The organism is Priestia sp. P5_B4 (assembly GCF_056400385.1).
Map to the genome: position 1 here is coordinate 1 of NZ_JBFULJ010000001.1, position 57,671 is coordinate 57,671.

Consider the following 57,671-nt stretch of genomic DNA (forward strand, 5'->3'; position numbering starts at 1 on the left):
CTCTTGTCTGGTGGCGATAGCGAAGAGGTCACACCCGTTCCCATACCGAACACGGAAGTTAAGCTCTTTAGCGCCAATGGTAGTTGGGACTTTGTCCCTGTGAGAGTAGGACGTTGCCAGGCCAATAAAAAGACTAGTCATTCAATGACTAGTCTTTTTTGTTTCTAAAAATTACAGAGTGAATTTAACTTTTAAATTATGTTACACTATAGTGGATTCATTTAATTTTTTATTATAAAAGTTCTTTTTGACGTTGTAAGAAACTTCTTTCAAACTGGAGGCTGCATTTTGGGTAAGAAATCAAAAAAAGTACTATACGAATTACAGGAAAATGAAACAATCGCAAGTTGTTTAGATCGGATGAAAAAAGATGGGTATATGCCCGTTCGACGCATGGAAAAGCCTATCTTTGAAGAAAAAGAAATAAATGGTAAAAAAGAGTATGTTCCGGTAAAGCAACAGATTATTTTCGAAGGGAAAAGTCTCTAAATACGAACATTTTAATGATAAAAATAGTAAATATTCGATTTTTAGGTTGACTTTTTTCCGGTTTGGCTGTTATTATTAAGTTGTCAATTGAGATATCCGAAACCTCATATAATAGTGGGAATATGGCCCACGAGTTTCTACCCGATGACCGTAAATCATTGGACTATGAGGAGAGTACAATTACTAAATAGGTAAACATGATTCCTTTTCAAAAGGAATGTTGATACATGAAACCTAGGGTAGTTGTGGCTTTCCTTTAGTGAGCCATAACTTTACCCTAGGTTTTTTTATAACGTGAAAAAGGAGCTTTTATTCATGAATGTAAAAGTTGCTGTTGTGATGGGCAGTCAGTCAGACTGGAGTACTATGAAATATGCGTGTGACATTTTAGATGAATTAAATATTGAATATGAAAAGAAAGTTGTATCAGCACATCGAACGCCGGATTATATGTTTGAGTACGCTGAAACTGCTAAAGAACGAGGGATTAAAGTTATTATTGCTGGCGCTGGTGGCGCTGCTCACTTACCTGGTATGATTGCTGCAAAAACAATTTTACCTGTAATAGGTGTACCGGTTAAATCAAGTAACTTAAACGGTTTAGATTCACTTTTATCGATTGTTCAAATGCCAGGCGGCGTACCGGTAGCTACAGTAGCTATTGGAAAAGCTGGTTCTACGAACGCTGGCCTGCTAGCAGCACAAATCTTAGCAACACAGGATCCAACGTTAAGTAATCAACTTGAAAATCGTAGAGAGTCTATTAAATCATCTGTGTTAGAAAGTAGTGATCAACTTGTCTAATTTACTTATACCTCCTGGTAAAACAATTGGAATCGTAGGCGGTGGACAGCTAGGAAGAATGATTGCACTATCTGCTAAAGAAATGGGTTATTACATTGCAGTGCTTGAACCAACAGAAGATTCTCCTTGCGGTCAAGTAGCAGATATTAAAGTCATTGGCAACTATGATGATAGAAAAGCGGTTGAACAGCTTGCTGAAGTGTCAGATGTCATCACCTATGAATTTGAAAACGTTGATGTTGAGATGATGAAATGGCTAGAAACAAAATGCTACGTGCCACAAGGCAGTCATTTACTAGCCATCACACAAAATCGTCGTTTAGAAAAAGAAATGATTACAAAGCTTAATCTAGACGTTCCTGATTACTCAATCGTTACGACTGAAGAAGAACTTTTAAAAGCTGTCGAAACAATTGGTTATCCATGTGTTGTAAAAACTTGCCGAGGCGGATATGACGGTAAAGGGCAAGTTCTAGTGAAAAATGAGAATAATATTCGTGAAGCAGCTGAGCTATTAGCACAGTCGGAATGCATTGTAGAACAATGGATGAACTTAGATAAAGAAGTATCAGTTATTGTACACCGCAATGCAAAAGGCGAAACGGTATGTTTACCAGTAGCTGAGAACATTCATAAGCATCATATTTTGCACCAAACGATTGTTCCGGCACGTATTACAGCAGATCAAGAAGCGAAAGCTCTTCAATATGCGCAAGAAATAGCAAAAGGATTAGATTTAGTTGGTACATTAGCAGTTGAAATGTTCCTAACTGAAGAAGGTCAGCTTTATATAAATGAAATGGCACCTAGACCTCATAATTCAGGTCATTATTCAATCAATGCTTGTGATCTTTCTCAATTTCAGCAGCATGTAAGAGCCATTTGTAACTGGACCCTAGCACAGCCGACTTTATTAAAACCTGCTGTTATGGTTAACCTATTAGGGGAACATATTGAGAACACAATGGCAAAAATCGAATGTTTAGATGATATGCACTTGCATTTGTACGGAAAAAAAGTTGCAAAAGAGAAGAGAAAAATGGGACATATCACGGTATTAGCTGATAAGATAGATGAGGCGATAGAAAAAGCCGAATCTCTAGGAATTTGGGAAAGAACGGAGGACGTAACAACATGATTGAACGTTATACAAGACCAGAAATGGCAGCTATTTGGACAGAAGAAAATAAATTTAAAGCTTGGTTAGAAGTTGAAATTCTAGCTTGCGAAGCATGGTCAGAATTAGGACATATTCCGAAAGAAGATGTAAAGTTAATTCGTCAAAATGCATCTTTTGATATTAACCGCATCAATGAAATTGAACTAGAAACGCGTCATGACGTAGTAGCTTTCACTCGTGCAGTATCTGAAACGCTTGGTGAAGAGCGCAAGTGGGTACACTACGGTTTGACTTCAACTGACGTAGTTGATACAGCTCTATCTTATTTATTAAAGCAAGCTAATGAAATCTTGCTAAGTGACGTAGAGCGCTTTGTAGAAGTACTAAAGGAAAAAGCTCAAGAACATAAGTATACGGTTATGATGGGACGTACGCACGGTGTACACGCTGAGCCAACGACATTTGGTTTGAAAATGGGATTATGGTACGAAGAAATGAAGCGTAACCTAGAGCGTTTAAAACGTGCTGCAGCTGAAGTGGAATTCGGTAAAATGTCAGGAGCAGTTGGAACGTTCGCTAACATCGATCCTTTTGTTGAAAAATACGTATGTGAGAAGTTAGGAATTTCACCAGCACCAATCTCTACGCAAACATTACAGCGTGACCGTCATGCACACTATATGTCAGTACTAGCGTTAATTGCGACATCTATTGAGAAATTTGCAGTAGAAGTTCGCGGTCTTCAAAAGAGTGAAACACGTGAGGTTGAAGAGTACTTTGCAAAAGGTCAAAAAGGATCATCTGCAATGCCTCATAAACGTAATCCAATCGGTTCTGAGAACGTAACGGGACTTGCTCGCTTAATTCGCGGCTATATGGTTACAGCTTATGATAATGTACCGCTTTGGCATGAGCGTGACATCTCTCATTCATCGGCAGAGCGTGTCATCTTACCTGATGCAACGATTGCTTTAAATTACATGTTAAATCGTTTTGCAAACATTGTTAAAAACTTAACAGTATTCCCTGACAATATGAAGCGCAACATGGATCGTACACTAGGATTAATTTACTCACAGCGTGTACTGTTAACACTAATCAATAAAGGCATGGTACGCGAAGAAGCATACGACTTAGTACAGCCAAAAGCAATGGAAGCATGGGAAACGCAAGTTCCTTTCCGTTCTTTAATTGAAGACGAAGAGCGCATTACTCGCCACTTATCACCAGAAGAGATTGAAGATTGCTTCGATCATAAGCACCATTTAAAAAATGTAGATATGATCTTTGAACGTTTAGGTCTTTAATAAAAAAGGCAAGGCACGTCCTTGCCTTTATCTAAGAAAGTGTATCTGAATATTCTGTATGTAGAGGTGACAGCATGGAAAAGCAAGAGTTACTTTATGAAGGAAAAGCGAAAAAAATTTACGCTACTGATGAGCAAGATGTATTGTGGGTTGCTTATAAAAATGAAGCTACAGCATTCAACGGTCAGAAAAAAGCGGAGATTAGCGGAAAAGCACAGTTGAACAATCAAATTAGTAGTTTACTATTTTCAATGTTACATGAGCAAGGGATTACAACTCACTTTGTGAAGCAGCTTTCAGATCATGAACAAGCGGTTAAGAAAGTAGAAATTGTCCCGCTTGAAGTTGTTGTACGAAATGCTACAGCAGGAAGCCTTGCGAAGCGAATTGGCGTAGAAGAAGGTATTCGTTTTGAACAGCCAATCGTTGAACTTTATTACAAAGACGATGCGCTTGGTGATCCATTAATTCTTGCAGAACATGCGATTTTCCTTAAGGCTGCAACTCAAGAAGAGATTGATAGTTTAAAGGCACAAGCACTTCAAATCAACGAAATATTATCGAAATTTTTCAAAGATAAAGATATTTTCTTAGTAGATTTTAAATTAGAATTCGGCCGTACTTCTCAAGGCGACATTATTTTAGCGGATGAAATTTCACCTGACACTTGCCGCTTCTGGGATGTTCATACGAACGAAAAATTAGATAAAGATGTATTCCGCAGAGATTTAGGCGGTTTAACAGAAGCATACGAAAAAATCTTACAGCGAATCGGAGGATAACCCAACCATGTATAAAGTAAAAGTATTTGTCACATTAAGAGAAAGTGTATTAGACCCTCAAGGAGTAGCCGTTAAAAATTCATTGCACCGTATGTCTTATGAAGAAGTAGAAGAAGTACGCATCGGTAAATTTTTAGAGCTAACAATCGACAGCACAGATTCATTAGATGAACGCGTAAAAGAAATGTGTGAAAAGCTTTTAGTTAATACAGTAATTGAAGATTACCGTTACGAGGTTGAGGAGGTTGTCGTACAGTGAAATTTGCTGTAATTGTTTTTCCAGGATCAAACTGTGACGTCGATATGTATCATGCTATCAAAGATGAGCTTGGTGAAGAAGTAGATTACGTTTGGCACGATACAGAATCATTAGATCAATATGATGGTATCTTGCTTCCAGGTGGTTTCTCATATGGAGATTACCTTCGTTCAGGTGCTATCGCTCGTTTCTCAAATGTAATGGACGCTGTAAAAAAAGCAGCAAGCCAAGGAAAGCCAGTACTAGGTGTATGTAATGGATTCCAAATTTTATTAGAAGCAGGATTACTGCCAGGTGCTATGCGCCGTAATGAAAACTTAAAATTCATCTGTAAAACAGTGAATTTGAAAGTAGCTAATAACGAAACAATGTTTACAAATGCTTATGGCAAAGATGAAGTAATTGCTATTCCAGTGGCACACGGTGAAGGCAACTACTATTGTGATGAACACACGTTACAAAAATTGATTGAAAACAACCAGATTCTTTTCCAATACGCAGGTGATAATCCAAACGGAAGTCTTCAAGATATTGCAGGGATTACGAACGAAACAGGCAACGTATTAGGAATGATGCCTCACCCAGAAAGAGCGGTAAGCGATCTTTTAGGAAGCGCGGACGGACTTAAATTATTTCAATCAATCGTAAAGCAGTGGAGGGAACAAAATGTCGTTACTTCTTGAACCAAATGTAGAGCAAATTAAAGAACAAAAGTTATATCGAGACATGGGATTAACAGACGAAGAGTTTGCGAATGTAGAGCAACTGCTTGGTCGTACTCCTAATTATACAGAAACAGGCTTATTCTCTGTTATGTGGTCAGAGCACTGCAGTTATAAAAACTCTAAGCCTGTACTGAAAAAATTCCCTATCACGGGTGAAAAAGTATTACAAGGTCCTGGTGAAGGAGCTGGTATCGTTGATATTGGTGACAACCAAGCCGTTGTATTTAAAATCGAAAGTCATAACCATCCATCAGCGATTGAACCTTATCAAGGAGCAGCAACTGGTGTAGGTGGTATCATTCGTGACGTCTTTTCAATGGGAGCAAGACCGATTGCACTTTTAAACTCTTTGCGTTTTGGTGAATTAACATCTCCAAAGGTTCGTCATTTGTTTGAGGAAGTAGTAGCGGGAATCGCAGGTTACGGTAACTGTGTAGGAATCCCAACAGTAGGCGGAGAAATTCAGTTTGAAGCTTCATATGAAGGAAATCCGCTTGTTAACGCTATGTGTGTGGGTTTAATTAATCACGAAGACATTCAAAAAGGTCAAGCTAAAGGCGTTGGCAACACGGTTATGTACGTAGGAGCAAAAACAGGCCGCGACGGCATCCACGGCGCAACATTTGCTTCTGAAGAACTATCTGATCAGTCAGATGAAAAACGTCCTGCTGTACAAGTAGGAGATCCATTTATGGAAAAACTTCTTCTTGAAGCTTGCTTAGAACTTATCAAGTGTGACGCTTTAGTCGGTATTCAAGATATGGGTGCTGCGGGCTTAACAAGTTCTTCAGCAGAGATGGCAAGTAAAGCGGGTTCTGGTATTGAAATGAACCTTGATCTTGTACCTCAGCGTGAAACAGGTATGACACCATATGAAATGATGCTTTCAGAATCTCAAGAGCGCATGCTTATCGTTGTTGAAAAAGGCCGTGAAAATGAAATCGTAGAAATCGTAGAAAAATACGGATTAGAAGCTGTTTCAGTTGGTCATGTAACCGACGATAAGCGCCTTCGTTTAACTCACAACGGAGAAGTAGTAGCAGATGTTCCTGTAGATGCATTAGCAGAAGATGCACCGGTATACCACAAGCCATCTCAAGAACCAGCATACTATCGTGAGTTCCAAGAGCAGTCAGCATATGCTCCTACTGTTGAAAATCACAGTGATATGTTAGTAACACTTTTAAAACAGCCTACTATTGCAAACAAAGAGTGGGTTTACAACCAATATGACTATCAAGTACGTACAAACACAGTTGTATCTCCTGGATCTGATGCGGCGGTTGTTCGTGTACGTGATACAAATAAAGCATTAGCGATGACAACAGACTGTAACTCTCGCTATTTATACCTAGACCCAGAAGTAGGCGGCCGTATTGCAGTAGCAGAAGCTGCTCGTAACCTTGTATGTTCAGGTGCCCAGCCTCTTGCAATTACAGACTGCTTAAACTTCGGTAACCCTGAAAAACCAGAAATCTTCTGGCAAATTGAAAAAGCAACAGACGGTATGAGCGACGCTTGCCGTGAGCTATTGACTCCGGTTATCGGCGGTAACGTATCTCTTTACAATGAAACAAAAGGTGAAGCAATTTACCCAACTCCTGTTATCGGAATGGTTGGTTTGATCGACGATCTCAACCATATTACAACTCAATATGCGAAGCAAAAAGATGACTTAATCTATGTGATTGGTAAAGCTGAAGCAGAATTCGCAGGTACTGAGCTTCAAAAAGTACTAGAAAACGGTACGGTATTTGGGCATTCACCTAAATTAGATTTAGCAGTTGAAAAAACACGTCAAGATCAGCTTCTTCAAGCAATTCGTGAAGGTGCAGTTCAATCTGCTCACGATATTGCAGAAGGAGGATTCGCGGTAGCCCTAGCTGAAAAAGTGATGAACGGCAGCGGATTAGGTGTGGACGTAACGGTAGACGGCGAAGCAACAGCAGAGCTATTCAGTGAAACACAATCGCGTTTTATCGTAACGGTTTCTCCAGAGAATAAAGAAAAATTCGAAATGCTTGTACAAGATGTAACATTAGTAGGACGCGTAACAGAAGACGCAACATTAACTGTTAAACATCAAGAAAATGTTCTTGTTCAATTATCAGTTGAAGAATTAACTACTGCTTGGAAAGGAGCGCTTCCATGCTTGCTGAAATCAAAGGCTTAAACGAAGAATGTGGCGTATTCGGTGTATGGGGACATGAAAATGCAAGCCAGATTGCTTATTACGGTTTGCATAGCTTGCAGCACCGCGGACAAGAAGGCGCTGGTATTGCTGTAACAGACGGAGAAAAAGTGACAGTAATGAAAGGTGTCGGTCTTGTTAACGAAGTATTTGGCCACGGAGAGTTAGAGCAACTAAACGGTAAAGCAGCAATTGGACACGTTCGTTATGCAACAGCTGGAGGCGGAGGGTTTGAAAATGTTCAACCCCTTCACTTCCGCTCTCATAGCGGAAGCCTTGCGTTAGCTCATAATGGAAACTTGGTTAATGCAAATGCATTAAAGCATCAGCTGGAAAACCAAGGGAGTATTTTTCAATCAACATCGGATACAGAAGTACTTGCTCATTTAATTAAACGAAGCGGCTATGAAGATATGAAAGATAAAGTAAAAAATGCTTTATCAATGGTTAAAGGCGCATACGCATTCGTTATCTTAACAGAAGATACGATGATGGTTGCACTTGACCCTCACGGATTGCGTCCGTTATCAATTGGACGATTAGGTGATGCTTATGTAGTAGCTTCTGAAACATGTGCGTTCGATATCGTTGGAGCAGTTCATGAGCGTGATGTAGAGCCGGGTGAATTACTCATTATTAACGATGAAGGTATTCAATCAGAACGTTTCACATTAAATGTAAACCGCGCAATTTGCAGTATGGAATATATTTATTTCTCAAGACCAGATAGTAATATTGATGGAATCAATGTTCACTCTGCTCGTAAAAACCTTGGGAAACAACTTGCAGTTGAGTCACCGATTGAGGCAGACGTTGTAACAGGCGTTCCTGATTCAAGTATTTCAGCAGCGATCGGTTTTGCAGAACAGTCAGGAATTCCATACGAATTAGGTTTAATTAAGAATCGATACGTAGGCCGTACATTCATTCAGCCTTCACAAGAATTGCGTGAACAAGGTGTAAAAATGAAGCTGTCTCCTGTACGTAAAATTGTAGAGGGTAAACGTGTTGTCATGGTAGATGATTCTATCGTTCGCGGCACAACAAGCCGTCGCATTGTTCGTATGCTTCGAGAAGCAGGAGCAACTGAAGTACATGTACGCATCAGTTCACCCCCTATCAAAAATCCATGTTTTTATGGAATTGACACGTCGTCATCCTCTGAGCTAATTGCTGCTACGCGCTCTGTTGAAGAAATTCGTGAATTGATTGAAGCTGATTCACTTGTTTTCTTAAGCAACGAAGGGTTAGTAGATGCAATCGGCAGACAGTATGAAGGCAACGGCGGACAGTGTATGGCATGTTTCACTGGAAAGTATCCAACTGAAATTTATCCAGATACTGTACACCCTCATGAAAAGGTAACTTGTTAGTTTTAACGTAAAAAAGGAGTGACAACATGTCATATTCATATAAACAAGCTGGAGTTGACTTAGAAGCAGGATATGAAGCTGTTTCACGTATTAAAAAGCACGTAGAACGCACTGCTCGTGCAGGTATTATGGGAACAGTCGGCGGCTTTGGCGGAATGTTCGATTTATCTACATTGAATTTAAAAGAGCCTGTTCTTGTTTCTGGTACAGATGGAGTAGGAACAAAATTGAAACTTGCTTTTCAGATGGATAAGCATGACACAATCGGTGTGGATGCAGTGGCCATGTGTGTAAACGACGTTTTAGCACAAGGAGCAGAGCCTCTTTACTTCTTAGATTATATTGCTTGCGGGAAAGCAGTTCCTGAAAAAATTGAATCGATTGTAAAAGGAATTGCAGACGGCTGTGAACAATCCAACTGTGCGTTAATTGGCGGAGAAACAGCTGAAATGCCAGGTTTATACGAAGAAGATGAATATGATCTTGCAGGGTTTACAGTAGGAGCAGTAGAAAAGTCAGAAATTATTACTGGAGATGAGATTAAAGCTGGACAGCTGTTAATCGGTATTTCATCTAGCGGTATCCACAGCAATGGCTACTCTCTTGTACGTAAAATCGTTGATGATCAGGGATTAAATCTTCAAGAAACTTACGCTGGTTTTAACGAAAAGCTTGGAGTTGAGTTATTAACACCAACAAAAATATACGTGAAGCCGGTCCTAAAAGCATTACATGCAGCTAAGATTGCAGGTATGGCTCATATTACTGGAGGCGGATTTGTTGAAAATATCCCTCGTATGCTTCCTGAAGGTTTAGGTGTAGAAATCGATTACGGTTCTTGGCCAATTCCATACGTGTTTGATTTCCTTGAAGAGCAAGGCAAGCTAGACCGTAAAGAAATGTTCGAAGTATTTAACATGGGAATCGGATTTGTTTTAGCTGTTGAACCTGAAGATATGAATAAAGTCATTGAAGCAATTGAAAACGAAGGCGAAAAAGCATTTGTTATCGGACGTGTCAAAGAAGGAACAGGTGTTGAATTTGCTGGAGGGACGTTTGCATGATAAATATTGCAGTGTTTGCTTCTGGAAACGGCAGTAACTTTCAATCCGTCTACGAAGCGACTCAGTCAGGTCGATTAAAAGCAAATATCGCGCTTGTTGTTTGCAATAAACCCGATGCATACGTAATTGAACGAGCAAAAGCATGTGGAATACCATGCTTTGTTTGTTCGCCTAAAGACTATGAAAATAAAGAAGCGTATGAAGCAGCAATTCTTGCAGAGCTTACATCAGCTAAAGTAGAATTTCTTGTTTTAGCAGGATATATGCGATTAGTTGGTTCGACGTTGCTTAAGCCATACAAAAATCGTATTGTTAATATTCATCCGTCGCTTTTACCTGCATTTCCTGGGATTGATGCTATTGGTCAAGCTTTTGATGCAGGAGTAAAAGTGATTGGAATTACCGTGCATTTTGTAGATGAAGGAATGGATACAGGACCAATTATTGATCAGCAGGCTATTCGCATTGAAAAAGGCGATACAAGAGAAACAGTCGAGGCCCGCATTCATGAAATTGAACATCAATTTTATCCCGCGGTACTAAATGAATTATTCGAACAAGCCGCAGTTAAATAAATAGGATGTAACCTTGTCAAAAAAGTTTTAATCCTTTACTATGGTAGAGTAGTAGTGAAAGAAAGATTTTAAATGAGAGATCGGATCAGGAGGAGTTTACAAAATGACAGCAAAACGCGCACTTATTAGCGTATCTGATAAAGAAGGTATTGTTTCATTTGCACAAGAATTAAAGGACTTAGGAGTAGAAATTATTTCAACTGGCGGTACAAAACGTACACTAGAAGAAAACGGCATTGACGTTATCGGAATTTCTGAAGTAACTGATTTCCCAGAAATTTTAGACGGTCGTTTAAAAACATTGCATCCTAACGTTCACGGTGCTTTATTAGCGTTACGCGATAACGAAGAGCATCAAGCACAAATGAAAGAGCATAATATCTCGCCAATCGACTTTGTAGTTGTAAACTTATATCCATTTAAAAAGACAATTGAAAAAGAGGATGTAACGCTTGCTGAAGCGATTGAGAATATTGACATCGGTGGACCTACAATGCTTCGTTCAGCTGCGAAAAACTATCGTTCTGTCTCAGTTGTAGTAGATCCAAGCGATTACGCAACCGTAGTAGAAGAGTTAAAAGCTGATGGCAATGTTTCATTTGAAACCAATCAACGATTAGCAGCAAAAGTATTCCGTCATACGGCAGCTTATGATGCATTAATCGCTGAATACTTAACAAACATTACAGGTGAAACAACTCCTGAGAAATTAACAGTAACGTATGAGCGTGTTCAAGGCTTACGATACGGAGAAAATCCTCACCAACAAGCTTCTTTCTATAAAAAGCCGTTAACACAAAAAGGTTCTATTGCAACAGCTACGCAGCTGCATGGAAAAGAGTTATCATACAATAATATCAACGATGCAAATGCAGCTCTTCAAATCGTAAAAGAATTCAAAGAGCCGGCTATCGTAGCGATCAAACATATGAATCCTTGCGGTGTAGGTGTGGGTGAAACAATTGCTCAAGCTTATCAAAAAGCATACGAAGCGGATTCTACATCTATCTTTGGCGGTATCGTAGCAGCTAACCGTCCTATCGACCGTGAAACGGCTATTCAGTTAAAAGAAATTTTCTTAGAAATCATCATTGCGCCTGCGTTCGATCAAGAAGCATTAGATGTATTAACAGCTAAGAAAAACCTTCGTTTACTAACGATAGAGCTTGATGAAAAAGCAGAAAAAGAAGCTTTCTTAACATCTGTAAAAGGCGGCGTTCTTGTTCAGGATGAAGATGTGTTCGGATTTGATGATGCAACGATTACTGTTCCAACGAAACGCGAGCCAACAGAAAAAGAGTGGGCAGATTTAAAATTAGCATGGAAAGTTGTTAAAAATGTTAAGTCTAATGCTATTGTACTTGCAAAAGATGACATGACAATTGGCGTAGGGGCTGGTCAAATGAATCGTGTAGGCGCTGCAAAAATTGCGATTGAACAAGCTGGTGAAAAAGCACAAGGTTCAGCTTTAGGTTCAGATGCGTTCTTCCCAATGGGCGATACAGTAGAAGCAGCAGCTAAAGCAGGAATTACAGCGATTATTCAGCCAGGCGGATCAATTCGTGATGAAGAGTCAATTGCAAAAGCAGATGAATACGGCATTGCAATGGTATTTACAGGCGTAAGACATTTTAAACATTAATGAGGTGAAGAACGTGAATGTTTTAGTTATTGGAAAAGGCGGAAGAGAGCATACAATTGCATGGAAAGCTTCAAAAAGTCCACTTGTTAACGAAGTGTTTGTAGCACCAGGAAATCCGGGCATGAGAGATGTGGCAACGATTGTACCAATCGATGAAAGCAGCCAAGAAGAGCTTGTGCTATTTGCAAAAGAAAACAAGATTGGATTAACAATTGTTGGACCAGAAAATCCGCTAATTGAAGGCATTGTTGATCGATTTGAACAAGAAGGTCTTCCAGTCTTTGGACCGCGCAAACAAGCAGCGATGATTGAAGGAAGCAAAAGCTTTGCAAAAGAGCTCATGAAAAAGTATGATATTCCAACCGCAGCGTATGAAACATTTACGTCTTACGAGGAAGCAAAAGCATATGTGGAAAAGCAAGGCGCTCCAATTGTTATTAAAGCAGACGGCTTAGCGGCTGGTAAAGGTGTAACTGTTGCTTTAACAGTGGAAGAAGCTGTAGATACATTACGTGATTTTCTAGTTGACCAAAAATTTAAAGAAGCAAGTGCAAAAGTAGTTGTAGAAGAATTTTTGGATGGTGAAGAATTTTCATTAATGGCATTTGTACGCGGTACAAATGTATATCCAATGGTAATTGCACAAGATCATAAGCGTGCTTTTGACGGCGATCAAGGTCCAAACACAGGAGGCATGGGAGCTTACTCTCCTGTTCCGCAAATCAGTGATGCAGAAGTACAAGAGGCTGTAGAAAACATCTTACTTCCAATGGCTAAAGGATTAGCTGAAGAAGGCTGTGAGTATACAGGAATTCTATATGCTGGTCTGATTCAAACACAAAAAGGACCAAAAGTTATTGAATTTAATGCGCGTTTTGGAGATCCGGAAACCCAGGTTGTACTGCCGCGTATGAAAAGCGATTTAGTCGATGTGCTTCTTCGCATTTTGAAAGAAGAAAAAGTAGAAATTGAATGGGATGATGAAGCAGCTATCGGAATCGTATTAGCAGCAGCAGGCTACCCAGAAGATTATCAAAAGGGTGCGCCAATTAACGGATTGGATGCGATTAGTGAAGACGCGCTTGTTTTCCACGCTGGTACAGCTTTAGAAAACGACACATACGTTTCAAACGGCGGCCGTGTTCTATTAGTAGGTGCTAAAGGAGCAACTCTTCAAGAAGCGCAGCAAGAAGTATACAAGCAAATGGCTCATATCGATGTAGAAAAAGGCTTTTTCTATCGTAAAGACATCGGCCATCGTGCATTAACAAAAGCAGCTTTAAAATAAAAAAGGAGAGCTCCGGCTCTCCTTTTTACCTTATGAAGGATTATACGTTTCTTCATTTCCATTTGGATGGTGTTCATGTTCATCATGTTTTTGACATGAATCATATGCGTACGTAAGAGGGCAAAAACGCGTGATGCCTTCTGCCACTTTTAAAGCTCCCATTAATCCTAAGAAGATGTATGAATCTTTGTACGGTCTGCGAGATAAACGAGATGTTGTCCAAGAAAGAAGGGTAAAGCCCAGTGTAAGTCGAATTAATGCGTTAACAATACCGATATTTGGTTTCATGTTTTATCACCTTTATTCATAAAATTAATAACAGTTTCTGAATGCGTTTACATCAAGGATATGTTACGATAAAAATACATAGTAAATTAGGGGGAATTTAGCATGCCGGAACAAAGATACCGCTGGAAAAGCAAACATATTAGACAGCAGCTCTTAGTATTAAACGGTCAAAAAGCACCAACTATTGTCTTAAAAGATGCAACATATTTGAACGCTCGAATGAAGCAGTGGAAAAAAGCACATATTTGGGTTTACCAAGATCGTATTGTATACGTCGGCTCAGAGATGCCTAAGCACACAGACGCTTCTACAGAGATTATAGACTGCATTGAGAAATATGTGGTTCCTGGGTATATTGAGCCGCATGTTCACCCGTTTCAGTTATATAATCCCCAGACTTTTTCCCAATATGCAGCCAAGCACGGAACAACGACTTTATTTAATGACAATTTAATTCTCGCTTTACAGCTCGAACAAAAAACGGCGTTTTCATTGATTGAAGAAATGAAAACGTTACCACAATCGCTGTATTGGTGGTGCAGATTTGATTCGCAGACGGAAATTGATGAAGAGGCTGACATCTTCTCACATACGAACATTACTTCTTGGCTACAAAATGAAGCTGTCTTACAAGGAGGCGAACTGACAAGTTGGCCGAAGCTTTTAGACGGAGATGATTTAATGCTTCACTGGGTTCAAGAGACAAAACGGATGAGAAAGCACATTGAAGGACATTTCCCAGGGGCGTCAGCATTTACCTTGGCAAAAATGAAATTGCTCGGAGCAGACAGCGATCATGAGTCTATGACGGGGGAAGATGTTGTTGCTCGGTTAACACAAGGCTATGACGTTGCTTTGCGCCACTCTTCAATTCGGCCGGATTTGCCAAAATTGCTGCAGGAGTTAAAAGAGCTGCAGGTAGATTATTTTGACCATATTACGATGAATACAGACGGTTCTCCGCCTTCTTTTTACCAAAATGGCGTGTCAGATATGTTAATTACATTAGCTATTTCAGAAGGGGTTCCCGTGTTAGATGCTTATAATATGGTGTCTGTAAATATTGCTCGCTATTATAACATGGAACATTTGCACGGGCATGTAGCAACAGGCTGTGTGGCTAATATTAATATTTTAGAAGATCCTATGCGGCCTACTCCGGTCTCTGTGCTAGCAAAAGGAAAGTGGATGAAAAAAGAAGGCAAAGAACAAGCATTAGCCTCAGTAGAATTTCCTTGGGAAAAGTTTGGTTTTTCACCGTTAAAGTTGGACTTTGATTTAACGATGGACGATTTTCAATTTTCAATGCCAGTAGGCGTAAAAATGAAAAATGCTGTTATTATGGAGCCGTATTCAATTCACTTGAATGTGAGCGGAGATGTATTAGCCTCTGATCATGATGAAAGTTTTTTAGTGCTGGTGGACCGAGAAGGCAAGTGGCGGATCAATACGCTGTTAAAAGGATTTGCGACAAATGTATCGGGACTGGCAAGTTCATTTTCAAATACAGGTGATTTTATTTTAATTGGAAAATCGAAAAAAGATATGATGTGTGCATTTAAACGTATGAAAGAAATTGGAGGCGGTATTGTCATTACAGAAGATGAGAAAGTAGTATACGAACTGGATCTTCCGTTAAAAGGAGTCATGTCGAATCTGCCGATGGAGGAATTAAGTAAACGAGAGGTAGAACTCAAGAAAGTGCTGGGTGAGCGAGGATACAAGCACGATGATCCCGTCTATTCACTGCTGTTCTTTTCGTCTACACATTTGCCCTATATTCGTATCACGCCAGTAGGAATTTATGATGTTATGAATAAAAAAGTACTTTTTCCGTCTATAATGCGTTAAAATATAAAAGTATCAAAGGAATTTGAAATTTGTATGAAATTGGCTGTCTTCATACAGAATGAATGTATGTGCAAATAAATATAGAAACTGTATTTTATAGATAGAAACAACCAGTAAAGAAAGCCAATGATAAAGGAGTTCGATACGATGCAAATCAACAAACTACGAGGAAAAGAATTAGATCAGCTATTTCAAGCGATTTTATCATTAGAAAACCTTGAAGAATGCTATCAATTTTTTGATGACCTATGTACAGTTAATGAAATTCAATCATTAGCACAGCGCTTAGAAGTAGCAAGAATGCTGAGAGAAGGCAACACGTACCATAAAATTGAGACGGAAACTGGAGCAAGTACAGCGACTATTTCCCGTGTTAAACGCTGCTTGAATTATGGAAGCGATGCGTATCAAATGGTGTTAGAACGCCTTCAAGAAGATTCAAATCAAAAGTAAAGCGTATGGCTGAAGCAGCCATACGCTTATTTTTTAATTAAAATTGAGTTGCTTCTTCAATGATATTTTTAAGGTCGCTAATTGCTACACGTTTTTGTTCCATTGTGTCGCGGTTACGGATTGTTACTTGATTGTCCTCTAATGAATCGAAATCGAATGTAATACAGAACGGCGTACCGATTTCATCATGGCGACGGTAACGTTTACCGATTGAACCAGCATCATCATAGTCAATCATAAAGTATTTTGCTAAATCTTCAAAGACAGCGCGAGCTTCGTTAGAAAGCTTTTTAGAAAGTGGCAATACAGCAGCTTTAAATGGTGCTAAAGCAGGGTGAAGCTGCATAACTGTACGAGAAGAGCCATCTTCTAACGTTTCTTCTTCATATGCATCAATCATATAAGCTAATGTTACACGGTCAGCGCCTAAAGAAGGCTCGATGCAGTAAGGTACATAGCGTTCGTTTGTTTCTTGATCAACATATTGGAAGTCTTCTCCAGAGTGTTCCATATGCTGCTTTAAGTCATAGTCTGTACGAGAAGCTACGCCCCATAGTTCTCCCCAGCCGAATGGGAACTTGTATTCAAAGTCTGTTGTTGCATTACTGTAGTGAGAAAGTTCATCATCATCATGATCGCGAAGACGAACGTTTTCTTCTTTCATACCAAGAGAAAGAAGCCATTTGTTACATGTTTCTTTCCAGTAGTTAAACCACTCTAATTCAGTGCCTGGTTTACAGAAGAATTCAAGTTCCATTTGTTCAAATTCACGCGTACGGAATGTGAAGTTACCAGGTGTAATTTCGTTACGGAAGCTTTTACCCACTTGGCCGATACCGAACGGAAGCTTTTTACGCATTGAGCGCTGAACGTTTTTAAAGTTTACGAAAATACCTTGAGCTGTTTCAGGACGAAGGTAAATTTCATTTGTTGATGTTTCAGTTACACCTTGGTGCGTTTTGAACATTAAGTTAAATTGACGAATTTCAGTGAAGTTAGCTGAACCACACTCAGGACATGTAATTTCATGTTCTTTAATTAAGTCAGCCATTGCATCAAATGAAAGGCCGTCTACGATCATTTCAATGCCTTTTTCTTGAAGTTTTTCTTCAATTAATTTATCGGCACGATGACGGGCTTTACAATCCTTACAGTCGATCATTGGGTCATTAAAGTTTCCTAAGTGACCAGAAGCTTCCCATGTTTTTGGATTCATTAAAATCGCAGCGTCTAAACCAACGTTGTATGGAGATTCTTGAATGAATTTTTTCCACCATGCTTTTTTAATATTGTTTTTTAATTCTACGCCAAGCGGGCCGTAATCCCATGTATTTGCAAGACCGCCGTAAATTTCAGATCCTTGAAATACAAAGCCGCGGTGTTTAGCGTGAGATACGATTTGATCCATTGTTTTTGACATTCTAATTCCTCCTGTAAATGGTAGTGATTCAAGCGAAACAAAAAGAGCGGGTACAAAAAAACTCTCGTCCCTGGGCATATCAACAATATGCCCAGGGACGAGAGTTTTTCCCGCGGTTCCACCCTGGTTGATACAAAATGTATCCACCTTCGTCTGTATATACTCCAGATTGCCTTTTCCTTAAACCATTCTCTAGGCTCCCACCGTCCCTAGTTCGCTTTGTGAAGAGGATTTAAGTACTATTGATCCTTCAGCGTATATCATATGAATTTTAGTAGCTATATATTAGCATATCCTATGCAGAGAAACAATAACCTTGTGCAAAATGGGCTTTTTTTGTGATGTTTTCTTCGGGGATTTGAGGATAAAACCATATCTTTTATACATATTTTTTGAAAACAAAAAACGTGATGAAAAGTTCGGTTTTCCTTTCATTTCACCCCCTTAGTTTTGTTATAATGAACAAATGGACAAGCGCGAACTTTTAAGTGTAAAGAAATGGAGGAACATATATGTATGATATTAAAGAGTGGAGACATGTCTTTAAATTAGATCCTAATAAAGAGATTTCAGATGCAGATTTAGAGAAAATTTGCGAATCCGGCACGGATGCGGTTCTTGTCGGAGGATCTGATGGAGTGACTCTAGACAATGTACTGCAGCTGTTAATGCGTATTCGCCGCTACACGGTGCCGTGTGCGCTTGAAGTATCAACAATTGACTCTGTAACACCTGGGTTTGATTCTTATTTTATTCCGACCGTTTTAAACAGCAAGGATCCAAAGTGGATTGTTGATTTACATCACGCAGCTATGAAGGAATACGGAGAGATCATGGACTGGGATGAAATTTTTGTAGAAGGATACTGCGTACTTAACCCCGAAGCAAAAGTAGCTGCGCTAACGGAAGCGAAAACAGATTTGGATGCAGAAGACGTTGTAGCGTATGCTCGTATGGCTGAACGCATGTTTCATTTGCCCGTTTTTTATCTAGAATACAGCGGAACGTATGGAGATCCTGAATTAGTGGCAGAAGTGAAAAATTCACTAAATGAGACGAAATTATTTTACGGCGGAGGTATTGAGACAAAAGAGCAAGCGAGTGAGATGGGAGAGCTAGCCGATACGGTTATTGTAGGAAATGTTATTTATACAAATTTATCGGAAGCGTTAAAAACTGTAAAAGCAGTAAAAAAGAATATTGCACAGTGAAAAATAAATAAAGTAGAATAGAGAATATATGTTCGATATAGGCGGTGAAAACGTGAATTTTTTAAGTGAAAAATTATTAACAGGATTAAACCCTCAGCAACAAGAGGCAGTTAAAACGACAGACGGACCACTATTACTTATGGCCGGTGCAGGAAGTGGGAAAACACGTGTATTAACGCATCGAATTGCGTTTTTAATGGCAGAAAAAGAAGTTGCACCTTGGAATATTTTAGCCATTACTTTTACAAACAAAGCAGCTCGTGAAATGAGAGAGCGTGTTTCAAATATCGTTGGCGGAGTGGCAGAAGATATCTGGATTTCAACGTTCCACTCGATGTGCGTGCGTATTTTACGAAGAGATATTGATCGTATTGGCTTTAATCGTAACTTTACGATTTTAGATTCAACGGATCAGCTGTCCGTTATTAAAAATATTTTAAAAGATCAAAACATCGATCCAAAAAAATTCGATCCGCGCTCGTTATTAGGAAGCATTAGTTCAGCTAAAAATGAACTGAAAGTAGCGGAAGAATTTGATAAAACAGCAGCGGGGCCGTATGAAGAAGTTGTAAGCAAAGTCTACAAAGAGTATGAAAAGCGTTTAAAGAAAAACCAAGCGCTCGATTTTGATGATTTGATTATGACAACGATTCAGCTATTTAAACGAGTTCCTGAAGTGTTAACTTACTATCAGCGCAAGTTTCAATATATTCATGTGGACGAGTATCAAGATACAAACCATGCACAGTATATGCTGGTTCGCTTGCTAGCTGCAAGATTTGAAAATGTATGCGTAGTAGGGGATTCAGATCAGTCTATTTACCGCTGGCGCGGGGCTGATATTACAAATATCTTGTCATTTGAAAAAGATTACCCAAAAGCCAAAACTATTTTGCTTGAACAAAATTATCGTTCAACTAAAACGATTTTGGCTGCGGCAAACGGCGTCATTGCAAACAATATGAATCGTAAAGTGAAAAACTTATGGACGGAAAACGATGAAGGTCAGAAGATTTATCATTACCAAGCAATGAGTGAGCATGATGAGGCACAGTTTGTAGCACGTAAAATTAAAGAAGCAGTAGACAGCGGAAAGCGTAAATACAGTGATTTTGCCATTTTGTATCGTACAAATGCACAGTCTCGTGTGATGGAGGAAGTGCTGTTAAAATCCAATATTAATTATACAATTGTCGGCGGCATTAAGTTCTACGACCGCAAAGAGATTAAAGATTTGCTTGCGTACTTGCGCTTAATTGCCAACCAAGATGATGACATTAGCTTAGCTCGTATTGTGAACGTTCCAAAGCGCGGAGTGGGAGCTACTTCAGTCGATAAAGTGGCCAATTATGGAAACGTTCATGACATTTCTATTTTCAAAGCGCTGGATGAAGTAGAATTAATGGGGTTAACAGGCAAAGCAACAAAAGCCCTTCGTGATTTCCAATTGATGATTTCGAACTTAGCTCAAATGCAAGACTATATGTCTGTTACAGAGCTTGTGGAACAAGTATTAGAAAGAACAGGATACCGTGAAGCGCTTAAAGTGGAAAAAACAATTGAAGCACAAAGCCGTTTAGAGAATATTGATGAGTTTTTATCTGTCACAAAAACGTTTGAAGAAGCAAGTGAAGATAAAAGCTTAGTAGCATTTTTAACCGATTTAGCACTTGTTGCTGATATCGATAAGCTTGACGACGAGGAAGAAGAAGAGAACGAACAAGTGATTCTGATGACGCTTCACTCGGCAAAAGGTCTAGAGTTCCCGGTTGTTTTTCTAATGGGTATGGAAGAAGGCGTATTCCCTCATAGCCGATCATTATTCGAAGATAATGAAATGGAAGAGGAACGACGCTTAGCCTACGTAGGGATTACGCGTGCTGAACAAGAATTGTTTTTATTAAATGCTCAAATGCGCACACTATTTGGTAAAACAAACGTTAATCCAAAATCCCGCTTCATTGGAGAAATCCCAAGCGAGCTTGTGGAATCTTTAAATGAAGCAATGCGCAAACCTGCTGCTGGTCGTTCAGGGGCTTCAGCTTCGCCTTTTGCAGCGCGCCGACAAGCGGCCGTGGCAAAAACGAAGCTTGTGTCAACAGGCAGTGAATCAATTGGATGGAGCGTTGGAGACAAGGCCGAGCATAAAAAATGGGGAATTGGTACAGTTGTAAGTGTAAAAGGAGAAGGAGATTCAAAAGAATTAGACATTGCTTTTCCTAGTCCTACAGGTGTAAAAAGACTGCTTGCTAAATTTGCCCCGGTTACGAAAGTGTAATCGTGAAAAGGAGCTAGAATATGGAGTTTGAGACAGCAAAATCACGCGTTCAAGAATTACGCGACTTATTAAATCAATATGGCTATGAATATTATGTGTTAGATCAGCCATCTGTTCCAGATGCAGAATACGATAAATTAATGAATGAGTTAATTGAGATAGAAGAATCATTTCCAGAATTAAAAACAGCTGACTCACCTACTCAGCGCATCGGCGGCCAAGTGCTCGATGCGTTTGACAAGGTTCAGCATCAAACGTCTATGCTAAGTTTAGGAAATGCATTTAATGAAGAAGACCTTCGGGATTTTGATCGCCGAGTGCGCCAAGCCGTTGGAGATGAGTTTTCTTATGTATGCGAACTTAAAATTGACGGCCTTGCTGTATCTCTTCGCTATGAAGATGGATACTTAGTGCTGGGAGCTACGCGCGGAGACGGTACGACGGGTGAAAATATTACTGAAAACTTGAAAACAATTCGCTCTATTCCACTGCGAATTAAAGAACCATTATCAATGGAAGTTCGCGGAGAAGCATTTATGCCGAGAAAATCATTCGAAGCACTTAATGAAGCAAAAATGGAAAGGGATGAAGTTCCGTTTGCTAACCCGCGTAACGCAGCTGCAGGCTCACTGCGTCAGCTAGATCCTAAAATTGCGGCAAAACGTAATTTAGATATCTTTGTATATGCCATGACTGATACAGGAGAATTAGAAATCGACTCTCACAGCGAAAGTTTGAATTTACTCGATGAGCTTGGTTTTAAAACAAATAAGGAAAGACAGACGTGTGAAACCATTGATGATGTGATTGCTTACATCGAAAGCTGGCAAACGCAACGTCCAGAACTATCTTATGATATTGATGGCATTGTTGTAAAAGTAGATTCATTTGATCAGCAGGCTGAGCTTGGAACAACGGCCAAAAGTCCACGTTGGGCTATTGCTTATAAGTTTCCCGCTGAAGAAGTTGTAACCAAGCTTGTAGATATTGAACTGACGGTAGGCCGTACAGGTGTCATTACGCCAACAGCTATTTTGGAGCCTGTTCAAGTAGCAGGTACGACGGTACAGCGTGCGTCTCTTCACAATGAAGATTTGATTCGTGAAAAAGACATTCGGATCGGAGATTATGTCGTAGTAAAAAAAGCAGGAGATATTATTCCTGAGGTAGTGAATGTGATTGAGGAGAAGCGAACGGGAGAAGAGCAAGAGTTTACGATGCCTACTCACTGCCCGGAATGTGAAAGTGAACTGGTGCGTTTAGAAGGAGAAGTTGCGCTTCGCTGCATTAATCCAAGCTGTCCTGCTCAAATTCGTGAAGGACTTATTCATTTCGTGTCCCGCAATGCGATGAACATTGATGGACTTGGTGAAAAAGTTATATCGCAATTATTTCGCGAACAGTTAATTAAAGACGTAGCGGATATTTATACGCTTACAAAACAGCAGTTAATCGAGCTTGAGCGCATGGGTGAGAAATCTGCTGATAATTTGATTGCAGCCATCGAAGCATCGAAAGAAAATTCGCTTGAGCGTTTGCTTTTTGGTTTGGGCATTCGCCATGTCGGAGCAAAAGCTGCAAAGACGTTAGCTCAGCACTTTGAAACCATAGACAAGTTAACAAAAGCAACGTATGATGAATTAGTGGCAATTAATGAAATTGGTGCCAAAATGGCTGATGCTATTGTCGCTTACTTTACACAAGAAGAGGTTCAAGAACTTATACATGAATTAAAAGAGTATGGAGTAAACCTTACATACAAAGGACCCAAGCTTGTAAGTGTAGAAAATGTAGATTCTGTTTTTGCTGGTAAAACCGTTGTATTAACAGGTAAGCTTGAACAGTTATCTCGCAATGATGCAAAAGCACAAATTGAAGCACTTGGCGGTAAAGTCACAGGAAGCGTAAGTAAAAAGACAGACCTTGTTGTGGCAGGGGAAGAGGCTGGTTCCAAACTGACAAAAGCTAACGAGCTTGAAATTGAAGTATGGGATGAGGCAAGGCTACTTACGGAATTAAATAAATAAGAGGTGTGTGTAGTTGAAAAAGATATTGTTACTTTCTCTTGCGGTCATGCTTGTAACTTCAGCGTGTGCACCGAATCTTTCGGACGATAAAGAGACTGTTCAACAAACCAACAATAAGAAAGAAAAAGCAGTTATTCCGAAGTATAGTATTTCAGATGATTATTACCGAACAATTCTTCCATTTAAAGCGGGAGTGGCAAGAGGCTTAGTAGCAGCAAACTTAAACAACCGCTTGGATGCGCAAGAATTTGAAACAGGCTTAATGCGCTTATCGACAGATAGCTATTCTCCGAAAAAATATGTGTATCAAGAAGGCCAGTACCTTGATAAAGATACTATTCGCTCATGGTTAAGCCGTAAGCTGAGCGATAAACAGTTTAAAGATCTTCAAAGCAAAACAAAAGATGCTACGGCGAAAAAGAAGCTTAAAAACAATGGGTTAAATCCAATCGATACGGAAAAAGGCGATTTGAAAACTCGTAACGAAACAAGCCCAATGTACTTAGCGAACATTACTGAGCAAGACTACCTTATTCAAGACGGAGACGACAAGGTCAAACTTGGAGGCGTCACAATTGGCCTGGCGATGAATTCTGTTCATTATTATACAGAAGAAAATGGTTATGCTCGTGAAAAACAACTAACTGATAAAAATATTGAAGAGCAAGGCAAAAAGATGGCCGATGAAATTGTGCAGCGGATGCGCAATATCAAGGGCTTAGAAAACGTTCCAATTCGAGTAGCGTTATTTAAACAAAGTGCTAAGGCTTCTTTAACGCCAGGTAACTTTATGGCTGTCGGAAATGCAGGTTCAAATGATACGGCCGTTGGCAGCTGGGATGATTTAGACGAGAAATATTATTTATTCCCATCATCAGATGCAACAAAAGATCACCGAGATGATGCGATGAAATTTGATGAGTTTAAAGCGCAAATCGAAGACTATTTCCCGAACTTTACAAGCGTAGTAGGGAAAGGGTATTACAAAGATGGACAGCTTCAAAAAATGACGATTGATATTCCCGTACAATTTTACGGAAAAGGTGAAATTGTAGGATTTACTCAGTACGTTGCTGGTTTAATGCTTGATCATTTCCCTTCATATATGGAAACGAGTATCTCTATTAACTCAGTAAGCGGACCGGAAGCGCTCATTGTTAGAAAAGCAGATGAAGACAAGCCGTTCGTTCATATTTACGAAGAGTAAGCAAAAAAAGACACTGCTCAAGCAGTGTCTTTTTTCAATTCTATGAAATTGCCTCCTATGAAGAAATGGCGTGAGAATTTTGTCTCGTAAACTTAGCAAGATAATAAGCAGCAAATGCAAACGCATCTTGTTCGGTTGTCCGCTCTTCATACGGGCGCTTTTTATCCAGCTCAAATTCTTTCTGATAATAAGGGATGTGATCTTGAATATAGTGGCGCAGCTCGTGAAAGATCGTTTCAATAAGCGGAAGATAGTCATCAAATTTAAAAATAAATATAATGCCGACTTCTCGCCAGTAAACGCCTGATGCAAACTGCAGGTATTCTGCTTCTTCTTCTCCAAGAGCAGAGACAATTTTATTGGCTTCGCATGAATCACAAAAAATGATAGGAATATGAAAGGCTTTATTTAAACAAGCAAAAACATCTTTTTGCAAGGTGGGCAAATCCCACTTGAATTCTTCATCTAATACAAACCATCTTCCGCTTTGCTGATACACAGGGCGCTGGTGGATGACTGACTGTATAAGTATTTTATTCAATTTTTATAGCACCTCTTTTACGGTAAAGTAGTTATTCGTTTTCTTTACTTTCCCAAAGACTAGTGAAATTAAAACATGGTGGTGTGTTCATCTGAAGCATGTTTCTCTTTCTATCTATCTTTTCTAAAAAGAAGGTTATTTTATACCTATGCAAGAGAGAAATATTTTATGACGAAGGAAAAGTATGGAATGTTGTTTGAATGAAATAGATTTGGTATAAAATAGAAGTGATAAATGTAAGCCCTGTCTTGCCTGGCGGGGTTTTTAATATTTTAGGAACTAGTCTCAGAAATGTTGCCTGTTGCTAGTGAAGTTTGGTATTATCAGTATATTGTAGTGGGACGAATATTCGGAGGTGAAGGAACATGTCAAGAATTTCTGTTGATCAAGTAAAACACGTTGCAAACTTAGCGAGACTTGCGGTGACGGATGACGAAGCAGAACTATTTACAAAACAATTAGATGCTATTATTACATATGCAGAACAATTAGATGAGTTAGATACTACAAATGTAAAACCAACTTCTCACGTATTGGATATGAAAAACGTAATGCGTGAAGATAAGCCAGCTAAAGGTTTACCAATTGAAGCCGTAGTAAAAAATGCGCCAGACCACAAGGATGGCTACATTCGAGTGCCAACTATTTTAGAATAAGGAAGGAGGCTTTACGATGTCTTTATTCGATCGTAAACTTTCAGAACTACATAGCCTTTTACACAAGAAAGAAGTACGTGTACAAGATTTAGTAGACGAATCATATAAACGTATTAATGAAGTAGATGATAAAGTAGGTGCGTTCTTAGCGCTTAATGAAGACAATGCTCGTGCTTATGCAAAAGAGCTAGATGAAGCACTACAAACAAAAGATGAATTTGGCCTATTATTTGGTATGCCAATCGGTGTAAAAGATAATATTGTCACAAAAGATTTGCGTACAACTTGCTCTAGTAAAATTCTAGCAAACTTTGATCCGATTTATGATGCAACAGTTGTTCAAAAATTGCAGGCAGCTGAAGCGGTAACAATCGGTAAATTAAATATGGATGAATTCGCAATGGGTTCTTCAACTGAAAACTCAGGTCTTCAGTTAACGCGCAACCCATGGAATTTAGATTACGTACCAGGTGGATCTAGCGGTGGTTCAGCTGCAGCTGTAGCAGCAGGAGAAGTTCCGTTTTCTTTAGGTTCTGATACAGGTGGTTCAATTCGTCAACCAGCTGCTTATTGCGGTGTTGTCGGATTAAAACCAACGTATGGTCGCGTATCTCGTTACGGATTAGTGGCATTTGCATCTTCTTTAGATCAAATCGGACCAATCACAAATTCTGTTGAAGATAATGCATACTTACTTCAAGCAATTTCAGGCGTAGACCCAATGGATTCTACTTCTGCTAATATTGATGTACCGGATTATGTATCTGCTTTAACAGGTGACGTAAAAGGTCTTAAAATTGCTGTTCCAAAAGAATACTTAGGCGAAGGTGTAGGCGAAGAAGCTCGCCAGTCTGTTTTAGATGCACTAAAAGTGTTAGAAGGACTAGGCGCAACTTGGGAAGAAGTATCACTTCCACACTCTAAATACGCATTAGCTACGTATTATCTATTATCTTCTTCTGAAGCGTCTGCTAACTTATCTCGTTTTGACGGCGTTCGCTACGGATATCGTACAGATAATGCTGAGAACTTAATTGAAATGTACAAGCAGTCTCGAAGCGAAGGCTTTGGAAACGAAGTAAAACGCCGTATCATGCTTGGAACATTTGCGTTAAGCTCTGGTTATTATGATGCTTACTACAAAAAAGCACAGCAAGTACGTACGTTAATCAAGCAAGACTTTGAGTCTGTATTTGAAAACTATGACGTTATCATTGGGCCAACTACGCCAACTCCATCATTCAAAATTGGTGAGAAAACAGATGATCCATTAACAATGTATGCAAACGATATTTTAACAATCCCAGTAAACCTTGCTGGAGTACCTGGTATTTCTGTGCCTTGCGGCTTATCAAATGGATTGCCATTAGGGTTACAAATTATCGGTAAGCATTTCGACGAAAGCACAATCTATCGTGTTGCTCATGCATTCGAACAAGCAACTGAGCATCATAAAGCGAAACCAGCACTGTAAGGGGTGAGATAAAGATGAACTTTGAAACGATTATTGGTCTTGAAGTACACGTTGAGCTTAAGACAAAATCTAAAATTTTCTCAGCAAGTCCAAACGCATTTGGTGCGGCTCCAAATGCTAACACAAGTGTAATTGACTTAGGTTATCCTGGCGTATTACCTGTGTTAAACAAAGAAGCAGTTGATTTTGCAATGAAAGCAGCGCTTGCGCTAAACTGTGAAATCGCAACAGATACAAAGTTTGACCGTAAAAACTATTTCTATCCGGATAACCCAAAAGCTTATCAAATCTCTCAATTTGATAAACCAATTGGCGAGAACGGTTGGATTGAAGTAGAAGTTAAAGGTGAAACGAAGCGTATTCGTATCAACCGACTTCATTTAGAAGAAGATGCTGGTAAGCTAACGCATACAGGCGATGGCTATTCACTAGTAGACTTCAACCGTCAAGGTACACCTCTAATTGAGATTGTATCAGAAGCAGATATGCGTTCTCCTGAAGAAGCATATGCTTATTTAGAAAAATTAAAATCAATTATTCAATATACAGGCGTATCTGATTGTAAAATGGAAGAAGGTTCACTTCGCTGTGATGCCAATATTTCTTTACGTCCAGTTGGACAAGAAGAGTTCGGTACAAAAGCTGAGTTAAAGAACTTAAACTCATTTAACTATGTGCGCCGTGGTCTTGAACACGAAGAAATTCGTCAAGAAAAAGTGTTATTGTCTGGTGGCTTAATCGAGCAAGAAACACGCCGTTTTGACGAGTCTACGGGCGAAACAATTCTAATGCGTGTAAAAGAAGGATCTGACGACTACCGCTACTTCCCAGAGCCTGACTTATTAGAATTACACATCGACGAAGAGTGGAAAGAACGCGTTCGTGCTTCGATTCCTGAACTTCCAGATGCTCGTAAAAAGCGCTATGTAGAAGAGCTTGGCTTACCTGCTTATGATGCAATGGTATTAACGCTAACAAAAGAAATGTCTGATTTCTTTGAAGCAACGCTTGCTGCGGGCGGAGATGCGAAGCTATCTTCTAACTGGTTAATGGGTGAAGTTTCTGCTTACTTAAACTCAAACCAAAAAGAACTTTCAGATGTAGCCTTAACACCTGAAGGTCTAGCTGGTATGATTCAATTAATTCAAGAAGGTACAATTTCGTCTAAAATTGCGAAAAAAGTATTCAAAGAATTAATTGAAAATGGCGGAGATGCAAAGAAAATTGTAAAAGAAAAAGGTCTTGTACAAATTTCTGATGATGCAACTTTACGTAAATTCGTAACAGATGCATTAGATGCAAACCCTCAATCTATTGAAGATTTCAAAAACGGTAAGGATCGTGCAATTGGCTTCTTAGTTGGTCAAATTATGAAAGCCTCAAAAGGCCAAGCGAACCCACCGATGGTTAATAAAATTCTTTTAGAAGAAATTAATAAACGCTAAATTTGATAACTAAATGTGAGGTGGATATCCATCTCACATTTATTATGAGTAAGGGCGATCGCGCTGAAGGTATGAATAAAAACCGAAACGTGAATATTGTATATCAAGGTTAATTTCTTTATAATATGTTTGTTCATGCCCCCTCTTGTTGATGATGTAATGTGAGGGGGCATTCTTTCACTGATAAAAGTAGGCAAAGATTTGTGACAAATTATCATTATTAGGATGATGAATATGAAAAGAGCGAGAATTATTTATAACCCGACATCGGGCCGTGAAATTTTTAAGAAAAACTTACCGGAAGTCTTGCAAAAGCTAGAGCAAGCAGGCTACGAAACATCTTGTCATGCTACAACTTGCGCTGGTGATGCAACAGAAGCTGCTAAAGTAGCAGTAGAACGTCGTTTTGACGTTGTAATTGCAGCCGGTGGAGACGGTACCATCAATGAAGTCGTAAACGGTATCGCTGGACAAGACTATCGTCCGCAACTAGGTATTATTCCTGTTGGAACAACCAACGACTTTGCTCGTGCCATTAATGTGCCGCGTACGATTGAAGGCGCTATTGATGTCATTGTAGAAGGCGTAACAAAGCCAATTGACTTGGGCTGTGTAACAAACGACGGAGAAACGCATTACTTTGTAAATATCGCCGGAGGCGGCCGTTTAACTGAATTAACATATGAAGTGCCAAGCAAGTTAAAAACAATGCTTGGACAGCTAGCTTACTATTTAAAAGGCATGGAAATGCTTCCTTCTATTAAACCAACATCTGTTGAAATTGAGTATGACGGAAAATTCTTTGGCGGCGAGATTATGTTCTTCCTCGTTTCCTTAACGAACTCAGTCGGCGGTTTTGAAAAGCTGGCACCAGATTCTTCTTTAGATGACGGCATGTTTGATTTAATTATTTTAAAGAAAGCAAATTTAGCTGAATTTATTCGAATTGCGACACTTGCGCTGCGAGGAGAACACATCAATGATCCTCATATTATCTACACAAAAGCGAACCGTGTTAAAATTCATACAAATGATAAAATGCAGTTAAATCTAGATGGCGAGTACGGCGGATTATTGCCTGGGGAATTTGTAAACTTATATCGCCATGTAGAAATCTTTGTTCCAAAAGCAACAGCTGAATTGATGGAAAAAAATGAGATCGCCTAATTGCGATCTTTTTTCATGCTTTTCTTTGTTTGGCTTTGGCTCTTATGGTACAATCAGTTCAGCATTTTCAAATGACTAAAAGGATGTAACGATAAATGGAAAAATTAAAACCACCTGTAGAAAAAAATGAATATATAGATGTTGCGTTTGAAGATTTAACGCATGACGGAGCGGGTGTAGCGAAAGTGAACGGATTTCCTGTTTTCGTTCAAAATGCGCTGCCCGGCGAAAGCGGCCAAGTAAAAGTCATTAAAGTAAAAAAAGGCTATGCGTTTGGCAAGCTTATCAAGCACCATACAATTAGTGAACAGCGTGTTGAAGCACCCTGTCCGGTCTACAAGCAGTGCGGAGGCTGTCAGCTGCAGCATGTAAGCTATGAAGGACAGCTGCAATTTAAACAAAAGCAAGTAAAAGACGTCATGGCGCGAATTGGCCATTTACCTGACGTTCCGGTACATTCGACCCTAGGAATGAACGATCCTTGGCGCTATCGAAACAAAGCTCAAGTTCCCGTAGCAGAACGAGAAGGCGGTTTGGTCGCTGGGTTTTATCAGCAGCGAAGCCACGACATCATTAACATGGATGCCTGTTTGATTCAGCAGCAGGCAAATGATGATGTTGTTCAAGCTGTCAAATCAATCTGTGAAAAGCATGGCGTTTCTGCTTATCAAGAACAAAAACATAAAGGCTCACTTCGTCATATCATGGCGCGCTACGGACTTGTAACGGGTGAAATCATGGTTGTCATTGTGACTCGTACAGCTGAGCTGCCAAACAAAAAGCGTATTATAGAAGACATTATCGAAGCCGTGCCGAACGTGAAATCAATTGTTCAAAACGTAAACAGCAAGCGCACAAACGTTATTTTAGGGAACCAAACGAACGTACTTTGGGGAGAAGAATATATTTACGATTATATCGGCGACGTTAAATTTGCCATTTCAGCAAAATCATTTTACCAAGTAAACCCTGAGCAAACGAAAGTGCTTTATGACAAAGCGCTTGAGTATGCAGATTTAACAGGAGAAGAAACGGTAATTGACGCCTACTGTGGAATCGGAACAATCTCGTTATTTCTCGCTCAAAAAGCAAAAAAAGTATATGGCGTTGAAATCGTGCCTGAAGCGATTGAAGATGCAAAGCGCAACGCTGAGCTAAACGGTATTCACAACGCTGAATTTGAAGTAGGCGAAGCAGAAGTCGTCATTCCAAACTGGTACAAACAAGGTATCAAAGCGGACGTCATCGTCGTAGATCCGCCGCGAAAAGGATGCGACGAAGCTCTTTTGAATACCATCATTGACATGAAGCCGAAAAAAGTTGTCTATGTTTCATGCGGACCAGCAACTCTCGCACGTGACCTAGCTATTTTAGAAAAAGGCGGATATGAGACGGTTGAAGTTCAGCCTGTTGATATGTTTCCGCATACGACGCATGTGGAGAATGTGGCTGTATTAAAATTAAAATAACTCTTCATCAAAGCTGCTATCTTAGTAAAGATAGCAGCTTTTTTGCTTAAACAAGTATGCAAAAAGTAAAGTCAGAATTTCTATACTAAAAGCATTAACTGCTTGTATGTCCGTTTCATTTTGCCGTTTGTCCACCCCACCAACACAGCAAATTTCTGAATATACTTTTTTTAAGGTTTTCAATATTTTAGGAATTATAATAAAGAAGCAATAAATGAAAACATTATATTTGTGGTAAGAGGTGAAGGGACATCATGTATAGAGCAATTGCTATTATAGCAGGTTCTGTGTTAATTGGATTTGCATACAATTGGTTTTTAATCCCCCATAAAGTGTTAAGCAGCGGCATTAGCGGTATTGCTATGATTATAGGAATTTTAACGCCTGCAAGCACGGGAACAATGAATTTTTTGTTAAATTTACCCCTTTTAATTATTGGTTTTATGAAGTTAGGAAAGCGGTTTGTTTTACATACCCTGCTGTCCGTTGTGGCTTTATCAATTGCTTTATACGTGATTCCCTTGAGAGCTGTTAGTACAGATCCTATTCTGTCAGCTGTTTTTGGAGGAGTTTTAACTGGAATTGGCGTAGGGTTTGTTTTTCGTCAGTCAGCTTCGACAGGTGGATTTGATATTATTGCGATGCTTCTTACGCATAAAAAAGAATTTCCGCTTGGCGCTATATTATCAGCGATGAATGCCGTGGTTGTGTTTGTTTCAGGTTTTTTTGTAAATTGGGACGCGGCTTTATATACGATGCTTTCGATTTTCGTCACAGGAAAAGTAGTGGATGCGATTCATACTCGCCATATTAAGCTCACGTTAACCATTATTACGAGAAAAGGCGAAGAAATGAAGCAGCAGCTTCTTACGAATTTGGTGCGCGGCGTGACGTTAATGAACGGTGAAGGAGCTTATTCAAGAGAAGACCGTAAAATATTAATGACGGTGATTTCACGCTATGAGCTTGCAAACCTCAAGCAGTTAATTCAATCGGTGGATCCTGAAGCTTTCGTAAATATTACGGAAACGGTAGAAGTAATGGGGCTGTTTCGACGGGATGCCTATTAATATATTGGTTATTTCAGCGCCGATTTATGATAAATAGCCATTTTTATAGTATAAAAGTTATAAAAAAAGCCTTAAGAGTAGTTCTTGGGGCTTTTTTTGCGTAAAATATGAGTAAGAAAATATCGTGTATGAAAAGTATAAAAAAGGGAATTTGATAGAGTACATAAAATATTGACATCAAAAAGGAGAGACTATATGACGGTAGAATATCAGTTAACGAAAAAGAAATATTACGAAACGTTTATGCAAGAAAATGAAAATCAGCCGCCTGTAAAAGTCCTTGGACAAGCTTATTACGAAGAGCAGCAAAAAGAGTGGTACGACTTATCGCTCGTTCGCTTAGCCCAGGGAGAAGTTTACTTCCATAATCAAGATTTTGAGTCCGCGATTTTTAAGTGGGAGAATGTAAATGGTGAATTTAAGCTGTGGGCGAAGAAAAATACAGCCGACGCGCATTATGAATTGGGGTTGTCTACGCTAGCTGAAGAGCTTTACCTATCCATCGAAACGGATTCAAAAGTATTAAAAGCTGAAATAGCGCTAAAGCTGTTTTCGCTTTATACGGACCATAACAATATTGAACGAGCTTATGAAGTCATTAACGAGCTGGTTGCTTCTCAGCCGGATTATCCAAACGTCACGGCGATTGCACGCAGATTTTATGAAGAGCAAGAAGATTTTAACAGCGCAGTGGAGCTTGCGGTAGATGAGTGTATTCGGACAGAATCGTTAAATTGGTTTGCGGTATTAAAGACTTACGTAGATAAAGGATATACAGCAAACTTTATCCCTAACTATTTTTATCAAGTGATGATTGCATTTTACAAAGTGGATCAAGTGTATTTCAAACAGCTTGTCTCAGCTTTATGGAAACAATATAAGAGTCAGCCTCCTTATCTTGCTTGGATTAAAACTATCAATGATATTTTCTTGAATATTGAAGTGGGCCTCTATGATTATTGGCAAGAGATTTCAACTCTTTATCAAGAGACGTACACTGACTTAATGGAAAGTGATCATTCTGTAAAGGAATTGCATGAAGTCATTCCGAACGTATTAACAAACTGGCTTAAAATTACCAATAAGTCACGTGCGTTATTTCCGTCTGCGGCCGTGCTTTCATGGAATGAAAAGTTTCCGTCAACTATTGATACCATTACAATCGAAAATGCAGGCAGATTAATTTTTGAGGCGCGTAACGACATTGATGGTCTTGAATATCACTACAAGCTTTGCCATGGCATTATTAAATGGGCTAATGAAAATGGTTTAGAAGTGGGGCACACCTTTAAATGGTGGGTAGATTTCTTATTAGATGCTCATACGACACACTTATTAATTACAGGAACAAATGCTGCAACGTCTTCATTTGTGGGATCGATTACGGAAGAAAAGGTACCGCAAAATCACGAAACAACCTTTGTGTTCATTCATGATGAGGAAGAATCTATCCAGCAAATCGCTGATCAAGAAATCGTTCCGATGGAAACGATTGACGGAGCGGAGCAATCTCCTCACCAGGCGCTTGTAGAAGTGAAAAAACCTTTTGCGTTCCTTGATAAGCATAATTGTTCATGCATTGTTACGCCAAGCTTTACAGAACAAGAGGCACGTGAGCAGGATGCATTTAAATATGCTCCTTTAGCAGATGGTTTACTGTTTGTGCTTGATGCAAAAGAATCGCTGCTTGATGAAGAAAGAGAATTATTGCTGGAGATCAAAGAGCATGCGCCAAATACGCCAGTTCATTTTGTCATCAACAATATGGACAGTCTTTATAATCAAGCAACGATTGAGCGAATTACAAAAGAATTTGAAGCAAGCATTGGAGCTGATTTCCCGCAGGCACATGTATTAGCCTATACGCCTCACTACGTATCGAGTCAGCACCACGGAGACTTGGCTCAGTTTATTAAAGCTAATTTCTATTACGATCCAAATGACGTTGGAGTAGAAGAGCGTGCGCGCAGACTGCTGTTCTTTATTCAAAGCATGCTAAAGAGCTTAGTGGAGAAGAGAAATCAAACAGAAAATCATTTGATTGAAAGCATTAAATGGAACGAAGATATGCTTGTGCGATTAAATGGCTTCTTGCATCGAGTAGATGACTTAGAACAAGAAAAAGCGAGTAGTATTGTTTCGGCTTATCACGGAATCAAAGAGGATATTAGCAAAAAGCTAAAAAATAAAATTCCTCGTTTACTCAAAAAGTCTTCAGAATTAGTGAAGGAAGACAGCGATTTTAGTACGGTTCATATTGAGCTGAATAAACAAATGAATATGCGCGTGGAAGAGCACTTGCAGCAAGATGTCCTGCCCAAGTTCCGCATTTCTTTAAAGGACTGGATTGCTACATCAAATGAAGAGTTGATTGCAAGTCAAGTAGATATTGAAGAAGTAGCAGAGTCATTAAATAAGATGTACAATGAGCAAAAATTAACGTTAGCCTGCGATTTTAAAGTGCTGGACGACTGGCGCCGCGATGTTAATCGTATGGCTAATAGGGTTCAGCTGGATGAAGAAAATATTTTACTTCGCGTTAATCCAACGCAGCTCTTGTTAAAAGGAGCGGGAAAACTGTTTTCTTCCATTCTTCAAAACCAAACGCTGCTTTATAATCAATATAAAAAGTACATTGAAAGTCAAGACTATCAAGATATCACAGAATCAATGCTGGCAAAGTTTTTTATGCAATTTAATTTATTTGAGAAAAATTTAGAAGTTGATATTGAACTATTCTTTGAAAAGCCAAAAGAGGTTTTAAAAGAAACGATTGAAGAAACACAGGCGCATATTAATGAAAATCAAGACGTGTTAAGTCATATGAAAGCCAATCCTGAAGCTTACTATGATCCTTTAACATTATTCCAGCTGAGCTTGCGTCAGTATGAGTTAATGGTTAAAGCTACAGAAGAAGTACACTACAACGTATAAAAGGTGGAGCAGGATGTATTTAACGATAAAAGAAGCAGCAGAGTATCTATCTTTTCCTGAAGAATATGTACAAAAATTGATTCAAGAAGGAAAAGTACGAGCTATATTTGATGGTGAAAACTACTTATTAAATAAAGAGCAGTTTAACACCCATTTAGAGCAAATGGAAAAGTACAAAAAACAAATTGAAGAATACCTAAATGAGCCTATCCCTGAAGATATGGATGTAAAAGATGAAGATTGAAGGCAGAAGCAGAAAACAGATGTTTTCTGCTTTTTTCTTTTGGAATGAAAGTGTTAAAAAAGGTAAGATATGAAAGAAATGTCGAAAAAAGTTGGAATTTCGTTAAAGATGTAGTCTTTTTAGATGCTTTTTTTATATAATGAAAGTATGCTAAACAAAAAGGAGAAGGTCTATGCAACGATCAAGACAGTTAAGGCTGATTTTATTGCTTGCCCTGATTGTTGTCGCTTTGTTTTTAATTATTATTATTTCGAAAACACAAGGGATTATAAGTCAGCAAACGACAAAAAAAGTAGAAAACACAAGCGTTGCAATTCTCACCTCTGATGTACTGACAGATCAAAGCTGGGGCAGTCTAGCTTATAAAGGGAAAATCAACATCGAGCAGCAGTACCCTATTTCGGCTCAAGTTATTAGCGAAGTAAACACAAACAAAAAAATGAAGGAAGCTGCTGAAAAAGTTATTCAAAGTGGAACAAAAGTCGTAATTGGACATGGAAGAGAATTTTCTACCGTTTTTACAGAACTCGCTCCTAAGTATCCTCATGTTCATTTCGTCACCATTCACGGTACTTCAACTTATAAAAACCAAACGGTATATACATTTGATCAAACAAAAATAGAGCACCTGGCAGGCACGGCAGCTGCCATGAAGACACAAACGAAAAAAATTGGATTACTCGATACATTTGCAAAAGAAAAAAATCCAGGATTTGAACAAGGCATAAAAGCGTACGATTCATCGATTGCTTTTTATTATCGAGTTGTAAACAGCCGAGACGATGGAGCAAAAGCAGTAAAGCTGCTCCGCGAGTTAAAAGATGAAGGCGTCGATATCGTCTATGCTAAAGGAAATTCATATAATCAAGAAGTTATTCAAGAAGCGAAAGTACAAGGAATGTACGTAATAGGATATTTAGATGATCAGGCGTACATGGGTAGGTCTGTTATTTTAACCAGTGTGATCAATGATGTTCCTCAAGCTTACAACGTGATTATGAAAGACTATTTTAGTAAAACAGGTCTTCCAACTGGAGAAGTTAGACTTGACGCCAGGGATGGTGTTTATAAACTAGCGCCTTTTGGACCGATGTACAGTAAACGGGAAAAACAAATTTTATATTCGAAAGTTAGAATGTCTACCCAGCCGAAGTAACTATGAAAAAGAAAGAGATGATTATGAATCAATTATTTCGCAACATGTCATTCCGTAGCCAAATATTAACGATTCTTCTTTTAATTACATTCATGTTAAGCGGGTTCTCTTTAGTTTTAGTGCATGCCGTTGATAAAATGAATCATGTAAGCAACGAAATTAAAGATGAAGATGTTCCTCAAATGGTGTGGCTTTCTTATTGGGAAGAGCAGCTGAACATAAAAGAATACATTGTGAAAAATAATCTAAAGAACCCCACTGTCTCCTTGATAGAAGAATATCAATCATATGATACACGAGTTATCGAAAATAATGAAAGATATAAGCAGCCTGTGCCAAAATCGTTGATTCCACTGAAGGAAAAAATTGAGCTGCTGGATTTTAAGATTTCTAATAACGTACAAGGACTGCTGAAGTATGGAGATATAGAGGGAGCAAAAGAGTATCTTAAGGAAAATTATTTGCCGGATTTGCATCAGATAAAAAAAGATATTAATAGTTCAAAAGAAGAGACGGTTGATTCACTTGATACACTATCAGATACACTGTCTGTCATTATTAAAGATTCATTAATTTTACTATTAATTTTAACAGTAAGTGCTATTGTAGCTTCTCTTTATGCTTCTTATCGTATGAGTGCGAGCCTTACGAAGCCAATTGAACAAATGATTGAAAAAGTGAATGACATTGCAGACGGAGAATACGGTCTTGTTCTTCAAGACACAAAGCAAATCGAGCTGAAACAACTTTCGGCTTCTATCAATCAAATGTCGGTTAGTTTAGAAGATTCATTTTGGAAAATCATTAAAGATAAAGCGTATCGCCAGCAGATCTTAAATTCACTGCCTGTTGGAATTATTACAATGGAAGATGAGACAAATAGTATATTTGCCAATACCTCAGCAAAGCAGTTTTTAGATCTCGATGAAAAGGATATTTGCGGGTATATGGAGGAATGTCCTGAATATAATACTGAATTTTGGAGCATGTTGAATTCGGGAGAAATTCACGAAAATAAAAAAGTATTATTTGGAACAAAAGAGACGTGCTATTGCTTTTTAGCCTCTCAAACGCAGCTGTTTAACGAGCAGACCGAAAGCATCGGAAGAATTTTTTATTTCATTGATATATCGGATACCGAAGAATTAGAAAAGCGAATGCATCAGTCTGAGAAACTCGCTCTAGTTGGAGAAGTGGCAGCCGGAGCTGCTCATGAGATTCGTAATCCTCTTGCCGTGATTCATGGATTTATATCTCTTATGAATCAGTCTCTTTCTGATGAGGAGAAAAAGCGTTTTTACCTGCCTCTGCTTATGAAAGAGCTAGAGAGGATTAACTACATCATTGAAGAAATGCTGTTGTTATCAAAACCAGGGACTCCAGTGATGAAAAAAGTCAGCATGCAGGAGATTATTAATGAGCTATTGCCTTTGATTACTCACTCAAGCAAATTCACAGAAAAAGATAAGCTTATCTTCGATGTGAAACTGCAGCCGTATATATTAAAGGTAGATGAAAAACAAATCAAACAAGTTCTTCATAATTTAATTCGAAACAGTATGGAAGCCATGGATGGAGAAGGAGTCATTACAATCTACTCGCAGGTTCATGAAGATAGCTACTGTCTATACATTGAAGATACTGGAAAAGGAATTCCTTTGCATATACAGCATTCTCTGTACCAGCCGTTTTCCACTTCAAAAGATAGCGGAACAGGCCTTGGTCTGCCCATTGCTCAGCGTATTCTAGAAAGCCACGGAGGACAGATTAAATTATTATCTACTTCTTCCCACGGCACAGTTTTTGTTATTAAATTTCCTCTACATTAAGAAAACAGCCTCAAAAGGGCTGTTTTTTTAATGTGCTGTCAAAATAAGAGGACCGTTTTTCGTAATCGCAAGTGTATGTTCAAATTGTGCGGATAATTTACCGTCTGTTGTACGAGCCGTCCAACCGTTTTTATCCATTTTAGAATGCCATGTACCAGCGTTTACCATTGGCTCAATTGTAATAACCATACCTTCTTTTAAACGTGTACCTTTGCCAGCTTTTCCGTAGTGAAGAATTGTAGGCGCTTCGTGCATGGTATTTCCAATTCCGTGTCCTGTGAAGTCGCGTACCACAGAGAATTTTTCGCCTTCTACATAGCTTTGAATAGCGTGGCCAATGTCACCTGTGCGATTTCCTGGCTGTGCTTGCTCGATTCCTTTTAAAAGCGCTTCGTATGTAACATCTACTAGACGCTGCGCTTCGTCTGAAATGTCTCCAACGGTATGAGTCCATGCGGAATCTGCTAAACCTCCGTTTAAATTTACAACCATATCAATGGTTACGATATCACCGTCTTTTAACGGTTTAGTTGTTGGAAAACCGTGGCAAATTTCATCATTTAAAGAAGCGCACGTTGCATATTGATATCCTTTGTATCCTTTTTGTTCCGGCGTTGCTCCGTGCTTTGCTAAGTAGTCTTCAACAAATTTATCAATTTGCATTGTTGTTATGCCTGGTTTGATCATTTTAGCGATTTCTTTATGACAAGAAGCTAATAATTTACCTGCTTCGTGCATTAAATTAATTTCGCGTTCACTTTTTAATGTGATCATTGTTGTTCACTCCTTTTTTGATGTAACTTTACGAAAAAAGTTGAGCAGCGGTTATAGCGATGAAAGTCGACTATTCATCAGTTCATTCTTCTTTATTTGAAAATCCAAGAAATACAGAAGCCGTCTGCTATGGGGCGATATAAAATCATCCTTAATCATAACGCCCAATGGTAGGAAAATGCAAGATGCAGGCTTAAAAAGGAAGGGTTTGACGATAGGTATGTAGGGAAAACTGATAAATGAACATTGAATTGGAGCATTCTCTATAACAAATGCGGTATGATATAGTAAAATAAATGAAACAAAACAATTCTTTAGGAGGGGTATAGGAAAATGAGTGAACATGGAAAATTTATTGGATTTGCAGGTACATATACAAAAGCAGGCAGTGAAGGTGTCTATACATTTACGTTAGATACGAAGGCTAAAAAGATTGTAGAAGTAAAAGCCGTGGCTAAAATTGAAAATCCTACATACTTAAATGTAAGCAAAGACAACGAACATCTTTATACAGTTATTAAAGAAGGAGAAAAAGGCGGAGTAGCTGCTTTTAAGATTGATCCAAACACAGGGCAATTGAAATTTGTAAACAAACAGCTGCTAGACGGTGCTCCACCTTGCTATGTTTCAGTGAATGAAGATAATACGCTTGTTTTATCTGCTAATTTTCATAAAGGGAGCGTTGAGACGTATTCTGTTAATGAAGAAACAGGAGAAATTGAATATGTAGCATCCGTAGTGGAACATCCTCATTCAGACCTCAAAAAAGGACAAAAAGGAAAACCACACGTACACTATGCCGATTTTACTCCTGGAGAAAAGCACGTGGCCGTTGTGGACTTAGGTATTGATGAAATCGTGACATATGAAGTGGAAGAGAATAAATTGAAGGAAGTCAACAGTCTTTCTACATCTGTTGGTTCGGGCCCTAGACATTTAACGTTCCATCCAAATGGCCGCTATGCCTATGCAATGACAGAATTCAGCTCTGAAGTTTTATTTTTAACTTATGACGAAAGTAAAGGAAGCTTTACTCAACAACAAGCTACTTTAGCGATCCCGGCTGATTTTACAGAAAATAATCAAGGGAGTGCGATCCACATTTCTTCAGATGGCCGCTTTGTCTATGCAGGAAACCGCGGACATAACTCGATTGCAACATTCAAAGTAGATCAGGATTCTGGACAGTTAACATTCGTAGAATGGACAGGCACTGAAGGCGACTGGCCGCGCGATTTTGTTTTGGATCCAACGGAACAATTTATTGTAGCGTCTAATCAAGAAACAGGAAATTTGGTACTGTTTGAAAGAGACCAAGAAAGTGGAAAGCTAACGCTTCTTCAATCTAATGTTACGGTTCCAGAAGCTGTGTGTGTAAAGTTCCTCCACTATAAGTAATCGATATAGAAAGCCAGACCTGATCAAAGAACAATCAGGTCTGGCTTTCAAATCTAAACGGCTGTCACTTGCCTTGCGGGGTTAGTGCTATCCGCATAGGTGAATCTTTGAGCGAATAGTCAGGTAGTGTGCGTCCCTTAGCATCATTTATAATCTATCTACATATGGAAGAAAAGCCCTTTTGGAGGGCTTTTTTTTCTGGGATTATAGTAGAATGAAGAGAGAAAGCATGAAAGGCTGAGGTGATAAGTGTGGAAAATATATGTGAGTATCCAATTGTACAAGCTCCCATGGCAGGAGGAGTTTCGACGCCTAAACTAGCTGCAGCAGTATCTAATAGCGGAGGGCTAGGGTTTTTAGCTGCGGGATATAAAAGTGCGCGTGAATTGGAGCAGGAAATTATAGAGATGCACTCACTTACGAAAAAACCTTTTGGAGTGAATCTGTTCGTTCCGACAAATGAAAAAATAGCAGTTGATGCACTTGATTGTTACCAAAAAGAACTGTCAAAAGCAGCTGAATATTTGGAGTGTCAAGTTGGTATACCAAAGAATGATGATGATGAATGGAATGCCAAGCTCGACATCATTCAAAAACATCGAGTACCTGCTGTGAGCTTTACATTTGGGTGCCCCGATCGAGAGATTGTAGCAAGTTTAAAAGGAATTGGAAGCCGTGTTTTCGTTACGATTACAACACCTCAAGAAGCTGAAGTGGCTTTGAGAGCAGGAGCGGATGCGCTATGTTTGCAAGGAATTGAAGCCGGCGGCCATCGATCTACTTTTTTAGAGAGTTCGGTGGATTACCCGCTTATGAAATTGCTGAAAGAAGTTCGCTCAATCACTAAAAAGCCATTGATTGCTGCGGGAGGGTTGATGACGGGAGCTGAGATCAAACGTGTGTTACAGGAAGGAGCTTCTGCCGCTCAGTTAGGTACGGCTTTTATTTGTTGTCCAGAAAGCGGAGCGAGTGCTCTTCATAAAGAAAGCATTCTCCAAAAACGTTTTAATGAAACAGGTGTCACACGAGCTTTTACAGGGAAACGTGCTAGAGGATTTGTGAATGCCTTTTTTATTTCCTATGATAAATCAGCACCATCCGCCTATCCTCATATTCATTACATGACAAAGCCTATTCGAGCAAAAGCTACACAAATGAAGAATCCAGAGTACGCTTCTTTGTGGGCAGGAACTGGATTTACGCTGGCAAAAGAACTGCCTGCACATCTTATTGTGGAAGAGCTTGTACAAGAACTAAATGAATGATGAGAATTACGCTGTTGCTTGCTTTAAGTGCAAGCAGCTTTACATAAAGAAGGTGAACTCATATGCAAAACAAATTTACGATTGGGCAAATGGCCAGACTGCATGATATTCCGGTTAAAACACTTCGCTATTATGATGAAATTGGTCTATTTGAGCCTTACGAAGTTGATCCACAAACTGGATATCGTTACTATACGTTAGAACAATTTAAGAAATTAGATATCATTGTCTATTTAAAGCTGATGGGAGTTCCCTTAAAAGAAATTAAAAGAAAGATGGAGCACAGCAGCTTGGATGAATTTATTGAAACTTTAGCGGAGTATCAGCAGGTAACAAAAGAAAAAATTCGTCACCTTCAAAGAGTGAATGCGCAGTTAACAACTCGAATGAAGGAATTAGAGCAGACGAGACATATTAACCAAATAGGAGCACCGTTTATCAAACACCTTTCTTCTCGTGAGGTTGTTCAAGTAAAAGCGGAGGTAGGCACGTTAGACGGGACTGAAAGTGTTCTGCGTGATTTAAAAAAGAAAATTAGTCATATTACCCCCATTATGATTGGGAAAGTAGGGTTTATGCTATCGGTAGAAAACACGAAAAAACAACAATTTACAGATTACGATGGCATTTTTTTATTGGTCGAAAGCGATGTTTCTTTTAAGCATGAACTCGTTACGTTAATACCTGAAGGCGATTACGCATCTATTTATATGAGAGAAAAGAGAGATACTACAGGAGTCTATTACGATGCGTTACTGAACTTTATTAAAGCCGAAGGATACAAAGCAGAAGGGCCTTTTTTAATTCGGCGAATTGTAGATTCCTTTATTTCTCATCATGAAGAAGAGCGGCTGACTGAAATTCAAATTCGAATTACATCTTGACTATCCAGTAACTGGAGGGTTTAAGATGAGACTATTGTAGAACTGCTGAAGGGAGAGACAACAATAGATGAATCAGCAAAGTATTTCACAAGGAATGTCTTTAAGCCGAGGAAATCGAATTTTATTTATTTTAATTTTGGGTTCACTGAGCGCATTTGGACCGTTATCAATTGATATGTATTTGCCAGCGCTGCCGACGCTTGCCAAAGAATTGCATACTTCAGCTTCTTTAGCGCAGGTCAGTCTGACGGCTTGCTTATTGGGCTTAGCATTTGGGCAAGTGGTAATGGGACCATTCAGTGATATTCGCGGAAGGAAAAAGCCGCTTGTAGCAGCGTTAATTACCTATGCGGTTGCATCTGTTTTATGCGTGTTTGCGCCGTCTATTTGGATTTTTATCGTTTTACGATTTATTCAAGGTATGGCAGGAGCAGCAGGAATGGTTATTTCAAGAGCGAGCGTGCGGGACTTGTTTTCAGGTTCGGATTTAACAAAGTTTTTCTCTATGCTTATGCTCGTAAATGGGTTAGCTCCTATTTTGGCTCCGGTTGCTGGTGGACAGCTGCTGACGGTTATGTCGTGGCGCGGAGTCTTTGGTGTGCTAGCAGTGATTGGTGCACTAATGTTTTTTGCCGTTTTATTTGGTTTAAAAGAAACGCTTCCGCTCGAACGACGTAAAGAAGGCGGATTAACAGAAGTACTGAGTACATTTGGTGTATTGCTAAAAGATGGTGTCTTCGTGGGATATGCGCTGGCGCAAGGTTTTATTATGAGTGCCATGTTTGCTTATATTTCAGGTTCTACATTTGTCCTTCAAGACATTTATGGCCTGTCTCCGCAAATGTTCAGCTTTGTTTTTGCTATTAACGGTTTTGGGCTAATTATAGCTACTCAAGTGACAGGACGTTTAGCGGGTAAAGTAAAAGAAGCTACTCTTCTTATGTATGGATTGCTTCAAGCAGCGGTTGGAAGCGTGCTTTTAGTGGCCGTGATTGCTACTCACATGTCCGTTATTTTAGTTTGCATCTTGCTTTTCTTTGTAGTATCGAGCGTAGGAATTGTGAACACAACCGTTTTTTCACTCGCTATGGAAAATCAAGCTTCGAACGCGGGAAGTGCTTCAGCGCTTCTAGGGTTGATTCCGTTTTTGCTCGGAGCAGCCGTAGCTCCTCTTGTTGGTCTTGGAGGAGGGCAAAATGCTCTGCCGATGGGCATTGTGATTATGTTTTGTGATTTATTAGCATTAGGTGTGTACATGACGTTAGTGAGAAGGAAAACTGGATCATAAAAAAGCTACTTGGCTTTCAACAGCCAAGTAGCTTTTTAAATTATTGAGCTTTGTGCTCGTGATTTTCAAACGGCATTGTAACGCCAAGCTTTTGAATTTCTTTTTTTGAATTTTCCAAAATGCTTTCAGCTTTCGCTTTTGTTTCAGCATCTACCCCGCTTAGAAAATCTTTCTTTTTAGCAGGGAAATTCACACCAAGTTCTTTTAATTTGGCTTCAGCTTGTTCCTTAGTCAGCGTGCCGTCGCGAAGCTGATCCATAATAGCTTTCGCTTTTTTCTTTGTAGCCGCATCTAAATTGTTAAAAGGACCGCCTTTATGTTCAGGAAAATTTACGCCAAGTTCTTCTAATTTGGCTTCAGCTTGTTCCTTAGTCAGCGTGCCGTCGCGGAGCTGATCCATAATAGCTTTTGCTTTTTTCTTTGTAGCCGCATCTAGATTGCTGAAGGGGCCGTCTTTGTGCTGAGGCAAGTTTATGCCGAGTTTCTGTAATTTTTCCTGTGCTTTTTTCATAATATCATCAACTTTTTGTTGTGTTGCATCATCTATATTTGTTGTACTGCCATTTGTTCGCTCTACAACTGTTGAAGAGCTTGTTTCATCTTTGCTTGCTGCAAATGCCGTGGAGTTTGCAGCGGCCATAACTCCTAGTGTTAAACCGCTTGCCATGATATAACCGAATAGTTTCTTTTTCATGCTGTTGTCACTCCTTAAAAGTTATAGGGGTGTGGTACAGAGCTGTCCACAATTGTTAATGTAACCACCAATAGTGAAAAAATGGTGAAAATAGATAAAAAACGAAAAAATATAGACGTTTGTTGAACACTACAGCTCTTCTATTGGATAACAAAATGAAATTCGATATGATTTTATCTAAACAGCAGCAAAAAAGAATGGAGACTTTATATAGATGAACATTCTTAAAAAATTGGGAATAGCTTTGATAGTTGCGATAGCGGTAAGCCTCGTATTTTTGTTTCGCGATGAGTTAAAGCCTGGTCCAACGCTAGAAGATTTTTCAGGAGCAACTGAGTTGCATCCTGTCGTAGAAGAAAAGAAAAATAAACTTGTTCAACAAGCAAGTGACCAAGGAATCTCAATTGTCATTACGGAAGGTTTCCGTTCAAAAGAAGAACAAGATAAGCTTTATGCAAAAGGCAGGACGGAAGAAGGTAATATTGTTACCTACTCAAAGGGCGGCCAGTCTTATCACAATTACGGATTAGCTATTGATTTTGCTATTCAGTTAAAAGACGGACAAGTTATTTGGGACATGGAATATGACGGTAATAATAACAATCAGTCTGATTGGATGGAGGTTGTAGATATCGCGAAAAATTTAGGATTCGAATGGGGAGGAGATTGGCAAGGTTTTAAAGACTATCCGCATTTTCAAATGAGTCCGGAAAATATAAAAGACCACACACGCTAATAAAGCGTGTGTTTTTTTAGAGGGATAATACAATTTCACTATATCTATGTCAGAACCTCTAACACGAATAGAAGCTTGTAGTTTCTTTTTTTATTAATTTACCGGTAAGGTAATTATATATATTAATATAGTAAAAATATAGACGGATAATTAGAAAGATGGGTGGTTAGAGAGAACTGCCCCATAAAAATGAAAGACAATTCGTATAAAGATATGCGTTAACTAATATAATCTACTGATTAAGCTTATACAAGTACCTTCAGCCTAGCGAACGTATGCTTACATATCGGCAAATGCCAACAAAGCCTTTTATTTTTCTAGCATATTTTATTTGAAGGTAGTTCATTTTGATTACAAAAAAGAGATAATTTGTCAACTGTTGACTTTGCTTTAAGGGTAAGAATATAATTTTTAACATATTTTAAATATTTTAAAAATTTAAATATTTATTGTTGTTCGCAGATTAGGAGGGGGAAAATGATTGTTTTTGACGGAGTGAATAAATATTACGGTGATTTTCACGTATTAAAAGATATCAATTTAACAATTGAAAAAGGTGAGGTTGTCGTCGTAATTGGACCTTCGGGTTCAGGTAAAAGCACGATGCTGCGATGCATAAATTATTTAGAAACAATATCTAACGGACAGTTAACGGTAAATAATATATTGGTCGCAGATAAAAAAACAAATATTAATAAACTGCGCCGCAATATAGGTATGGTGTTTCAGCATTTTTATTTATATCCGCATAAAACAGTTTTAGAAAATATCACTTTAGCACCTATGAAAGTATTGGGACAGTCGTCAGAAGAAGCTAAGAAGACAGCCCTATACTATTTAAATAAAGTCGGAATCGGTGAAAAAGCTAACACCTACCCGTCCCAGCTGTCAGGCGGCCAGCAGCAGCGTGTAGCTATTGCGAGGGGACTTGCGATGAAACCAGAAATTATGCTTTTTGATGAGCCTACCTCTGCTCTTGATCCAGAAATGATTGGAGAAGTGCTGGATGTCATGAAAACATTGGCTAAAGAAGGAATGACCATGGTAGTTGTAACTCATGAAATGGGGTTTGCGAAAGAAGTAGCGGACCGCATTGTATTTATGGATCAAGGAAAAATCTTAGAAGAGGCAACTCCGGCTGAGTTTTACGAAAACCCGCAAGAAGAAAGGGCACGTTTATTTCTTAGCCGTATTTTAAATCATTAATTGTTTAATAGGGGGAGTAATATGAAGAAATCAAAAACGTTTTTAAAGGCAGCTATGCTTTCATTAGCAGCGGCTATGATGTTAGCAGCTTGTGGAGGGAAAAGTGAAGAAACGAGTGGATCATCAGCTAAAAAAGATGCGCTCACTGAAATCAAAGACCGAGGGAAAATCGTTATTGGAGTTAAAAATGATACGCGTTTGTTTGGCTTAAAGAATCCAAAGACGGGTGAAGTAGAAGGTTTTGATGTTGATATCTCTAAGCAGCTGGCTAAAGAGATTTTAGGCGATGAAAACAAGGTGGAATTTAAAGAAGTTACGTCCAAAACAAGGGTTCCTCTTCTTCAAAAAGGAGATATTGACGCTGTTGTTGCGACAATGACTATTACAGACGAACGTAAAAAAGAAGTAGATTTTACGGATGTATATTTCCAAGCCGGACAGTCTCTTCTTGTGAAAAAAGGCAGTAAAATTAAAAGCGTTGATGATTTGAAGAAAGGTACTAAAGTGTTGGCTGTTAAAGGATCAACTTCAGCTATTAATATTCGTGAAAAAGCACCAGAGACAACGGTATTAGAGTTTGAAAACTATGCAGAAGCATTTACAGCTTTAAAATCTAAGCAAGGAGATGCTTTAACAACTGATGATGCGATTCTTTATGGAATGGCTGATGAAGATCCTTCTTATGAATTGGTAGGAAAGCCGTTCACAGAAGAGCCTTATGGCATTGCTGTGAAAAAAGGAAACAAAGAGCTGGTAGATGCATTAAACGATGCGCTTAAAAAGATAAAAGACTCTGGAAAATATGATGAAATTCACGACAAGTGGATCAAACAATAAGCGTACAGTTTTCTTTTCTCAGGATGAGCAGCATTATGCTCATCCTGCTTGTTTAGTTGAAAGGAGGAAGAAAATTGTTGGATTTTTCAATTCTGACGAACAATATGGATCTTTATTTAGAAGGTTTTAAGTACACCATTATCGCCAGTCTGATTGCTTTAGTGGCCAGTTTTGTACTTGGTACAATCATTGCGGTAATGCGAATAGCCCCTCTCAAAATAGTAAATGTAATTGGTACGGTCTATGTAGAGTTCATTCGAAATATTCCCCTTGTGGTTATCGTCTTTTTTATTTTTATTGTGGCGGGAATCAGCGGTACAGCGGCCGGAGTGCTGGGACTAACTATTTATACGGCAGCTTTTATAGCCGAAGCCATACGAGCGGGAATTATGGCAGTTCCAAAAGGGCAGCTTGAAGCGGCACGTTCATCTGGCCTTACGTACGGTCAGGCGATGCGGTTCATTGTATTGCCTCAAGCCATTAAAATCGTCATTCCTCCTCTTGGGAATCAATTCATTAATTTAGTCAAAAACTCATCGGTGTTAGGGATTGTTGCTGGTTTTGATTTAATGTATCAGGCAGATCTTGTTTCTTCTCAAACTTACGTAGTGTTTGATGTGTATATTTTTGTGGCTCTGTTCTATTTAGTTCTAACGATTCCGTTAAGCTTAGGAGTTGGTTATCTTGAGAAACGTCTTGGTAAAACAAGCTGAAAGGAGTGAAAGTGATGGATTTTATGGGTGCTTATTCTCCTGATCACCTTTCCTTCTTAATGGAAGGATTTTGGGTCACTTTAAAAGTAGCATTCATTTCGATTGTATTAAGTTTTCTTATTGGAAGTATAGTAGGTATTTTAAGGTATGCCCGTATTCCAGTTCTGTCTCATGTACTTGCTTTTATCGTAGAAATTATCCGGAATTTGCCGCTGCTTTTAATCATCTTTTTTACATACTTTGCTTTACCTGAAATCGGAATTGATATGGAAATTACGTCAGCAGCGATTGTGGCCCTTACTGTATTTGAATCTGCTATGATTTCAGAGATTATCCGAAGCGGATTAAAATCAATTGAAAAAGGACAAATCGAAGCGGCGCGATCATCAGGTTTAAACTATTATCAAACGCTTCGTTTCGTTGTGCTGCCCCAAGCTTTGCGGAGAATGGTGCCTCCTTTAGTTAGTCAATTTATTTCCTTATTAAAAGATACGTCGCTTGCAGTAGTGATCGCACTTCCTGATTTGCTGCATAACGCTCAAATCATTTACGGACAGAAACAAAGCTACGTAGTCCCAATGTTTTTGATCATCGCGATGATGTATTTTATTGTAAACTATGCTTTATCTATCATTGCAAGAAGACTAGAAGTCAAAAGGGTGTAGATACTCTTTTGACTTTATTTTTGGAAAATAAATAACATTGACAATGTATTGATTCAACGCATAAAATGACTAAAGTAACAGTGGTAAAATCAGATCATTTTCATTCATCATAGAGAAGAAAAACAGTGTTGGTTCACCCCCTACTGAATATCCGGTAGGGGTTTTTGCGCAAGAAGTGATTTGGTTAAACTAACACGTAAAATGAACAGAAGGGACGGGCATCATGGAAAAACAAGATCAAAATTTAAAAAAAGGTCTGTTGCCTCGTCATGTGCAGCTCATTGCGCTTGCCGGTATGATTGGGACAGGCATTTTTAAAGGCAGTGCTGATACGCTAGGTATTGCAGGACCAAGTGTTGTACTGGCGTATTTATTTGGCGGTCTTATCTTATTTATTGTAATGACAGCATTGGCGGAGATGGCAATTGTCTATCCGAATATGAACGTACAAAATTTAGTGCATAAGGCATTCGGTACGCAAACCTCTTTTATTGTAGGGTGGCTGTACTGGGTGAACTGGATTGTCGTGACAGTTGTTGAACTGCTTGCGGGAGGAAGCTTTTTGAAGTTTTGGTTCCCTTCTGTACCTCTTTGGCTCTTAAGCTTTCTCTGTGCAGTGCTAATTGTAGGGATGAATTTATTTCAAGTGAAGTATTACGGAGAAATTGAGTTTTGGTTTGCCGGTATTAAAGTAATTGCTCTTACTGCTTTTATCATTTTGGGAGCTTTCATTTTATTCGGTGTGATTCCAAGTGATGTGCAAAACCCCTGGGCAAATTATACGGCTCATGGAGGCTTTTTTCCTCACGGCATGAGCGGTGTGCTGAGTGCCTTTTTAATTGTGATGTTCTCTTACGGCGGAGCTGAATTAATTGGTGTGGCCGTAACGGAAACAAAAGATGTGAAAAACGTGTTACCGAAAGTGATCAAAGGCTCAGTATGGCGAGTGATTGGCTTTTACATCTTGCCTATTTTAATTATTTGCGGCCTTATGCCCTGGAATTCTGTATCAGGACAAGACAGTCCATTTGTCCAAGTGTTTAGTATCACCGGACTGCCGGGTGCGGCTCATATTATGAACTTCGTTTTATTAACGGCCGTTTTATCAGCAGCGAATTCAGGGATGTATGCAACTTCGCGTACGCTCTATGCTATGGCTCAAAGCGGGGAAGCATCAAAGCGCTTCTTAAAAGTTTCAAAAAACGGTATTCCGATTAATGGTTTAATGATTACGGCTGTTTGTATTTTAATGGGTGTGTTTTTAGCTTATAAAACACCGGATAATGTAATTAGTTATTTAATGACCATTCCGGGCTTCACGATTATTCTTATTTGGGTAAGCATTTGTTTAGCTCAATTAAAGCTGCGTAAAGGGTATAAAGAAAAGCCGTTTTTCGCATTAAAGTGGTTTCCTTATACAACGCTTTTTGCAACAGCAGCACTGCTTGTTATTTTTGTATCGTTTATGTTTAATAAAAACAATGTGATTGGATCAAGCGTATGTGCGGTTATCTTGGTCGTACTCCTCATTTTTTCATTTATTAATAAAAGTCGAAAAGAAAAAAAGTTTGAAGTATAGCAAAAAGGCAATATACTAGAAAGACGAGGGTAAAAGCTTGTCTTTCTTTTTTTTGTGGAAGTTTCTGTATCACGTTACATATTTCTAGATGAAATGTTTAGTTAAATAAATAAAGGATGAGGACTATAATGGAATCAAATAATGTATTTACAACAAACCCAAAGAAGAAATCAAAGCACTTAGCCGTGATTTCTTTGGCGATTATGGGAGTGGGCTTCGTTGCCACAATGCCTTTTGGTGATTCAATTTGGGGTCGGTTGCTTCAAGGTGGGTTCGAAGCTGGATTAGTCGGCGGATTAGCGGATTGGTTTGCCGTTACAGCTCTTTTTCGTCACCCTTTAGGCATTCCTATTCCACACACTGCGCTGCTTCCTAAAAACAGACAGCGTATTACAAGAGGGCTAGTCTCAACGCTTGAAAACGACTGGCTGTCAAAAGAAAGTATTCAAGAAAAAGTAAAAAGAATTGCATTTACAAAGCGTTTGCTTCCGATTGTTCGAAAAGGTGTTCATTCGGAAACAATTCAACAAAAAGGAACAGCACTGCTTGTTGATGCGATTAATCGTGTGGATACAGAGAAAGTCGTTCCTATTATTGAAAAAGAGCTCAAATCATCGCTTTCAGCAATAGAGTTAAAGCCTATTGTGCATTCGATTGTTGGAGAAGTGGTAAAAAATCAGTATGATGAAAAAGCGCTTGATGTTCTTTTAAATAAAGGAGAGAGCTGGATTAAAAAAGAAGAAACGCAGTATCAGCTCGGAAGTATTGCTAAAAATGCGCTTGATAATATTGAGCTTGATGGGATTTTACAATTTGCTCTCAAATCATTTCAAAGCATGATTAATGAAGAGAAGCTAGGGTCTATTTTGCAAAATTTATTGCTTTCTATTACAGGGCGTCTTCGTAACGAAGATGATGAATACCGCCTTGCTTTGGTCAATGGAATTAGAAAAGAGCTGCAAGGCTTGGAGCAGAATGAAGAACTTCTTGGAAAATTAGAAGCATGGAAACAAAAAACGATTCATGAATTAAATGTAACGAACAAATTAACAGAAATCGTCGATAAAATGAAAGCGAAAGTGACAGCATTCATTGAAAGCCCTGAATTTATGAAAAGCTACGCCGTTCCTTACGTAGAGAGCTGGCTGAATGCTCTTGAAGAGGATGCACAGCGTCAAGAAGCAATTGATACGGCTATTCAAAAGCAAATCATGAGCTTTGTAGAAGAGAATCATTCGAAAATTGGACAGCTTGTTCAGGAAAACTTAGATAAATTAGATGATGAAACACTTGTGGATATGATGGAAAACAATGTCGGAAAAGATTTGCAGTGGATTCGAGTGAACGGAGCTCTATGTGGATTCTTGATTGGTATTGTATTAACGGTTATTAAATTAGCGGTATAAAAAAAGAAGCACGCTCCTTTTGGAGTGTGCTTTTTCTATTAATCATCTAGTTCTACACTGATCACGCCGCCGTTTTTGGCATCTACTGAAACAGTTGCTTCACGTTTATCGGCTGTGTCAATTTCAATTTCATATACTAAACGGTTGTTTTCTTGATCTAGATCCGTTTCATTGACCGTTCCTTTAGCACTCTTTAAAGCTGTTTTTATCGCTTGATCTAATGAAATAGCAGGGGAAACGTTTTGAAGTTTCTCTTCTTTCTCATCTTCATCGTCTTTTTGCTCTTCATCAAATTCAATGATTTTACCGCTGCTGCTGTCAATGTCTACATCGTATTCTTTATTACCTTTTGTGATGTCTATTTCATATTGTTTAACGCCGTCATCTATGGCTAATTGGATATTTGTAATGTCGCCGCCATCTGTTTTTTGAAGGGCAATGTCTTTTGCCTTTGCTTCTTCAATCGTTGTGGTTTGCTTCTTATTATTGCTTTTGGACTGGTCTGTCATTGCATATGCGCTTGCACCTAATCCACCGACTAGTACTGCACTGGCTAAAACGGTTGTAATAACTTTCATATGTTATGGCCTCCTCGATTTGTTGTTAAGACTATCTTAGCCAATGAACTTTAAAGGAAAAGAAGAAGAAGTTTAAAATTTTCTTAGAAATAAATAAAAATAGATAAAAAAAGCACAGCTTTCCGCTGTACTTTTAATCATCGTCATTTTCATAGGTGATGGAATCTACATGTCCGGAGTAAGCATTGATCATCACTTTAGCTTCTCTTGTTTTAGACTGATCAATTTCGACTTCGTAGAAGGTTTGGCCTTCTTCCTCTTCTATTTCAACTGAGGAAAACGTTCCTTTTACTTTTTTTAAAGCAATGTCTCTTGCTTGTTCCATTGAAATGAGAGGCTCGTCGGATGTAAGAGAAACTGGTGGCTGCTCGCTCTTTTTTTGCTCTTCTTCTATATTATTTTTAGTTTGAGTAGACGTTTGTTTCTCTACTTTTTGTTTGATTAATGACTGGACTTCTCCATTTTCTCCATTTACTGTGATGTGATATGGAATATCATTTTTAAGCAAAGTGATTCGATAAATCGGTTCATCATCTTTTTGGGAAAAGCTTGCATTTTCAATAGTGCCGCCATATTTTTGCTGAATCATACTGCTGACGTCCGATTCCGATAAAATTGTATCAGGCCGATTCACTGCTTTTGCTATTCCGTAAAAGCTAGCTGAACCAACAGCAAGAAAAATAAGTATAAAAAGCACCGTTTTCTTCATACATTCACCTCCAGTATCTTAAAAAGTAGTATAGCAGGCGATTCTTAAAAATCTCTAAGAAAAGGCGAGAAATCAAAGAGGAAAGGAAACCGTTACTGATGTCCCTTTTCCTTCTTGGCTGTTAATCTCAATACGCCCGCTATGAGCTTCTACAATCTTTCGAGCAATGGATAATCCAAGTCCAGAACCACCGGTTTCTCGATTTCTTGCTTTATCTACACGAAAAAAGCGTTCGTACACGTTGGATAAGTCTTCTTTTGGAATGCCAATTCCTTGATCTGTGACCGTAATCATAAAGCTTTCGCTTCTTGTTATGGTTACCTCTACCGCTTTTTCACTATATTTAATGGCATTATCTAAGAGGATGTATAGCAGTTGCTTTAAGCGTTTTTCATCCGCTGTTACGACGGGATGATCCGTTTTTATATTTAAATAAATGGTTCGTTCAAAGGCTTGTTCTAGATGCTTGATTGTTTGGTTACAGACGGCCGCCGCATCTACGTGTTCCATGTGAATCTCCCACTGAGACTCATCTTTCGCAAGCACCAGCATTTGAGACGTAAGCTGTTTCATGCGTAAAGACTCAGAGTGAATGGCTTCGATGGCTTCTTCTAAAATATCTGGACGCTTCATTCCCCATCGTTTTAGCATATTGGCATAGCTTTCTACAACGGTCAGGGGTGTTTTTAATTCATGAGAAGCATCGGATACGAACTGCTCTTGCTTTTTATAGTTTTCCTCTAATAAATCCATCATATTATTGAAGGTGTTGGCCATTTGATCTAACTCATCTTTAGAAGGAGCAGAGAGGTCAATTTTTTTGAATGTGCGAGACACTTGAATTTCTTCCATAGTATGAATAAGAGATTTGATAGGCCGCAAAATAATTTTACTTAAAAGCCGTCCAGCAAATATAGTTGGAATTAATATAACAAGAGAGGCAATGAGCAAGATAAATTTTAATGTCTGCAGAGATTGTTCCACATCTGCCAGTTGTTCCATGACTTCCAAAGAAACAACTTCACCGTTCGTCCAAATGACAGGGGTGTGTGAAATCGCGTATAGATGGCCGTCATCTTCTTTGATGCTTGTTTGTTCATTTGAATAATAGGAATAAGGTAAGTCCTGAAGCTCTTTCGTTTGATCCGTAACGGATACAACTAAAGGACTGCCGGATTTGGGTAAAATACGAATCATTCCGTTAGGAGGCAAATAGGCACGAAGCAAGTTGGCTTGTTTAACCGTCGCACTCGTTTGCTTTAGCCCATTTGTTACATTGCTTGTTTCTGCTTGCAAACGTTCAATGGCGTTGTCTTCCATGGTCTTCTTGAAAATGAAGTAAATCGAACTGTTTGCAATTACTAGCAGAATAAAAAGCAGCGCAGTTGATGTAAGAATAATCTTTGTTTGTAGTTTCATAAGCTACTCCTTCAGCATGTAGCCAACGCCGCGCACTGTTTGAATGTAAGGAGTTGAAAATGAAGCATCAATCTTTTTACGTAAATAACGAATGTATACGTATACAATATTTGTGTCTCCGTAATAATCAAATCCCCAAACGTTTGTAAGAAGCTGTTCAAAGCTCAGCACTTGATTTTTGTTTTGAAGCATATAGACAAGTAAGTCATATTCTTTAGGAGTCAGCTCAATAGCTTCATTTTCACGCGTAACTTCTCGCGTTTTTTCGTTAACGACTAAATTGCCTAGTTGAAGAGTGGCTGTTTCTTGTTCAGGAGTCGATGTTGATGCAGGATGGCGAAGCCATACGCGAATGCGTGCAAAAAGCTCTTCAATTTGAAAAGGCTTTGTAATGTAGTCGTTTGCTCCTAAATCTAGTCCGCTTACCTTATCAGGAAGGGCGGCTCGAGCTGTTAATAAGATAACGGGCGTTTGATCATCATTTGCTCGAATGCGACGAAGTACTTCGAGTCCGCTCAGTTCAGGAAGCATCACATCTAAAAGCAGCAAATCCCAATCGTGTTCTTGAAACTCTGCCAATCCTTCTGTTCCCGTGTAAGCCATGCCCGTTTCGTACCCTTCATGTTCAAGCTCGAGCTGAATTAAACGAGCAATTTTGCGCTCATCTTCTACTATTAAAATTCTGCCTTTACTCAACAAAAATTCCCCCTTGTGTCTATGTATAGTTGCGTACATTATAGCACGGAGAGATTGGAGGTGTATAAAAACAGCCGGAGGTTAGTCCGGCTGCTGATCTGCTGAAAGAGGAAGGTGCAAGATAATGGCAGTGCCTTCGTGAAGAGTAGATCTTACTTCGATATGGCCTTTATGAAGTTCACAAATAGCTTTTGCGATGCTCATGCCAAGTCCAGCACCTTCTGTTTTTTCCGTTGTATTTGTGCCGCGGTAATAGCGGTCAAATAAATTTTTCTGCGTTTCTTCATCCATTCCAATTCCATCATCTTGAATCGTAATCAAGACGCGGTCACTTTTTATCGCGGTCGAAATTGTAATGGTAGTGTTCTTAGGGTTATGTTTAATAGCATTAAAAATTAAATTATCAAGCATTCGTTCAAACCAGCGCGGGTCAGCTTGAATAAAAGGTTGAAGATGAGCGGGCACATAAGAGAAGTGAACATTTTCAATGGTTCTATCGTTAACGAATTTTAAAACAATATGCTGAAGTAGTTGATGAACGTCTACTTTTTTTGTTTCTAAAACAACCACGTTATTTTTAAGCTTAAAGGCCAATGAAAAATCCTCTACAAGCTCCACCATGTATTCACTTTTATCACGGAGTGTTTGGCCAATTTCTTTTAACTCTTCTTCGTTCCAATTGTAATGGCCGCTTTCAAGCATATGCCCATATCCTTGAATCGTCGAAAGAGGTGTGCGCAAATCATGTGATATTCCCGTCATCCATTCTTCGCGAGTAGTTTCTAGCTGCTTTCGTTCTTTTTCAGCTAAGCTAAGCTGCTCCGCCATCTCATAAAAAGCGGTGATTACTTCTGAATACAGACGATATTGAAAGCGTACTTTTCCATTCTTCCGAAAGACGCGCTTCCGCTCTTTTTGTGTTAGCACTTCTGAATAGTTTCCGCTTCCCATGCGCCCGAGCCAGCTGGTGAAGAGAAGTAAGGGTCCGCCGTAGCGAAAAGCGTTCCAGATGGAGAAAGCGATGGTGGCTATAAGAACGGAAACAGCCACGATGATGGAGATCATCCAAGCTTTTCGAATAATAGATTCATCGGTTATACTGTGGTAATTATTAGGAGTGTAAAAAACCCATGAAATTTTCTTCTTTGGATCATGGAATACAGTAGCTGTTGAATCATATTTATCTTGTTCAATTTTTCGGGAAATAATTTCTAAAGGATCGTAACGTGTTTTTTCTTTAGACATTCTAATTGAAGCTAAGATATCACCTTTCTCATTTAAAATTTGAAGCGAAGCATCTTTTTCTTTTAACGCCTTTTTGATAAGAGGGATATCGCTTTTGGGAGGCACACTTTTTTTATTGTATTCAGCATACAAAGCATATAGCTGGTCTTTTAAATCACTTTTATAGCCCAAAATATAATAAGTAGGTGTAGTCAAAAAGGTATCAAGTTCTGTTACTACATTATAGCCTTTAAATTTTTTGGTTTTATCCATTTCTAATAACTCTGAAAGACCGTAGTGCTTAGGTAAGTCTTTTGGGGAGTTAATTTCTCCAATTACTTTTCCTTGTTTGTTCAGTACTTGGTACCATAGTCCTTCTTGTTTAAGCTGTTTTGCTAAATCATCTGAAACGGTTGCTTTTCCACCTTCAACTGTTGTATCCCCCGTTAACACGCTAAGTGATCCAGAGGGTAAGTCTCTTTTTATATCTTGCTTTGAAAGGTAATAAGCTAGAAACATTAAAGCGCAAAAAAGAACGCAGCAAACACATGCAATAATCGCAATAAACTGAAATGAAAAATGAAAGGTCAACCTTCTTTTAATGGATTTCATAGCGCTTTTCCGTTCACTAATTTATACCCAAGCCCTCGTACCGTAACTAAATGTTTTGGGTTGCTAGGATTATCTTCAATTCGTTCTCGAATTCTTCGAATATGCACGGTTACTGTATTATCGTCTACAAACTGATTATATCCCCAGACGGCTTCAAGAAGCTGTGATTTAGAAAGAACAATATTCATATTTTTACAAAAGTGAAGAAGCAATAAAAACACTTGTGCGGGGCAAGAAACCGTTTGACCGTCCACAATGAGTTCTCCTGCCGATTCATCTACAGTAAAACGATCAAACTCATAGCGATTTGACGATTGTGGTTCCGTTCTTATAGAAGTTCCTTCAGTCAGCGCTTGCTTTCTGCGCAGTCGTGCTTTAATTCGTGCCGCAATTTCTAAAGGATTAAACGGCTTAGTTACGTAGTCGTCTCCTCCCATGGCGAAACCCGTTAGTACGTCCAGGTCGGATACTTTGGCTGTTATGAATAAAATATACGCGTTTGAGAGCTCACGAATTTTAGGACAGATATCAAATCCGCTTTGATCGGGAAGCATTACGTCCAACAAAATAATATCAATTGTTTGATTATGTAAAACATCCAGCGCTTCTTGAGCGGTGTGAGCTTTATAAATTTGGTTGAATCCTTCTT

General features: G+C 38.9%; 51 protein-coding genes, 1 rRNA gene and 1 riboswitch (1 of these 53 running past the window's edge). Of the genes, 41 read left to right on the forward strand and 11 right to left on the reverse strand.

The features are described from left to right. Positions 1 to 6: 6 nt before the first annotated feature. From rrf to purD, 14 genes are all read left to right on the forward strand, one after another. Positions 7 to 122 (forward strand): 5S ribosomal RNA (rrf, locus tag AC1DRF_RS00005). A 166-nt stretch (positions 123 to 288) separates the two neighbouring features. Beyond that, entirely contained in the window at positions 289 to 489 is a 201-nt protein-coding gene (locus AC1DRF_RS00010; RefSeq protein WP_043975822.1) for an NETI motif-containing protein, read from the forward strand. Positions 490 to 573: 84 nt separating this feature from the next. Further along, a riboswitch (purine riboswitch) is annotated at positions 574 to 675 on the forward strand. A 129-nt stretch (positions 676 to 804) separates the two neighbouring features. Further along, complete coding sequence (gene purE / locus AC1DRF_RS00015; protein ID WP_427076851.1) at positions 805 to 1,293, forward strand: 5-(carboxyamino)imidazole ribonucleotide mutase; 489 nt, start codon at positions 805 to 807, stop codon at positions 1,291 to 1,293. Next, positions 1,286 to 2,431, forward strand: coding sequence for a 5-(carboxyamino)imidazole ribonucleotide synthase (gene purK, locus AC1DRF_RS00020; RefSeq protein WP_043975820.1), 1,146 nt, complete (start codon positions 1,286 to 1,288; stop codon positions 2,429 to 2,431). Before purE ends, purK begins: the two co-directional genes overlap by 8 nt. Continuing rightward, entirely contained in the window at positions 2,428 to 3,720 is a 1,293-nt protein-coding gene (purB, locus tag AC1DRF_RS00025; RefSeq protein ID WP_477740199.1) for an adenylosuccinate lyase, read from the forward strand. The genes purK and purB overlap by 4 nt, the downstream gene beginning before the upstream one ends. A gap of 74 nt (positions 3,721 to 3,794) precedes the next feature. Continuing rightward, positions 3,795 to 4,502, forward strand: coding sequence for a phosphoribosylaminoimidazolesuccinocarboxamide synthase (gene purC, locus AC1DRF_RS00030; protein ID WP_013055037.1), 708 nt, complete (start codon positions 3,795 to 3,797; stop codon positions 4,500 to 4,502). Between the two features lie 7 nt (positions 4,503 to 4,509). Then, positions 4,510 to 4,761 carry a phosphoribosylformylglycinamidine synthase subunit PurS gene (purS, locus tag AC1DRF_RS00035; protein WP_013055038.1) on the forward strand — a complete coding sequence of 84 codons (252 nt, stop codon included), beginning with the start codon at positions 4,510 to 4,512 and terminating at the stop codon, positions 4,759 to 4,761. Next, positions 4,758 to 5,444 (forward strand): phosphoribosylformylglycinamidine synthase subunit PurQ, encoded by a 687-nt coding sequence (gene purQ, locus AC1DRF_RS00040; protein WP_013055039.1) that lies wholly within the window; start codon positions 4,758 to 4,760, stop codon positions 5,442 to 5,444. The genes purS and purQ overlap by 4 nt, the downstream gene beginning before the upstream one ends. Continuing rightward, on the forward strand, positions 5,428 to 7,659 hold the full coding sequence (gene purL, locus AC1DRF_RS00045; RefSeq protein WP_427076850.1) for a phosphoribosylformylglycinamidine synthase subunit PurL: 2,232 nt from the start codon (positions 5,428 to 5,430) through the stop codon (positions 7,657 to 7,659). The genes purQ and purL overlap by 17 nt, the downstream gene beginning before the upstream one ends. Next, a complete protein-coding gene (gene purF / locus AC1DRF_RS00050; RefSeq protein WP_013055041.1) occupies positions 7,635 to 9,050 on the forward strand; it encodes an amidophosphoribosyltransferase in 1,416 nt (471 codons plus the stop codon). Before purL ends, purF begins: the two co-directional genes overlap by 25 nt. Positions 9,051 to 9,076: 26 nt before the next feature. Continuing rightward, positions 9,077 to 10,114 (forward strand): phosphoribosylformylglycinamidine cyclo-ligase, encoded by a 1,038-nt coding sequence (gene purM, locus AC1DRF_RS00055; RefSeq protein ID WP_013081441.1) that lies wholly within the window; start codon positions 9,077 to 9,079, stop codon positions 10,112 to 10,114. Next, positions 10,111 to 10,689, forward strand: coding sequence for a phosphoribosylglycinamide formyltransferase (purN, locus tag AC1DRF_RS00060; protein WP_162215160.1), 579 nt, complete (start codon positions 10,111 to 10,113; stop codon positions 10,687 to 10,689). Before purM ends, purN begins: the two co-directional genes overlap by 4 nt. A gap of 103 nt (positions 10,690 to 10,792) precedes the next feature. After that, on the forward strand, positions 10,793 to 12,331 hold the full coding sequence (gene purH, locus AC1DRF_RS00065; RefSeq protein WP_098580190.1) for a bifunctional phosphoribosylaminoimidazolecarboxamide formyltransferase/IMP cyclohydrolase: 1,539 nt from the start codon (positions 10,793 to 10,795) through the stop codon (positions 12,329 to 12,331). A 13-nt stretch (positions 12,332 to 12,344) separates the two neighbouring features. After that, positions 12,345 to 13,619: a phosphoribosylamine--glycine ligase gene (gene purD, locus AC1DRF_RS00070; RefSeq protein ID WP_025752919.1), complete on the forward strand. Its 1,275-nt coding sequence runs from the start codon at positions 12,345 to 12,347 to the stop codon at positions 13,617 to 13,619. 30 nt (positions 13,620 to 13,649) lie between these two features. On the opposite strand, the gene AC1DRF_RS00075 is transcribed toward purD, so the two are convergent. After that, on the reverse strand, positions 13,650 to 13,907 hold the full coding sequence (locus AC1DRF_RS00075) for a YgaP family membrane protein (RefSeq protein ID WP_016762773.1): 258 nt from the start codon (positions 13,905 to 13,907) through the stop codon (positions 13,650 to 13,652). Between the two features lie 102 nt (positions 13,908 to 14,009). Here AC1DRF_RS00075 and AC1DRF_RS00080 point away from each other — a divergent pair, with 102 nt between their 5' ends. Then, positions 14,010 to 15,758, forward strand: a complete 1,749-nt coding sequence (locus AC1DRF_RS00080) for an adenine deaminase C-terminal domain-containing protein (protein ID WP_427076849.1) — start codon at positions 14,010 to 14,012, stop codon at positions 15,756 to 15,758. A 147-nt stretch (positions 15,759 to 15,905) separates the two neighbouring features. Then, the gene (locus tag AC1DRF_RS00085; protein ID WP_013081447.1) at positions 15,906 to 16,211 is read left to right on the forward strand and encodes a YerC/YecD family TrpR-related protein; all 306 of its coding nucleotides are present in this window, start codon (positions 15,906 to 15,908) and stop codon (positions 16,209 to 16,211) included. A 37-nt stretch (positions 16,212 to 16,248) separates the two neighbouring features. Here the strand turns inward: AC1DRF_RS00085 and AC1DRF_RS00090 are convergent, their stop codons facing one another. Further along, positions 16,249 to 17,631, reverse strand: coding sequence for a glycine--tRNA ligase (locus AC1DRF_RS00090; protein ID WP_013055049.1), 1,383 nt, complete (start codon positions 17,629 to 17,631; stop codon positions 16,249 to 16,251). 512 nt (positions 17,632 to 18,143) lie between these two features. On the opposite strand from AC1DRF_RS00090, the gene pcrB reads away from it, so the two are divergent. Genes pcrB through AC1DRF_RS00110 form a run of 4 tightly spaced genes read left to right on the forward strand, consistent with a single transcriptional unit; the run spans position 18,144 to position 24,354 of the window. After that, entirely contained in the window at positions 18,144 to 18,842 is a 699-nt protein-coding gene (pcrB, locus tag AC1DRF_RS00095; protein ID WP_016762776.1) for a heptaprenylglyceryl phosphate synthase, read from the forward strand. Between the two features lie 28 nt (positions 18,843 to 18,870). Then, positions 18,871 to 21,120, forward strand: a complete 2,250-nt coding sequence (gene pcrA / locus AC1DRF_RS00100; RefSeq protein WP_477740200.1) for a DNA helicase PcrA — start codon at positions 18,871 to 18,873, stop codon at positions 21,118 to 21,120. Positions 21,121 to 21,140: 20 nt separating this feature from the next. Continuing rightward, entirely contained in the window at positions 21,141 to 23,147 is a 2,007-nt protein-coding gene (gene ligA, locus AC1DRF_RS00105; RefSeq protein WP_477740201.1) for an NAD-dependent DNA ligase LigA, read from the forward strand. Positions 23,148 to 23,160: 13 nt separating this feature from the next. Continuing rightward, complete coding sequence (locus AC1DRF_RS00110) at positions 23,161 to 24,354, forward strand: CamS family sex pheromone protein (RefSeq protein WP_013055053.1); 1,194 nt, start codon at positions 23,161 to 23,163, stop codon at positions 24,352 to 24,354. 55 nt (positions 24,355 to 24,409) lie between these two features. On the opposite strand, the gene AC1DRF_RS00115 is transcribed toward AC1DRF_RS00110, so the two are convergent. Beyond that, positions 24,410 to 24,895 carry a DUF3920 family protein gene (locus AC1DRF_RS00115; RefSeq protein WP_043975804.1) on the reverse strand — a complete coding sequence of 162 codons (486 nt, stop codon included), beginning with the start codon at positions 24,893 to 24,895 and terminating at the stop codon, positions 24,410 to 24,412. A gap of 365 nt (positions 24,896 to 25,260) precedes the next feature. On the opposite strand from AC1DRF_RS00115, the gene gatC reads away from it, so the two are divergent. From gatC to AC1DRF_RS00165, 10 genes are all read left to right on the forward strand, one after another. Further along, positions 25,261 to 25,551: an Asp-tRNA(Asn)/Glu-tRNA(Gln) amidotransferase subunit GatC gene (gatC, locus tag AC1DRF_RS00120; RefSeq protein ID WP_477740202.1), complete on the forward strand. Its 291-nt coding sequence runs from the start codon at positions 25,261 to 25,263 to the stop codon at positions 25,549 to 25,551. Positions 25,552 to 25,567: 16 nt separating this feature from the next. Next, on the forward strand, positions 25,568 to 27,025 hold the full coding sequence (gene gatA / locus AC1DRF_RS00125) for an Asp-tRNA(Asn)/Glu-tRNA(Gln) amidotransferase subunit GatA (RefSeq protein ID WP_477740203.1): 1,458 nt from the start codon (positions 25,568 to 25,570) through the stop codon (positions 27,023 to 27,025). A gap of 14 nt (positions 27,026 to 27,039) precedes the next feature. Then, a complete protein-coding gene (gene gatB / locus AC1DRF_RS00130; RefSeq protein ID WP_013055057.1) occupies positions 27,040 to 28,470 on the forward strand; it encodes an Asp-tRNA(Asn)/Glu-tRNA(Gln) amidotransferase subunit GatB in 1,431 nt (476 codons plus the stop codon). A gap of 234 nt (positions 28,471 to 28,704) precedes the next feature. Then, positions 28,705 to 29,637, forward strand: a complete 933-nt coding sequence (locus tag AC1DRF_RS00135) for a diacylglycerol kinase (RefSeq protein ID WP_016762783.1) — start codon at positions 28,705 to 28,707, stop codon at positions 29,635 to 29,637. A 95-nt stretch (positions 29,638 to 29,732) separates the two neighbouring features. Further along, the gene (rlmD, locus tag AC1DRF_RS00140; protein WP_029324650.1) at positions 29,733 to 31,106 is read left to right on the forward strand and encodes a 23S rRNA (uracil(1939)-C(5))-methyltransferase RlmD; all 1,374 of its coding nucleotides are present in this window, start codon (positions 29,733 to 29,735) and stop codon (positions 31,104 to 31,106) included. Between the two features lie 254 nt (positions 31,107 to 31,360). Then, positions 31,361 to 32,176 (forward strand): YitT family protein, encoded by an 816-nt coding sequence (locus tag AC1DRF_RS00145; protein WP_013055060.1) that lies wholly within the window; start codon positions 31,361 to 31,363, stop codon positions 32,174 to 32,176. 195 nt (positions 32,177 to 32,371) lie between these two features. Then, positions 32,372 to 35,110, forward strand: a complete 2,739-nt coding sequence (locus AC1DRF_RS00150; RefSeq protein WP_274157381.1) for a GTPase domain-containing protein — start codon at positions 32,372 to 32,374, stop codon at positions 35,108 to 35,110. A 13-nt stretch (positions 35,111 to 35,123) separates the two neighbouring features. Continuing rightward, complete coding sequence (locus AC1DRF_RS00155) at positions 35,124 to 35,354, forward strand: helix-turn-helix domain-containing protein (RefSeq protein WP_013055062.1); 231 nt, start codon at positions 35,124 to 35,126, stop codon at positions 35,352 to 35,354. 172 nt (positions 35,355 to 35,526) lie between these two features. Beyond that, on the forward strand, positions 35,527 to 36,510 hold the full coding sequence (locus AC1DRF_RS00160) for a BMP family ABC transporter substrate-binding protein (protein ID WP_477740204.1): 984 nt from the start codon (positions 35,527 to 35,529) through the stop codon (positions 36,508 to 36,510). Positions 36,511 to 36,533: 23 nt separating this feature from the next. Next, positions 36,534 to 38,339, forward strand: coding sequence for an ATP-binding protein (locus AC1DRF_RS00165; protein ID WP_477740205.1), 1,806 nt, complete (start codon positions 36,534 to 36,536; stop codon positions 38,337 to 38,339). A gap of 27 nt (positions 38,340 to 38,366) precedes the next feature. Here AC1DRF_RS00165 and map read toward each other — a convergent pair whose 3' ends face one another. Beyond that, positions 38,367 to 39,113, reverse strand: coding sequence for a type I methionyl aminopeptidase (gene map, locus AC1DRF_RS00170; RefSeq protein ID WP_274157385.1), 747 nt, complete (start codon positions 39,111 to 39,113; stop codon positions 38,367 to 38,369). A 333-nt stretch (positions 39,114 to 39,446) separates the two neighbouring features. Here map and AC1DRF_RS00175 point away from each other — a divergent pair, with 333 nt between their 5' ends. The 4 genes from AC1DRF_RS00175 (at position 39,447) to AC1DRF_RS00190 (ending at position 43,948) form a co-directional block, all read left to right on the forward strand. Beyond that, complete coding sequence (locus tag AC1DRF_RS00175; RefSeq protein ID WP_427076844.1) at positions 39,447 to 40,511, forward strand: lactonase family protein; 1,065 nt, start codon at positions 39,447 to 39,449, stop codon at positions 40,509 to 40,511. A 251-nt stretch (positions 40,512 to 40,762) separates the two neighbouring features. Continuing rightward, entirely contained in the window at positions 40,763 to 41,776 is a 1,014-nt protein-coding gene (locus AC1DRF_RS00180; RefSeq protein WP_274157386.1) for an NAD(P)H-dependent flavin oxidoreductase, read from the forward strand. Positions 41,777 to 41,838: 62 nt separating this feature from the next. Next, entirely contained in the window at positions 41,839 to 42,660 is an 822-nt protein-coding gene (locus AC1DRF_RS00185) for a MerR family transcriptional regulator (protein ID WP_098248768.1), read from the forward strand. Between the two features lie 67 nt (positions 42,661 to 42,727). Then, positions 42,728 to 43,948, forward strand: coding sequence for a multidrug effflux MFS transporter (locus AC1DRF_RS00190; RefSeq protein WP_477740206.1), 1,221 nt, complete (start codon positions 42,728 to 42,730; stop codon positions 43,946 to 43,948). Positions 43,949 to 43,988: 40 nt separating this feature from the next. On the opposite strand, the gene AC1DRF_RS00195 is transcribed toward AC1DRF_RS00190, so the two are convergent. After that, positions 43,989 to 44,642, reverse strand: coding sequence for a hypothetical protein (locus AC1DRF_RS00195; RefSeq protein WP_477740207.1), 654 nt, complete (start codon positions 44,640 to 44,642; stop codon positions 43,989 to 43,991). Between the two features lie 214 nt (positions 44,643 to 44,856). Between AC1DRF_RS00195 and AC1DRF_RS00200 the strand changes: the two genes are divergently transcribed. The 7 genes from AC1DRF_RS00200 to AC1DRF_RS00230 all read left to right on the forward strand — a co-directional run bounded on the left by AC1DRF_RS00200 (position 44,857) and on the right by AC1DRF_RS00230 (position 51,784). Continuing rightward, complete coding sequence (locus tag AC1DRF_RS00200) at positions 44,857 to 45,378, forward strand: M15 family metallopeptidase (protein WP_097824741.1); 522 nt, start codon at positions 44,857 to 44,859, stop codon at positions 45,376 to 45,378. Positions 45,379 to 45,855: 477 nt separating this feature from the next. Beyond that, positions 45,856 to 46,584: an amino acid ABC transporter ATP-binding protein gene (locus tag AC1DRF_RS00205; RefSeq protein ID WP_477740208.1), complete on the forward strand. Its 729-nt coding sequence runs from the start codon at positions 45,856 to 45,858 to the stop codon at positions 46,582 to 46,584. 21 nt (positions 46,585 to 46,605) lie between these two features. Continuing rightward, positions 46,606 to 47,421, forward strand: coding sequence for a transporter substrate-binding domain-containing protein (locus AC1DRF_RS00210; protein WP_477740209.1), 816 nt, complete (start codon positions 46,606 to 46,608; stop codon positions 47,419 to 47,421). A gap of 74 nt (positions 47,422 to 47,495) precedes the next feature. Beyond that, a complete protein-coding gene (locus AC1DRF_RS00215) occupies positions 47,496 to 48,134 on the forward strand; it encodes an amino acid ABC transporter permease (RefSeq protein ID WP_016762799.1) in 639 nt (212 codons plus the stop codon). 14 nt (positions 48,135 to 48,148) lie between these two features. Next, positions 48,149 to 48,799 carry an amino acid ABC transporter permease gene (locus tag AC1DRF_RS00220; protein ID WP_013081471.1) on the forward strand — a complete coding sequence of 217 codons (651 nt, stop codon included), beginning with the start codon at positions 48,149 to 48,151 and terminating at the stop codon, positions 48,797 to 48,799. 223 nt (positions 48,800 to 49,022) lie between these two features. After that, the gene (locus tag AC1DRF_RS00225) at positions 49,023 to 50,378 is read left to right on the forward strand and encodes an amino acid permease (RefSeq protein ID WP_477740210.1); all 1,356 of its coding nucleotides are present in this window, start codon (positions 49,023 to 49,025) and stop codon (positions 50,376 to 50,378) included. Between the two features lie 128 nt (positions 50,379 to 50,506). After that, positions 50,507 to 51,784, forward strand: coding sequence for a DUF445 domain-containing protein (locus AC1DRF_RS00230; protein WP_477740211.1), 1,278 nt, complete (start codon positions 50,507 to 50,509; stop codon positions 51,782 to 51,784). A gap of 38 nt (positions 51,785 to 51,822) precedes the next feature. Here the strand turns inward: AC1DRF_RS00230 and AC1DRF_RS00235 are convergent, their stop codons facing one another. The 6 genes from AC1DRF_RS00235 to AC1DRF_RS00260 form a co-directional block, all read right to left on the reverse strand. After that, positions 51,823 to 52,362, reverse strand: a complete 540-nt coding sequence (locus AC1DRF_RS00235) for a PepSY domain-containing protein (protein ID WP_477740212.1) — start codon at positions 52,360 to 52,362, stop codon at positions 51,823 to 51,825. A 133-nt stretch (positions 52,363 to 52,495) separates the two neighbouring features. Next, the gene (locus AC1DRF_RS00240; protein ID WP_477740213.1) at positions 52,496 to 53,071 is read right to left on the reverse strand and encodes a PepSY domain-containing protein; all 576 of its coding nucleotides are present in this window, start codon (positions 53,069 to 53,071) and stop codon (positions 52,496 to 52,498) included. Positions 53,072 to 53,143: 72 nt separating this feature from the next. After that, positions 53,144 to 54,490, reverse strand: a complete 1,347-nt coding sequence (locus AC1DRF_RS00245) for a HAMP domain-containing sensor histidine kinase (RefSeq protein ID WP_427076837.1) — start codon at positions 54,488 to 54,490, stop codon at positions 53,144 to 53,146. A 3-nt stretch (positions 54,491 to 54,493) separates the two neighbouring features. Then, complete coding sequence (locus AC1DRF_RS00250; protein WP_477740214.1) at positions 54,494 to 55,186, reverse strand: response regulator transcription factor; 693 nt, start codon at positions 55,184 to 55,186, stop codon at positions 54,494 to 54,496. Positions 55,187 to 55,267: 81 nt separating this feature from the next. Continuing rightward, positions 55,268 to 56,863 carry a sensor histidine kinase gene (locus AC1DRF_RS00255; protein WP_477740215.1) on the reverse strand — a complete coding sequence of 532 codons (1,596 nt, stop codon included), beginning with the start codon at positions 56,861 to 56,863 and terminating at the stop codon, positions 55,268 to 55,270. 155 nt (positions 56,864 to 57,018) lie between these two features. Next, positions 57,019 to 57,671 carry the 3' portion of a response regulator transcription factor gene (locus AC1DRF_RS00260; RefSeq protein WP_043975761.1) on the reverse strand. It continues 73 nt past the right edge of the window, so only the last 653 of its 726 coding nucleotides appear in the window; the start codon falls outside the window, past its right edge; it ends in the stop codon at positions 57,019 to 57,021.

What these genes read in the sequence shown, in the direction of transcription:
- purE (WP_427076851.1), top strand. Translation starts at nt 805, where the DNA reads ATGAATGTAAAAGTTGCTGTTGTGATGGGCAGTCAGTCAGACTGGAGT.
- purB (WP_477740199.1), top strand. Translation starts at nt 2,428, where the DNA reads ATGATTGAACGTTATACAAGACCAGAAATGGCAGCTATTTGGACAGAA.
- purC (WP_013055037.1), top strand. Translation starts at nt 3,795, where the DNA reads ATGGAAAAGCAAGAGTTACTTTATGAAGGAAAAGCGAAAAAAATTTAC.
- purS (WP_013055038.1), top strand. Translation starts at nt 4,510, where the DNA reads ATGTATAAAGTAAAAGTATTTGTCACATTAAGAGAAAGTGTATTAGAC.
- purL (WP_427076850.1), top strand. Translation starts at nt 5,428, where the DNA reads ATGTCGTTACTTCTTGAACCAAATGTAGAGCAAATTAAAGAACAAAAG.
- purF (WP_013055041.1), top strand. Translation starts at nt 7,635, where the DNA reads ATGCTTGCTGAAATCAAAGGCTTAAACGAAGAATGTGGCGTATTCGGT.
- purM (WP_013081441.1), top strand. Translation starts at nt 9,077, where the DNA reads ATGTCATATTCATATAAACAAGCTGGAGTTGACTTAGAAGCAGGATAT.
- purN (WP_162215160.1), top strand. Translation starts at nt 10,111, where the DNA reads ATGATAAATATTGCAGTGTTTGCTTCTGGAAACGGCAGTAACTTTCAA.
- purH (WP_098580190.1), top strand. Translation starts at nt 10,793, where the DNA reads ATGACAGCAAAACGCGCACTTATTAGCGTATCTGATAAAGAAGGTATT.
- AC1DRF_RS00075 (WP_016762773.1), bottom strand. Translation starts at nt 13,907, where the DNA reads ATGAAACCAAATATCGGTATTGTTAACGCATTAATTCGACTTACACTG.
- AC1DRF_RS00080 (WP_427076849.1), top strand. Translation starts at nt 14,010, where the DNA reads ATGCCGGAACAAAGATACCGCTGGAAAAGCAAACATATTAGACAGCAG.
- AC1DRF_RS00085 (WP_013081447.1), top strand. Translation starts at nt 15,906, where the DNA reads ATGCAAATCAACAAACTACGAGGAAAAGAATTAGATCAGCTATTTCAA.
- AC1DRF_RS00090 (WP_013055049.1), bottom strand. Translation starts at nt 17,631, where the DNA reads ATGTCAAAAACAATGGATCAAATCGTATCTCACGCTAAACACCGCGGC.
- pcrB (WP_016762776.1), top strand. Translation starts at nt 18,144, where the DNA reads ATGTATGATATTAAAGAGTGGAGACATGTCTTTAAATTAGATCCTAAT.
- pcrA (WP_477740200.1), top strand. Translation starts at nt 18,871, where the DNA reads ATGTTCGATATAGGCGGTGAAAACGTGAATTTTTTAAGTGAAAAATTA.
- ligA (WP_477740201.1), top strand. Translation starts at nt 21,141, where the DNA reads ATGGAGTTTGAGACAGCAAAATCACGCGTTCAAGAATTACGCGACTTA.
- gatC (WP_477740202.1), top strand. Translation starts at nt 25,261, where the DNA reads ATGTCAAGAATTTCTGTTGATCAAGTAAAACACGTTGCAAACTTAGCG.
- gatA (WP_477740203.1), top strand. Translation starts at nt 25,568, where the DNA reads ATGTCTTTATTCGATCGTAAACTTTCAGAACTACATAGCCTTTTACAC.
- gatB (WP_013055057.1), top strand. Translation starts at nt 27,040, where the DNA reads ATGAACTTTGAAACGATTATTGGTCTTGAAGTACACGTTGAGCTTAAG.
- AC1DRF_RS00135 (WP_016762783.1), top strand. Translation starts at nt 28,705, where the DNA reads ATGAAAAGAGCGAGAATTATTTATAACCCGACATCGGGCCGTGAAATT.
- rlmD (WP_029324650.1), top strand. Translation starts at nt 29,733, where the DNA reads ATGGAAAAATTAAAACCACCTGTAGAAAAAAATGAATATATAGATGTT.
- AC1DRF_RS00145 (WP_013055060.1), top strand. Translation starts at nt 31,361, where the DNA reads ATGTATAGAGCAATTGCTATTATAGCAGGTTCTGTGTTAATTGGATTT.
- AC1DRF_RS00150 (WP_274157381.1), top strand. Translation starts at nt 32,372, where the DNA reads ATGACGGTAGAATATCAGTTAACGAAAAAGAAATATTACGAAACGTTT.
- AC1DRF_RS00155 (WP_013055062.1), top strand. Translation starts at nt 35,124, where the DNA reads ATGTATTTAACGATAAAAGAAGCAGCAGAGTATCTATCTTTTCCTGAA.
- AC1DRF_RS00160 (WP_477740204.1), top strand. Translation starts at nt 35,527, where the DNA reads ATGCAACGATCAAGACAGTTAAGGCTGATTTTATTGCTTGCCCTGATT.
- AC1DRF_RS00165 (WP_477740205.1), top strand. Translation starts at nt 36,534, where the DNA reads ATGAATCAATTATTTCGCAACATGTCATTCCGTAGCCAAATATTAACG.
- map (WP_274157385.1), bottom strand. Translation starts at nt 39,113, where the DNA reads ATGATCACATTAAAAAGTGAACGCGAAATTAATTTAATGCACGAAGCA.
- AC1DRF_RS00175 (WP_427076844.1), top strand. Translation starts at nt 39,447, where the DNA reads ATGAGTGAACATGGAAAATTTATTGGATTTGCAGGTACATATACAAAA.
- AC1DRF_RS00185 (WP_098248768.1), top strand. Translation starts at nt 41,839, where the DNA reads ATGCAAAACAAATTTACGATTGGGCAAATGGCCAGACTGCATGATATT.
- AC1DRF_RS00190 (WP_477740206.1), top strand. Translation starts at nt 42,728, where the DNA reads ATGAATCAGCAAAGTATTTCACAAGGAATGTCTTTAAGCCGAGGAAAT.
- AC1DRF_RS00195 (WP_477740207.1), bottom strand. Translation starts at nt 44,642, where the DNA reads ATGAAAAAGAAACTATTCGGTTATATCATGGCAAGCGGTTTAACACTA.
- AC1DRF_RS00200 (WP_097824741.1), top strand. Translation starts at nt 44,857, where the DNA reads ATGAACATTCTTAAAAAATTGGGAATAGCTTTGATAGTTGCGATAGCG.
- AC1DRF_RS00205 (WP_477740208.1), top strand. Translation starts at nt 45,856, where the DNA reads ATGATTGTTTTTGACGGAGTGAATAAATATTACGGTGATTTTCACGTA.
- AC1DRF_RS00210 (WP_477740209.1), top strand. Translation starts at nt 46,606, where the DNA reads ATGAAGAAATCAAAAACGTTTTTAAAGGCAGCTATGCTTTCATTAGCA.
- AC1DRF_RS00220 (WP_013081471.1), top strand. Translation starts at nt 48,149, where the DNA reads ATGGATTTTATGGGTGCTTATTCTCCTGATCACCTTTCCTTCTTAATG.
- AC1DRF_RS00225 (WP_477740210.1), top strand. Translation starts at nt 49,023, where the DNA reads ATGGAAAAACAAGATCAAAATTTAAAAAAAGGTCTGTTGCCTCGTCAT.
- AC1DRF_RS00230 (WP_477740211.1), top strand. Translation starts at nt 50,507, where the DNA reads ATGGAATCAAATAATGTATTTACAACAAACCCAAAGAAGAAATCAAAG.
- AC1DRF_RS00235 (WP_477740212.1), bottom strand. Translation starts at nt 52,362, where the DNA reads ATGAAAGTTATTACAACCGTTTTAGCCAGTGCAGTACTAGTCGGTGGA.
- AC1DRF_RS00240 (WP_477740213.1), bottom strand. Translation starts at nt 53,071, where the DNA reads ATGAAGAAAACGGTGCTTTTTATACTTATTTTTCTTGCTGTTGGTTCA.
- AC1DRF_RS00245 (WP_427076837.1), bottom strand. Translation starts at nt 54,490, where the DNA reads ATGAAACTACAAACAAAGATTATTCTTACATCAACTGCGCTGCTTTTT.